The 57671-nt window shown below is 29.4% G+C and carries 69 protein-coding genes and 1 other RNA gene (1 of these 70 running past the window's edge); 7 read left to right on the top strand and 63 right to left on the bottom strand.

All coding sequences use genetic code 11. The features are described 5' to 3' along the window. Positions 1–69: 69 nt before the first annotated feature. From H8S10_RS04535 to H8S10_RS04600, 14 genes are all read right to left on the bottom strand, one after another. On the bottom strand, positions 70–573 hold the full coding sequence (locus H8S10_RS04535; protein ID WP_186838051.1) for a hypothetical protein: 504 nt from the start codon (positions 571–573) through the stop codon (positions 70–72). A 93-nt stretch (positions 574–666) separates the two neighbouring features. Continuing rightward, complete coding sequence (locus H8S10_RS04540) at positions 667–867, bottom strand: hypothetical protein (protein ID WP_186838052.1); 201 nt, start codon at positions 865–867, stop codon at positions 667–669. Positions 868–886: 19 nt separating this feature from the next. After that, positions 887–1180 (bottom strand): hypothetical protein, encoded by a 294-nt coding sequence (locus tag H8S10_RS04545; protein WP_186838053.1) that lies wholly within the window; start codon positions 1178–1180, stop codon positions 887–889. After that, the gene (locus H8S10_RS04550; RefSeq protein ID WP_186838054.1) at positions 1180–1365 is read right to left on the bottom strand and encodes a hypothetical protein; all 186 of its coding nucleotides are present in this window, start codon (positions 1363–1365) and stop codon (positions 1180–1182) included. Before H8S10_RS04550 ends, H8S10_RS04545 begins: the two co-directional genes overlap by 1 nt. A gap of 20 nt (positions 1366–1385) precedes the next feature. After that, on the bottom strand, positions 1386–2243 hold the full coding sequence (locus H8S10_RS04555; protein ID WP_186838055.1) for a hypothetical protein: 858 nt from the start codon (positions 2241–2243) through the stop codon (positions 1386–1388). Between the two features lie 17 nt (positions 2244–2260). Next, entirely contained in the window at positions 2261–2560 is a 300-nt protein-coding gene (locus H8S10_RS04560; RefSeq protein WP_186838056.1) for a hypothetical protein, read from the bottom strand. Further along, the gene (locus tag H8S10_RS04565; protein WP_186838057.1) at positions 2561–3484 is read right to left on the bottom strand and encodes a DUF1351 domain-containing protein; all 924 of its coding nucleotides are present in this window, start codon (positions 3482–3484) and stop codon (positions 2561–2563) included. Continuing rightward, positions 3484–4107 (bottom strand): ERF family protein, encoded by a 624-nt coding sequence (locus tag H8S10_RS04570; RefSeq protein ID WP_186838058.1) that lies wholly within the window; start codon positions 4105–4107, stop codon positions 3484–3486. Before H8S10_RS04570 ends, H8S10_RS04565 begins: the two co-directional genes overlap by 1 nt. A gap of 9 nt (positions 4108–4116) precedes the next feature. Then, complete coding sequence (locus H8S10_RS04575) at positions 4117–4350, bottom strand: hypothetical protein (RefSeq protein ID WP_186838059.1); 234 nt, start codon at positions 4348–4350, stop codon at positions 4117–4119. After that, on the bottom strand, positions 4334–4495 hold the full coding sequence (locus tag H8S10_RS04580; RefSeq protein WP_186838060.1) for a hypothetical protein: 162 nt from the start codon (positions 4493–4495) through the stop codon (positions 4334–4336). The genes H8S10_RS04575 and H8S10_RS04580 overlap by 17 nt, the downstream gene beginning before the upstream one ends. Positions 4496–4635: 140 nt before the next feature. Continuing rightward, entirely contained in the window at positions 4636–4773 is a 138-nt protein-coding gene (locus H8S10_RS04585; RefSeq protein WP_186838061.1) for a hypothetical protein, read from the bottom strand. Between the two features lie 15 nt (positions 4774–4788). Continuing rightward, positions 4789–5007: a Lar family restriction alleviation protein gene (locus H8S10_RS04590; protein WP_186838062.1), complete on the bottom strand. Its 219-nt coding sequence runs from the start codon at positions 5005–5007 to the stop codon at positions 4789–4791. Positions 5008–5046: 39 nt separating this feature from the next. After that, positions 5047–5151 carry a TFIIB-type zinc ribbon-containing protein gene (locus H8S10_RS04595; protein ID WP_186838063.1) on the bottom strand — a complete coding sequence of 35 codons (105 nt, stop codon included), beginning with the start codon at positions 5149–5151 and terminating at the stop codon, positions 5047–5049. Between the two features lie 34 nt (positions 5152–5185). After that, on the bottom strand, positions 5186–5341 hold the full coding sequence (locus H8S10_RS04600; RefSeq protein WP_186838064.1) for a hypothetical protein: 156 nt from the start codon (positions 5339–5341) through the stop codon (positions 5186–5188). A gap of 82 nt (positions 5342–5423) precedes the next feature. Between H8S10_RS04600 and H8S10_RS04605 the strand changes: the two genes are divergently transcribed. Continuing rightward, on the top strand, positions 5424–5654 hold the full coding sequence (locus H8S10_RS04605) for a hypothetical protein (RefSeq protein WP_186838065.1): 231 nt from the start codon (positions 5424–5426) through the stop codon (positions 5652–5654). On the opposite strand, the gene H8S10_RS04610 is transcribed toward H8S10_RS04605, so the two are convergent. The 6 genes from H8S10_RS04610 to H8S10_RS04635 are packed head-to-tail and all read right to left on the bottom strand — an operon-like array spanning position 5635 to position 7743. Beyond that, positions 5635–5910, bottom strand: a complete 276-nt coding sequence (locus H8S10_RS04610) for a hypothetical protein (protein ID WP_186838066.1) — start codon at positions 5908–5910, stop codon at positions 5635–5637. The genes H8S10_RS04605 and H8S10_RS04610 overlap by 20 nt on opposite strands. 16 nt (positions 5911–5926) lie before the next feature. Beyond that, the gene (locus H8S10_RS04615; RefSeq protein WP_186838067.1) at positions 5927–6121 is read right to left on the bottom strand and encodes a helix-turn-helix domain-containing protein; all 195 of its coding nucleotides are present in this window, start codon (positions 6119–6121) and stop codon (positions 5927–5929) included. Between the two features lie 3 nt (positions 6122–6124). Next, complete coding sequence (locus H8S10_RS04620) at positions 6125–6391, bottom strand: hypothetical protein (RefSeq protein ID WP_186838068.1); 267 nt, start codon at positions 6389–6391, stop codon at positions 6125–6127. A gap of 13 nt (positions 6392–6404) precedes the next feature. Further along, positions 6405–7271, bottom strand: a complete 867-nt coding sequence (locus H8S10_RS04625; protein WP_186838069.1) for an ORF6N domain-containing protein — start codon at positions 7269–7271, stop codon at positions 6405–6407. Between the two features lie 15 nt (positions 7272–7286). Next, the gene (locus tag H8S10_RS04630; protein ID WP_186838125.1) at positions 7287–7511 is read right to left on the bottom strand and encodes a helix-turn-helix domain-containing protein; all 225 of its coding nucleotides are present in this window, start codon (positions 7509–7511) and stop codon (positions 7287–7289) included. 1 nt (position 7512) lies between these two features. After that, positions 7513–7743 (bottom strand): helix-turn-helix transcriptional regulator, encoded by a 231-nt coding sequence (locus tag H8S10_RS04635; protein WP_207731839.1) that lies wholly within the window; start codon positions 7741–7743, stop codon positions 7513–7515. A 225-nt stretch (positions 7744–7968) separates the two neighbouring features. On the opposite strand from H8S10_RS04635, the gene H8S10_RS04640 reads away from it, so the two are divergent. From H8S10_RS04640 to H8S10_RS04650, 3 genes are read left to right on the top strand one after another with little or no spacing between them, the layout of a single operon-like run. After that, entirely contained in the window at positions 7969–8391 is a 423-nt protein-coding gene (locus H8S10_RS04640; protein WP_186838070.1) for a helix-turn-helix domain-containing protein, read from the top strand. Positions 8392–8402: 11 nt separating this feature from the next. Then, entirely contained in the window at positions 8403–8849 is a 447-nt protein-coding gene (locus tag H8S10_RS04645; RefSeq protein WP_186838071.1) for an ImmA/IrrE family metallo-endopeptidase, read from the top strand. A gap of 39 nt (positions 8850–8888) precedes the next feature. Further along, entirely contained in the window at positions 8889–10040 is a 1152-nt protein-coding gene (locus H8S10_RS04650; RefSeq protein ID WP_186838072.1) for a tyrosine-type recombinase/integrase, read from the top strand. A gap of 55 nt (positions 10041–10095) precedes the next feature. Here the strand turns inward: H8S10_RS04650 and rnpB are convergent. The 7 genes from rnpB to H8S10_RS04685 all read right to left on the bottom strand — a co-directional run bounded on the left by rnpB (position 10096) and on the right by H8S10_RS04685 (position 16659). Beyond that, positions 10096–10461, bottom strand: an RNA gene (gene rnpB / locus H8S10_RS04655) — RNase P RNA component class A. Positions 10462–10507: 46 nt separating this feature from the next. Further along, positions 10508–10732 (bottom strand): hypothetical protein, encoded by a 225-nt coding sequence (locus H8S10_RS04660; RefSeq protein ID WP_186838126.1) that lies wholly within the window; start codon positions 10730–10732, stop codon positions 10508–10510. Between the two features lie 92 nt (positions 10733–10824). Beyond that, a complete protein-coding gene (locus H8S10_RS04665) occupies positions 10825–11610 on the bottom strand; it encodes a Nif3-like dinuclear metal center hexameric protein (protein WP_186838073.1) in 786 nt (261 codons plus the stop codon). An 8-nt stretch (positions 11611–11618) separates the two neighbouring features. Further along, entirely contained in the window at positions 11619–12311 is a 693-nt protein-coding gene (locus tag H8S10_RS04670; protein ID WP_186838074.1) for a class I SAM-dependent methyltransferase, read from the bottom strand. A 184-nt stretch (positions 12312–12495) separates the two neighbouring features. Further along, positions 12496–13602, bottom strand: coding sequence for an RNA polymerase sigma factor RpoD (gene rpoD, locus H8S10_RS04675; RefSeq protein ID WP_186838075.1), 1107 nt, complete (start codon positions 13600–13602; stop codon positions 12496–12498). Between the two features lie 30 nt (positions 13603–13632). After that, positions 13633–15414, bottom strand: coding sequence for a DNA primase (dnaG, locus tag H8S10_RS04680; protein ID WP_186838076.1), 1782 nt, complete (start codon positions 15412–15414; stop codon positions 13633–13635). A 216-nt stretch (positions 15415–15630) separates the two neighbouring features. Next, the gene (locus H8S10_RS04685; protein ID WP_186838077.1) at positions 15631–16659 is read right to left on the bottom strand and encodes a deoxyguanosinetriphosphate triphosphohydrolase; all 1029 of its coding nucleotides are present in this window, start codon (positions 16657–16659) and stop codon (positions 15631–15633) included. A gap of 158 nt (positions 16660–16817) precedes the next feature. On the opposite strand from H8S10_RS04685, the gene H8S10_RS04690 reads away from it, so the two are divergent. Continuing rightward, entirely contained in the window at positions 16818–17882 is a 1065-nt protein-coding gene (locus H8S10_RS04690) for a CotS family spore coat protein (protein WP_186838078.1), read from the top strand. Positions 17883–17919: 37 nt separating this feature from the next. Here the strand turns inward: H8S10_RS04690 and ppdK are convergent, their stop codons facing one another. From ppdK to hemW, 24 genes are all read right to left on the bottom strand, one after another. Continuing rightward, entirely contained in the window at positions 17920–20550 is a 2631-nt protein-coding gene (gene ppdK, locus H8S10_RS04695; protein ID WP_186838079.1) for a pyruvate, phosphate dikinase, read from the bottom strand. Positions 20551–20690: 140 nt separating this feature from the next. Then, the gene (locus H8S10_RS04700) at positions 20691–21329 is read right to left on the bottom strand and encodes a helix-turn-helix transcriptional regulator (protein ID WP_055267452.1); all 639 of its coding nucleotides are present in this window, start codon (positions 21327–21329) and stop codon (positions 20691–20693) included. 180 nt (positions 21330–21509) lie between these two features. Continuing rightward, positions 21510–22142: a DUF4342 domain-containing protein gene (locus H8S10_RS04705; protein WP_055267450.1), complete on the bottom strand. Its 633-nt coding sequence runs from the start codon at positions 22140–22142 to the stop codon at positions 21510–21512. An 8-nt stretch (positions 22143–22150) separates the two neighbouring features. Next, positions 22151–22900, bottom strand: a complete 750-nt coding sequence (gene recO / locus H8S10_RS04710) for a DNA repair protein RecO (protein WP_186838080.1) — start codon at positions 22898–22900, stop codon at positions 22151–22153. Positions 22901–22906: 6 nt separating this feature from the next. Then, positions 22907–23797 (bottom strand): GTPase Era, encoded by an 891-nt coding sequence (era, locus tag H8S10_RS04715; RefSeq protein ID WP_055267446.1) that lies wholly within the window; start codon positions 23795–23797, stop codon positions 22907–22909. A gap of 10 nt (positions 23798–23807) precedes the next feature. Next, positions 23808–24209 carry a cytidine deaminase gene (locus tag H8S10_RS04720; RefSeq protein WP_055267444.1) on the bottom strand — a complete coding sequence of 134 codons (402 nt, stop codon included), beginning with the start codon at positions 24207–24209 and terminating at the stop codon, positions 23808–23810. 143 nt (positions 24210–24352) lie between these two features. Continuing rightward, positions 24353–25054 (bottom strand): diacylglycerol kinase, encoded by a 702-nt coding sequence (locus H8S10_RS04725; protein WP_055267442.1) that lies wholly within the window; start codon positions 25052–25054, stop codon positions 24353–24355. A gap of 17 nt (positions 25055–25071) precedes the next feature. After that, positions 25072–25572: an rRNA maturation RNase YbeY gene (ybeY, locus tag H8S10_RS04730; RefSeq protein WP_186838081.1), complete on the bottom strand. Its 501-nt coding sequence runs from the start codon at positions 25570–25572 to the stop codon at positions 25072–25074. Between the two features lie 68 nt (positions 25573–25640). After that, complete coding sequence (locus H8S10_RS04735; RefSeq protein ID WP_186838082.1) at positions 25641–27710, bottom strand: HDIG domain-containing metalloprotein; 2070 nt, start codon at positions 27708–27710, stop codon at positions 25641–25643. Positions 27711–27737: 27 nt separating this feature from the next. After that, on the bottom strand, positions 27738–28877 hold the full coding sequence (yqfD, locus tag H8S10_RS04740) for a sporulation protein YqfD (protein WP_186838083.1): 1140 nt from the start codon (positions 28875–28877) through the stop codon (positions 27738–27740). A gap of 5 nt (positions 28878–28882) precedes the next feature. Beyond that, positions 28883–29161 (bottom strand): sporulation protein YqfC, encoded by a 279-nt coding sequence (gene yqfC, locus H8S10_RS04745; RefSeq protein ID WP_055267434.1) that lies wholly within the window; start codon positions 29159–29161, stop codon positions 28883–28885. Between the two features lie 503 nt (positions 29162–29664). Continuing rightward, positions 29665–29841: a 30S ribosomal protein S21 gene (rpsU, locus tag H8S10_RS04750; protein WP_055267432.1), complete on the bottom strand. Its 177-nt coding sequence runs from the start codon at positions 29839–29841 to the stop codon at positions 29665–29667. Positions 29842–29955: 114 nt separating this feature from the next. Continuing rightward, positions 29956–30300 carry a histidine triad nucleotide-binding protein gene (locus H8S10_RS04755; RefSeq protein WP_186838084.1) on the bottom strand — a complete coding sequence of 115 codons (345 nt, stop codon included), beginning with the start codon at positions 30298–30300 and terminating at the stop codon, positions 29956–29958. 166 nt (positions 30301–30466) lie between these two features. Beyond that, positions 30467–31771, bottom strand: coding sequence for a tRNA (N(6)-L-threonylcarbamoyladenosine(37)-C(2))-methylthiotransferase MtaB (mtaB, locus tag H8S10_RS04760; protein WP_186838085.1), 1305 nt, complete (start codon positions 31769–31771; stop codon positions 30467–30469). Continuing rightward, entirely contained in the window at positions 31771–32535 is a 765-nt protein-coding gene (locus H8S10_RS04765; RefSeq protein WP_186838086.1) for an RsmE family RNA methyltransferase, read from the bottom strand. The genes mtaB and H8S10_RS04765 overlap by 1 nt, the downstream gene beginning before the upstream one ends. An 18-nt stretch (positions 32536–32553) precedes the next feature. After that, on the bottom strand, positions 32554–33495 hold the full coding sequence (prmA, locus tag H8S10_RS04770; RefSeq protein ID WP_055267425.1) for a 50S ribosomal protein L11 methyltransferase: 942 nt from the start codon (positions 33493–33495) through the stop codon (positions 32554–32556). A gap of 134 nt (positions 33496–33629) precedes the next feature. Next, a complete protein-coding gene (locus H8S10_RS04775) occupies positions 33630–34823 on the bottom strand; it encodes an O-antigen ligase family protein (RefSeq protein ID WP_055267423.1) in 1194 nt (397 codons plus the stop codon). Between the two features lie 220 nt (positions 34824–35043). Then, the gene (gene trmB, locus H8S10_RS04780; protein ID WP_055267421.1) at positions 35044–35700 is read right to left on the bottom strand and encodes a tRNA (guanosine(46)-N7)-methyltransferase TrmB; all 657 of its coding nucleotides are present in this window, start codon (positions 35698–35700) and stop codon (positions 35044–35046) included. 135 nt (positions 35701–35835) lie between these two features. Beyond that, positions 35836–37386 (bottom strand): nitrite/sulfite reductase, encoded by a 1551-nt coding sequence (locus H8S10_RS04785; protein ID WP_186838087.1) that lies wholly within the window; start codon positions 37384–37386, stop codon positions 35836–35838. Between the two features lie 196 nt (positions 37387–37582). Next, the gene (gene dnaJ / locus H8S10_RS04790; protein WP_186838088.1) at positions 37583–38713 is read right to left on the bottom strand and encodes a molecular chaperone DnaJ; all 1131 of its coding nucleotides are present in this window, start codon (positions 38711–38713) and stop codon (positions 37583–37585) included. 207 nt (positions 38714–38920) lie between these two features. Further along, positions 38921–40774: a molecular chaperone DnaK gene (gene dnaK, locus H8S10_RS04795; protein WP_186838089.1), complete on the bottom strand. Its 1854-nt coding sequence runs from the start codon at positions 40772–40774 to the stop codon at positions 38921–38923. A 62-nt stretch (positions 40775–40836) separates the two neighbouring features. Next, positions 40837–41430, bottom strand: a complete 594-nt coding sequence (gene grpE / locus H8S10_RS04800) for a nucleotide exchange factor GrpE (RefSeq protein WP_055267413.1) — start codon at positions 41428–41430, stop codon at positions 40837–40839. Between the two features lie 19 nt (positions 41431–41449). Then, on the bottom strand, positions 41450–42481 hold the full coding sequence (gene hrcA, locus H8S10_RS04805) for a heat-inducible transcriptional repressor HrcA (RefSeq protein WP_186838090.1): 1032 nt from the start codon (positions 42479–42481) through the stop codon (positions 41450–41452). Between the two features lie 187 nt (positions 42482–42668). Beyond that, the gene (hemW, locus tag H8S10_RS04810; RefSeq protein ID WP_055267409.1) at positions 42669–43799 is read right to left on the bottom strand and encodes a radical SAM family heme chaperone HemW; all 1131 of its coding nucleotides are present in this window, start codon (positions 43797–43799) and stop codon (positions 42669–42671) included. Between the two features lie 108 nt (positions 43800–43907). On the opposite strand from hemW, the gene H8S10_RS04815 reads away from it, so the two are divergent. Continuing rightward, the gene (locus tag H8S10_RS04815) at positions 43908–44819 is read left to right on the top strand and encodes a patatin-like phospholipase family protein (protein WP_186838091.1); all 912 of its coding nucleotides are present in this window, start codon (positions 43908–43910) and stop codon (positions 44817–44819) included. Between the two features lie 41 nt (positions 44820–44860). On the opposite strand, the gene lepA is transcribed toward H8S10_RS04815, so the two are convergent. The 5 genes from lepA to gpr all read right to left on the bottom strand — a co-directional run bounded on the left by lepA (position 44861) and on the right by gpr (position 50794). Beyond that, a complete protein-coding gene (lepA, locus tag H8S10_RS04820; RefSeq protein ID WP_055267405.1) occupies positions 44861–46666 on the bottom strand; it encodes a translation elongation factor 4 in 1806 nt (601 codons plus the stop codon). Positions 46667–46809: 143 nt separating this feature from the next. Then, entirely contained in the window at positions 46810–47244 is a 435-nt protein-coding gene (locus tag H8S10_RS04825; RefSeq protein ID WP_055267403.1) for a hypothetical protein, read from the bottom strand. Between the two features lie 68 nt (positions 47245–47312). Next, positions 47313–48434: a stage II sporulation protein P gene (locus H8S10_RS04830; protein WP_186838092.1), complete on the bottom strand. Its 1122-nt coding sequence runs from the start codon at positions 48432–48434 to the stop codon at positions 47313–47315. Positions 48435–48647: 213 nt separating this feature from the next. After that, on the bottom strand, positions 48648–49616 hold the full coding sequence (spoIIP, locus tag H8S10_RS04835) for a stage II sporulation protein P (protein ID WP_186838093.1): 969 nt from the start codon (positions 49614–49616) through the stop codon (positions 48648–48650). 203 nt (positions 49617–49819) lie between these two features. Further along, positions 49820–50794, bottom strand: a complete 975-nt coding sequence (gene gpr / locus H8S10_RS04840) for a GPR endopeptidase (protein ID WP_055267397.1) — start codon at positions 50792–50794, stop codon at positions 49820–49822. Between the two features lie 175 nt (positions 50795–50969). On the opposite strand from gpr, the gene rpsT reads away from it, so the two are divergent. Then, the gene (rpsT, locus tag H8S10_RS04845) at positions 50970–51233 is read left to right on the top strand and encodes a 30S ribosomal protein S20 (RefSeq protein WP_032117965.1); all 264 of its coding nucleotides are present in this window, start codon (positions 50970–50972) and stop codon (positions 51231–51233) included. A gap of 31 nt (positions 51234–51264) precedes the next feature. On the opposite strand, the gene holA is transcribed toward rpsT, so the two are convergent. The 7 genes from holA to H8S10_RS04880 all read right to left on the bottom strand — a co-directional run. Beyond that, complete coding sequence (holA, locus tag H8S10_RS04850; RefSeq protein ID WP_055267395.1) at positions 51265–52296, bottom strand: DNA polymerase III subunit delta; 1032 nt, start codon at positions 52294–52296, stop codon at positions 51265–51267. Positions 52297–52315: 19 nt separating this feature from the next. Next, positions 52316–54010 carry a ComEC/Rec2 family competence protein gene (locus H8S10_RS04855; RefSeq protein WP_186838094.1) on the bottom strand — a complete coding sequence of 565 codons (1695 nt, stop codon included), beginning with the start codon at positions 54008–54010 and terminating at the stop codon, positions 52316–52318. A 90-nt stretch (positions 54011–54100) separates the two neighbouring features. Beyond that, positions 54101–54421, bottom strand: coding sequence for a hypothetical protein (locus H8S10_RS04860; RefSeq protein ID WP_055267391.1), 321 nt, complete (start codon positions 54419–54421; stop codon positions 54101–54103). 30 nt (positions 54422–54451) lie between these two features. Continuing rightward, positions 54452–54844, bottom strand: a complete 393-nt coding sequence (locus H8S10_RS04865; protein WP_055267389.1) for a YbaN family protein — start codon at positions 54842–54844, stop codon at positions 54452–54454. Between the two features lie 13 nt (positions 54845–54857). Then, the gene (locus H8S10_RS04870; RefSeq protein ID WP_055267387.1) at positions 54858–55157 is read right to left on the bottom strand and encodes a nitrous oxide-stimulated promoter family protein; all 300 of its coding nucleotides are present in this window, start codon (positions 55155–55157) and stop codon (positions 54858–54860) included. A gap of 94 nt (positions 55158–55251) precedes the next feature. Beyond that, entirely contained in the window at positions 55252–56922 is a 1671-nt protein-coding gene (gene cydC, locus H8S10_RS04875; RefSeq protein WP_055267385.1) for a thiol reductant ABC exporter subunit CydC, read from the bottom strand. 1 nt (position 56923) lies between these two features. Beyond that, on the bottom strand, positions 56924–57671 hold the end of the coding sequence (locus H8S10_RS04880) for an ABC transporter ATP-binding protein/permease (protein WP_186838095.1). 1052 nt of this gene lie beyond the right edge of the window; the window shows 748 of its 1800 coding nt (coding positions 1053–1800); its start codon lies beyond the right edge, outside the window; it ends in the stop codon at positions 56924–56926.

Raw genomic sequence — 57671 nt, forward strand, 5'->3', positions numbered from 1 at the left:
TCAAACTTCAATTTTCCCTCATAAACACTTCCAACTTCTAAAACAGTCATTCCTAAATCATCAATACATCTAACTTTCATTTATCCCATTCTCCTTTAAATAAATATCGTGATAAGTTACCGCAACTGCATAAGCTTGCCATATATCTTTTTTAAATCCATAAAACCAGCCTGGCTCTTTCTTAGTACCTTTTCCCTTATTAGGTGTGTTAGGTGCAAATCTATCTATTAATGCTTGTACTATATTGCTATCCTTTGCTTTCATAGAGTTACATAGATTCATCTTTTCATCTTTTCTATAGATAAACTTTGGTTCAATACCTAAATTTTCTTCGCAACATTGAGCAAATTTTCCTATCCAAACACAAGTTTCAAACACTTCTGCTCCAACCGGCATTCCATAAGATGCAACCATTTCTATAGCTACATCTTCAATTTCTAAACCTTTTATAACTTCTTTTATCATTTCTATTATGTTTTCATTTTTTTCTTTTCCTTTGTTTATAACTACTAAATCATCGTAAGTTAATACATATCCACTTTCTATATTCCCTGGATCTATTGCTAATATCATTACATCACCTCTATTGAAATTGATTTTCTTATGAGAACAGAAGCATATAACCTTATCGTAATTAACTCTTATTCTCTATGTTTGAATTACGAATTATTCAGTTATCCCTAAAATACCTTTAATATCTTTCTCATACTTCTTTACAATTTCAATTCTCTTTTCTGTATATCCTAGTTGCTTATCTGTTAATTCTTCATTATATCTATATTCTTCGATAAGGCATTCCACATTATCTACTAAAAAACTTACTGCCATAGCATAATCCAATACCTTTTTTAAATCTTCTTTATTCATATTTATATCCTCCATTTACTTAAAAATCTTTGCTATTATTAAATTCATACTTTGCCTTAGAAAGTGTTACTCTTACATCTGTATGTAACTCATATAAAAATTTACATCTTTCCTCTAACCATTTCTTTAATGCTTCCTTTTCTCCACGTTTCAATTCTGATGTGATTTCAAGCTTTATAAAGCACCATCTATCATAGACAAGTAAACTATCCTTCATTAGTTTAAAAGCTTGTACAATGTCATTCTCGGCTAAATTTTGATATCTATTGACGATATCCATATAAATTTCCGTATCCTCTTTGTATCTATCCATTACTTACAACTCCTACAACCTCTCTTTTTACTGTGATTAGCTCTCTTCATAGTTTTAATTGCACTTTCAAATCTTAAAGATGTTGCTTCTCTTGCTCCCGCTTCTCTTCGCTCTTGCCTTCTCTTAATATCCCTATAGGTTTGCTCTGCTCTTTCCCTATTACTCATTTCTTCCCAAGGTTTCATAGTCTCCCCTCCGACCTTTATCATATTGCTCCCTGTGCTTTAAGTATCTCTGTTTCAATATCATCATGATTTTGGCTGCTTCCTACATTGTTATTAAATCTCTTACTGTTATTGCTTGTATAATTCCCACTAGGTACTTTTTTCTCAATGACATTATCTTTATAATTACCTTCTAATACCTTAAGAAAGTTGTTAGGCTTTATTAACCAATCAAACGTTATAGTCCAACCTTTTCTATTCTGTCCCCTAAGAAATGATGAATTACTTATATTTTCTATAGCTGATATAATTGCATCTGTTCCATATTCCTTAATTCTTGCTTGTAACATTGTGTATCTCTTAGTACCCGAATTAATAAATTTAATATTCTGTAAGCCTAATTCATTCCATTTATCTATTATTGGTTGTAGTTCACTACTACAAGTATTATTTATAATACTATTATCTATACTATCCTTACCTAACCTAACCTTACCTAACCTAACCTGGGTTTCCATTTGGTCGACACTTGGTATACCGTTTGGTATACCAACATCATTTAAACTATAAGCGTTATTATCTTTTAGTATTAATTGGTCCTTTTCCTCTTTATAAACTGTTTCTTTATATCTATCAGTTCTTATATAATTGTGTATTCTCCAATGCTTTATAACACATACACCACTCTCGAATGGTATTACAAATCTTTTAGCAAATAATAACTTTATATCATCATCGCTACACCCTATCATTCTTTGTATCTTTTTAGGGTTATTTATAAATCCATCATCATCTGCTCTCATACTTAAATGGAAGTATAATGATTGAGTGCTTAATGGCATATCTAAAAAAGCATCACTATCAATTATTGTTTTGGAAAACATTCTTCTTTCTGCCATAAAACTCCCCTTACTCTCTAAAATGGAACATATTGCTCTTTACTTCTCATATATTCCATACGTTCCTCATAATCTTCTATCTTTTCCTGTAGGTTGTTTATTTTCTCTTGAAGCTTGTACACTTCATCTTCCCAGTCTGATGTTGTTTTTTCTCCTAACTCATAAAGTATTTGTTCCGCTATATTTTGAGCCTGTTCTTTAGAGTAATAGACTTCAGAACATATTGTTCCTATATCAAGCGTTATCTTTATAGCTCCACCAGTTCTATCAACTGTAACTCCGTAATCATCATTAGAAAAATCAATACTACTTTGCATTTAAACCCACCCTTCTTCCAATTTTTCATACTCAAACCCATTGGACTTTAAGAAATTTGCTAACAATCTCATATGATCCAAATCATGAGTTATCTTTAATGTATAAAAACATTTTTTTACTTCCTTAACTTCTTCTATTTTTTCTATGGTTGGGTTCTCCTTTTTAACTTTCTCTTTAACCGATACCCCCTCATTTTTAATCGATTCTATTCTTTCTCTTTCCGCTTTTTCTAATGCCTTTCTTTCTGCTACCTCAATTAGCTCTCTATCATTATTTATAGCTTGTATAACGTTATTTAAAGACATTCCATTTTTATACTTAGTTATATATAATTCACTCTCTAAAACAGTTTCTTGACCGTTATTGGCTGCTTGTAACGTAGTTTCTATTATTAGTAAATCGTTCTTAACTCTCTCTTCCTCGGCAACTTGTAAAGTTTTTAAGTTTTTAGCTTTTTCATTTATATCTTCTCTTATGCTTTTTAGTGATGAATTAAGGGTGAATTTAATATCTGATACATTTAATTTAGCTGCATACTGTTCATTTAATCCAACTTCATTTACAGCAATGGCAATAGTATCTAAAATATATTTAATCTTTTCCTCTCTTCTCTTTTCATCATATATAGCTATTCCCTCTAAAATTGGCGCTTCCGTTTCTTTGACTAAAGCTATTAACTCTTTACACTTATTCTCAAATTCTGATATCGGTGCAGTCATTTCTTTTTTAACTAACTTCCTATACGTATCTATATCATTTCTTATCTTTGCTAAATCCTTTTGGGTTGCTTTACAATCTTTTAACCCTTCTTCTGTTACAACAATCCCCTTATACTTATCCATAGTGTCAATCAAAGACATCTTTACTTCTTCAAAGTTTGCATCAATAACTGGTAAAACCTTATTAACTTGTAAATTTTTCATTATAATATCGCTCCTAATTCGTTATTTTTCTTATTTTCTCTTTCAATCAATTTTTCTTTTTTATCATTAAGCATCTTTAAACATTCTCCAAATGCTTCTTCCGTAATATCCTCTACCCTGTTAAATCCAACTACAGCTAAGAATTTTTTAACTTCAGTATTGGTTTCATCTATGAGTTTATTAATTACAACTCTCTTCGCTGAACCAATCTTTCTCTTTCTCATTTCTTCTGCCGGATCTACTCCGTTATTAACTGTATCTGCTTCTGATATTTCAAACGCCATTATATATAAATATCTTCTTGCGAATGTTTGAGCTCCTCCAATATTTTGTATAATAGAACAGCCTTTTAAAGTTGGTATATCAACCGGAGTACTAAAAACAATTGTTTCTTCAGTGTTATCAACATTTACTATAGTTAATGTTGCAATCTCATTATTGAATGCAAATATTGGACATAACCCATTTTTTTCAGCTATTTCGTTTGCTGCTGGTAAAAAATCTCCTAATTCGTAATAGGTATAATTGCTATAGGTGTTTTTTCCTGTTTGCTTTAACTTCTTTCCTTGAAGTTCAACTCTACATCTCTGAAGCTTTTTAAATATATTTATCTTATCTTCCATATAATTACCCTACTTTCTTATTTCTATATTTTCTGTTATACTGTCATTGAATTGTTTCGAATTGCTATTCTCTGACTTATGAGCGCCAACTCTATCAGATAATAGCTTTTCTTTTTTTAACTCTTCATTCAATATCTCTGCAAATGATCGTGTATCTCCTTGCTTTCTTCTCTCCTGTACTTTTCTTGTAATTGATTTTGACTTTTCTCTATTCAAGTCATTAATTTCAGCAATTATTCCCACTGCAATTCTTCTCCTTCCATCTGTTGTATATCTCCCTCTGTCTTATTACTATTTCCTTATCTCTTTTCTGACTTAACATAATGGTTACTATGTCATTTAAACCAAACTTAGTTACCGCTTCTTCTAATTTAATTTGAACACTCAATTTTAATCCCTCCAAAACATCTTTTTATGTTCTTTTAGTCCTTCCCAAGTAGGTTTCTCTCCAATTTCTCTCGAGAACTCTACATAATCCTTTAATACTTGTACACTCATACTAATTGCTCCTTTTTTTTGAATTGCGAACTACTTGTTTAAATAATCTTTAACCAGTTGCCATATACCAAATTGAACAGTAATGGTATCATCAACTTTTCTAATTCTTAGTGTTAACAGTATTATAATTAAACAAATAACTGTAATAATTTTAATTGTTTTACTCATATATTAACCCTTCATTTAGATTCTACTTTTTTTTAACTCTTTAATATAATCAACTTCTTTGTTCCACATAGGTATAATATACTCTCCACACATGAAACCTTCATCATAGCAATCACCAAGTTCTGTATGGGACTTTATCTTACATTTAGTACACTCAACCCATTCAGTATCGTATGTGGTTTTCAACTCCATGCTACCATTACAGAAAGGACAATCTTTTATCATCTTCCACATACAACTCCTTCACAATATAATCAAAGTCTTATATTTGAATTAAAAATAATGTCCACATTTTTGACAAACATTTTCTTTATTCCAACTATCATAACTAGTATGTGTACTACCACACTTTGGACACTTATCTCCACCATATCCCATTTTAAAATCTCCTTTCCTTCATAATATAATCAAATTACTCACACTGCTTTAACTCTTCTCTTAAAAACTTCGCATGATCCTCATATATTTTCCTTAAACACTCCGGTGTATCTTCTGAAAATATAAATCCCTCTAACTGTTTAATTCTTTCTTCTAGCTGCTGCTTTCTTGTCTTAACTATATCTATCATTTACTAATGCTCCTTTATCGATTCTCTATTTTGATACCTCGTCCAACATATGGTAAAATTTTGTTGAAAGGGGGTGGAAGTTATGGCTTTAAATTTTAACTCTACATTTGGTAATAAAGAAATTTCTGCTAACTGTCCTTTATGCAAAAAGCTTATTAAAATTAGACTTAATCAAGTAGGAACTACAATACATTGTCCTTTTTGCAGGAAGAGTATTGATTTAAAAGCAGGAAACAACTTTGATTCCAATAAAAGGTCCATAGATAAATCTTTAAGGGATTTAGATAAAACTCTTAAAAATTTTGGTAAGTAGTAGTTATACATTCTTGATTTAACAATTTATTTAGTTTGGATATAGTCGCTACTATTTCTTTCGTGAAATCTTCATCTAAATTAACATAAATTGTTGACTGCTCTTGAACTGGTACTTCTTGAGCAGTTCTTTCTAATTCCCTAATTGCATATTCTAATGCTCTAACATCTTTCTCCCATTCTTCTCCCGATTCTCTCATACTTTCACAGTGTGCTTTTAAACTTTCTAATTGTTCGATAACTTCTTTATTAGTCATATTAAATTACCTCCTACTAACATCCACATTGCTTATCAGCCCATTCCTGTAACTTATCTTTATTTATGTAATGCTTAGAACCTATTTTGAAAGAAGGGAATCCTTTTGTATTACATAATTTATATATTTCGTTTCTACCAACACCTAAAAGTTTTTTAGCTTGCATTGGAGTTAATAATATTTTACTTTCTATCGATTGTTTATCTGACATTTTTTATTCCTCCACTTTCTCAATAATCTCTACATTATTGAAATACCAATTCAAACAATATCTTTTTAATTCTTCACGCTCTATAAGTATAGGCATATCTTCTTCATCTATCTGTGTTATAAATTTCTTCTCTTCCCCACTACCTGAATATACATCTATCCAAAAGTATCTTTCGTCCTTCTCAAAACTTAAATCTCCAATTTCAACTACTAATATTGATGATGTATCTATTTTTACTTCTGTATCTGTTGTTTTAATCATTTTTGACATATTAAATTACCTCCTATGCTACTCCATACTTAATGGCCATCTTTGAAATTATGCTTATATAACCATTTAATAACTTCTTATCTTCGCCTATAATATCTAATACGTTAACCTTATTAATCTTAGATTTGCTTACACCTTCTAAAGCCATATTCTTTTGTTTATTCTTTAATCTACGGTTTATATCTACTCCAATAGTTTCATTAAGCAGCTTGTACGATTCTTCTCTAATTGGTTTTATATGTTCAAATCCACCAAGCTTGTAAGCTATTTTATTGATTATATTGGCTGTTTCTTTTCTCCAACCATTGGTATCTAATGTAACTACATCTCTAATACCTTGTATTTCTTCTTTAGTTTCTTCTATTTCTGCCTTTAACCTCTTTTGCTCTAATTCATTATTAGCTAGTGCTTGGAACATCTTATTGAACATTTGAAGTTCCTGACTTAATTCTGATGTGTTTAATGCCTGTCCTCTCATATTGAAATATCCATCAACTAATTTTTCGTATTGCTCCCAAGCAAAATCATCTTCTAAAATCTTAAGAAGTTTTGAGTATCCTCTTTCTGATAAAAGATAGATGTTATTTGCATTTCCGTACTGTGCATTTGTGAATCCCATTTCTAAAACAAGTCCTTTTGAAAGACCTGTTTTTAAATCGATAATATCAACATCATCTTTAAATCTCTTTCTATTATTATTTATAAGCTCATTTACCTTTTTAACTTCTCTTCCATGAATGTTAGCAATCTCCTTAACTAACATTGCTTTCTTACCTTCTCCAAATCCACCTTCTATATCGTGAAATTTCATTCCCTCAATATTTACTAATCCATTAACTTTTACATTTGGTTTTCTTGAACCATGTTTTAAATTTTCCATTTTCTTTTCCTCTCCTTAATTTTTATTCTGTAAAGTTTCTAAAGGTACTACATTATCTAAGTTACTAAAATCATTACCGCTAGCACTTGATATAAACCTATCAAGCTCTGCATTAGTAATTTTCATACTACCTAGTCTTAATGCTTCTATATGCCCTTTTTTTATCAATTCATATACATAATTAACATTTACTTTTAATCTTTCAGCTACATCTTTAACAGTTAATAAATAAAGCTCCAAGTTAACCCCTCCTTGTATTTCCGTCATTTTTAAATAAATTCATATCTATCTTTAGTTCTTTTGATAAAGATATTAATATTTCAACACTTGGGATATATCTCCCACCTTCTATATCAGCTATATAGCTTCTCGAAATACTTACTTTTTGAGATAAATCCTGTTGAGTTAAGCCATTTTCTTTCCTAGCCTTCTTAACTTCCTTACCTATCTCTTTTGCAATTGACTCTGTCATTCAATCACCTCCTTACAAATATTATTGTATTGTATATCCGTCATTTGTACAAGCTCTATATTCGTGTATTTCCGACTATTTTAGACAATATTAAAGTATTAGCCGCATATTTCTCGCCTACGCTAATGCATACTTGTATTTCCGTCATTTTACGTATTGCATTTCCGACTTTTTAGTTTTATAATTAATTTCAAGGTCGGTAATTCCGACTTGTAGGAGGTTGTTATGAGTATAGGTGGAAAAATTAAAGATTTGCGTAAGGAAAGAAAACTTACACAAGTAGAATTAGCTAAAAAATCAAACATTTCTCGGTCTTATTTAACTGATATAGAAAACGATAGATATAACCCAAGCATTGAAACTTTAAAAGCAATTGCAAACAGTTTAGAAGTTACATTAAGCGATATTTTATCTGATAAAGTTGCAGAAGATAATTCACTTAATTATAGAGATAAGAAATCTATAACTAAAGATTTAAAGAAATTAATGGATGACTTTAGAGCTGGGACAGATGGAACTGCATATTATAATGGTCAAGAATTAGATAATGATGATTTAGACTTAATAGAGTCTGCTATGAAAATTGCCTTAGAACAAATAAAAATTAAGAATAAGGAAAAATATACACCAAAGAAATATAAAAAGTAGGTGACTTTTGAATGAATGATTATGTTAAAAGGGTAGTAATGAATTTAAAAAGAATTTACAAAACTAATTCGCCTTATGAATTAGCTGAATATTTAGGAATAGTATTAGTAATTGAACCACTAGGAAAACCACTAGGAATGTACAATTATGTAAATAAAAATAAAGTTATATGGATAAATTCCTCAATGAATGAAGAAGAAAGAAGATATGTATTAGCACATGAAATTGGTCACGCTGTACTTCATCCAAAATCTTCTTGCTTCTTCTCCTGTATAAAAAATATAAATAAATCAAAAAAAGAGTATGAGGCTAATTTGTTTGCAGCTGAATTACTTTTAGATATGAACGAAAATGAACAATCATATATTAATGGCTACTCCATTAATCAACTTGCTTCTTGTTACAAAGTCCCTACTGAACTTGTAGAATTAAAATTTAAAGTAAAAAGTTTTTTATAGCTTTGCTAATTATACAATATTTTTAAAAGAGGTGATTCTATGAATGGAAGCGTGAGAAAGAAAGGTAATAGTTGGTATTATAGATACTATGACTACGAAAATGGAGTTAAGAAACAAATTGAAAGAGTTGGCGGAAAAACAAAATCCGAAGCATTAAAGAAATTAAATCAAGAACTTAATAGAATTTATAATGGTTTATCAAAGCCAGAAGAAATGCTCCTATGCGATTATCTACATGAGTGGTTAGAGGATTATATAAAAGATGAAAAAGCAGCTAACACTTATTCAAAATATAAGTGTGCTGTAGAAACTAAAATTAACAAATCTATTGGCAATATAAAGTTGTGTGATTTAAAACCAATCCATATTGAAAAATATATTAAGTTTTTAAAAGAATTAAACTTAAATAAAACTTCCATACAATTTAATTATGGTGTTTTGAATACTGCCCTTAATAAGGCGCTAAAATTACAAATGATAATAAATAATCCTTGTAATTACGTAGATACTCCTAAAAGAGAAAAATACAAAGCTAATATTTTAACTGTCGATGAATTTAAATTAATTTACAATTCACTTGATGAAAATATTTATGAAGATTATATAATGAGGTTAGCTTTAGATACTGCTCTAGAGCTTGGAATTAGACGTGGTGAAATGTGTGGTATATGCAGTGATGCAATAGATTTTGTTGATAATAAAATAAAAATAGATAAAGCTTTTATAAGAATTGAAAATACGTATGTAATATCAGGTCTTAAAACAGAAGGTTCTTATAGATATTTACCAATAAGTAATACATTAGCTGAAAAATATAGAGCCCATATTAAATTGCAACAAAAAAACAAGCTTAAATATGGATTATTTTACGAAAAAAATATTTTTAACAATAAAGAATATAATTTAATTTTCACATGGGAAAATGGTAAAGCAATTACTCCAAGTAACTTCTTGCAACGATTAAAAAGATTATGTAAAAAACATGGTATAAATAAAAATATCCGTTGGCATGATTTAAGACATACTAATGCAACATTACTTTTAGAGGGTGGTGTTGATATGAAAACCTTACAAGAAAGGTTAGGTCATTCACTTATGCAAACTACTTCTGACACATATAGCCATGTTACAGAAAAAATGAATAAACATGCAACTGATGTAATTTCTAATATTATGAAAAATATCTTATAAGGGAATTCTAAGGGAAGTTACTAAAGCTAATCCCCTAAATCCCTTATAAATACTTAGTGCGAGATAGTCCGTAAGCGGAGTTCTGTATTAAGCAATCATCTATCTAGGCTTACTGTTACCAGTAAGCTCAAGCGACACACCACGTAGCGGGACGGGCCACCCATATGCTACATCTCGGTCTTGCTCCAGGTGGGGTTTACATAGCCATGATGTCACCACCATGCTGGTGAGCTCTTACCTCGCCTTTCCATCCTTACCAGTCACCTAAGTGAACTCAGACTAAAAGTCTTCTGGCGGTATATCTCTGTTGCACTATCCTTCAAGTCACCTTGACTGGCCGTTAACCAGCACCATCGCCCTATGGAGCTCCGACTTTCCTCTCCTAGCTTCTAGAGCTAGCAGCGATTGCATGTACCACTCGCAAGAAATATAATATCACACATATTCAATTATGACAAATAGTTTTTTTAAACAAAATATAAAATTATGAACAACATGATTAGAATTATCCAACTATAGATACCTATTCCTGAAAATAATAGTGTTATTCCAATAAGCACAAATATACATATCCTTGCCGCTGGATTCGGACATTTAGGCTGCTTTGGCTTAGCTGATGGTGTCTTAATAGCACATATTATATCATTAACAGTTTCCCTTAATACTTTTCCCCAATCAGTTTTCTTAGACATAATACCAACCTTACTAATTACTATAGTTTATAATATGTCCTTACCTATTTGCCTTATTACTATAATTTTAAATTTTACGTAATTAATATAATTTATAAAAATGTATACGGATCTTCTTCAACTTTTGATAAAATAAATTCTATGTCAGTAAATTTATCAATAATGTTTTTCATCACATTAAAGAATACAATTTGTTCTGAAGCAAAATGCCCAGCATCAATTATATTTATCCCCATTTCTTTATAGTCTGAAGCAAAGTGATATGTTGTATCTCCTGTTATAATACAATCTGCTCCTTTGCTAACAGCTTTACCTATAAAATCTTGCCCACTTCCGTTTATAATAGCAATCTTATTTACTTCTTCTTTACCTTTAACCACTCTTAGATTATTAATATTTAGTGCTTTTTTAACATTATCTACAATTTCATCTAATGTAGTAGGCTTATCTAAAGTTACTATTCTTCCAAGACCTGCTTTCTCATCTCTTTTATTAACCTCTAAAATCTCTGATGAGTCATAGCCTAATAATTTGGGTATACTATCATTTAAACCACTTTTAGCTGAATCTAAATTAGTATGACTTGAATATAAACTAATATCATTTTTTATAAGCTCTATTATCTTTCTACCTTGAATGGTATCAGTTGTTATATTATTTGGACGTCTAAATATAAGTGGATGATGAGTTATAATTAAATCTACATTATTTTCTTTAGCTTCCTCTACTACTTTTAATGTACAATCTAAAGCTAATAAAACCTTTTTAACTTCTTTCTCTCTATCCCCTACCATAAGACCTACATTATCAAAATCTTCTTTTAAAAAAGTAGGAGCTAAAGTTTCCATAACCTCTATAATTTCTTTCACCTTTTTCATATTATCACCTATAAATAATTTTTCATTCTATTTAGTATCTCTATTTTTTCACTAACTTCTGATTTTCTCTTTAGTGCTGATTCGCTATCATCTTTTATAAAGCCTAAAATCTTATTGTATTCTTCTATTTTATAATCAATATAATCTTTCATTAATGGATGTTTCTGTCTTAATAAAATTGGACTTATTTCATAGTATATGCTATCTAATTCTGTTGCATGACCTTCAGCTTTTTTTACCATAAATAGTTCATAGTAAATACCTTCATCAAAGCATAAATCCTCTTTAATTATTTCAAAATCATTTTTATAAAGATATTCTCTTAAAACTTCTGGATTTTGCGCTGGAATAAGTACTAAGTAATTACATGAAGCTGCTTTATTTAAATCTTTCTCTATTATATCTCTTATAAGATTACCGCCCATACCAGCAATTACAACTTCTTCTACTTCATTAACTTCTAATGGTTCAAAACCATTTCCTAATCTAAAATCTATTTTATCGTCTATTCCTTCTAAAATTGCATTTAGTTTTCCTTTAGCTAATGGATCTTTATTTATATCACAAGCTATAGCTTTCTCACATATCCCATTTCTTAAAGCAAGTAATGGTACATATCCATGGTCTGTTCCTATATCTGCTAATGTCGTTACCTTTTCTAGATTTGATACTATAAATTCTATTCTTTTGCTCTTATCCATTATTATTACCTCTGCGCTCTATTTTTTGTAAATATTAGCTTTTAAGCCTTAACTTAGTAAGAAGTTAAAACATTAGTGACTATCTAATATTTTAACTTCTTTAAATATAAATTATGTTATTTTTTAATTTTTATTTCTTATAAATTTAACCAATAAAATAGCACCGACTTTAGGTGCTATTTTACTAGTCTAAATAATCCTTAAGCTTTTTGCTTCTTGAAGGATGTCTAAGTTTTCTTAAAGCTTTAGCTTCAATTTGTCTTATTCTTTCTCTAGTAACATTGAACTCTTTACCAACTTCTTCAAGAGTTCTTGCTCTACCATCATCTAATCCAAATCTAAGTCTTAATACCTTTTCTTCTCTTGGTGTTAATGTATCTAGAACATTTATTAATTGTTCTTTTAACATTGTAAATGCTGCAGCTTCTGCCGGTGCTGGAGCATCATCATCTGGTATAAAGTCACCTAAATGTGAATCTTCTTCTTCACCTATTGGAGTTTCTAATGAAACAGGCTCTTGAGCTATCTTTTGTATTTCTCTTACCTTATCTACTGGTAAATCCATAACCTTTGATATTTCTTCTGGGTAAGGATCTCTTCCAAGCTCTTGAAGTAATTGTCTTTGTACTCTTATAAGCTTATTTATTGTTTCAACCATATGAACAGGAATTCTTATTGTTCTAGCTTGGTCTGCTATAGCTCTTGTAATTGCTTGCCTAATCCACCAAGTAGCATATGTTGAAAACTTAAAGCCTTTACGGAAATCAAATTTTTCTACTGCCTTAATAAGTCCAAGGTTTCCTTCTTGAATTAAATCTAAGAAAAGCATACCTCTTCCTACATATCTTTTAGCAATACTTACAACTAGTCTAAGGTTTGCCTCTGCTAATTTCTTTTTAGCATATTGGTCACCTTCTTCTATTCTTTTTGCTAGCTCCATTTCTTCTTCTGATGAAAGAAGTGGAACCTTACCAATCTCCTTTAAGTACATTCTTACAGGGTCATCAATAGCAATACCTTCAGGTATAGTAAGATCTAAATCTTCTTCTACTACTTCTACCTCTGCTGCTTGACCCTGAACTTCTATTCCCATAGATTCAAGAACCTCATAAATTTTTTCAATTTGTTCAGGTTCTAAATCAATATGGTCTATTTCATCCAAAATCTCTTTATATGTTAATACTCCTGCTTTTTTTCCTTTATCAAGTAGATTCTTTACTATAGACATCCTTCCATTTCTATCTTGGATATCTTTCTTCTTATTTGAAGCTGCTTTAGTCTTCTCTTCCACTACTTAATTACCTCCTTCCAGTACATTAGCCTAATTCAATTTTCCTCTTTTAAGTGTTTTACTAATTTTAGCCAACTCTATAGCTAAAGATATAGATTCTTCAATCTTTCCTTGATTTTCAAGGATTTTTTGTTGTTTCTTCAACTCTTCTATCCTTTGTTTCAATTTATAATTAGTAATTTCATTGATATAATCTTCTATTAATCTTTTTGTATCTTCCACATAAAACAGATTAATATCTTTAATTTTAATAAACTCTTTTATACTTTCAGCATTATTAAGTTGAGATTCAACAAAAGATATAACATTATCTTTATTTTCCCCTTTTGCTCTTTTAATAATAGTGAAAATTAATTTATGTTCTGGCAATACTAGGTCATTTTCATCTAATTTTTCTTCTATAAAGTCTAAATAATCATTATTTTCTAGAATAAGTTTTAATAAGGCTCTTTCAGCCTTTAAAAATGCAGGCTCTATATATAATTTTGTTCCATTTTCTCCCTTATTATTCACATTATTTCCATCATTATTGTCATTAATCCTTTTACTTAACATATCATATAAAATTTGCTCTTTAATTCCTGTATTTTCTGAAGCTTTCTTTATATAAACATCTTTTTCTAAAGGATCTAAGTCTGATAAAATATTCATAACTTTTTTAGCATATAGAATACTCGATTGACTATTTTTAAAATCTATTCCTTCTTCAGCCTTTTTTAGTCTATAGTCTATTAACGGTTCTGCAGAATTTATTAGTTTTAAAAATGCCTCTTTACCATTACTTCTCACAAATTCATCAGGATCTTTTCCTTGAGGTATTGATAATACTCTCACATCAAATCCAGCTGTTCTTAAAATTTCAAGCCCACGCATTGTTGCCATTTGACCTGCCATATCTGCGTCATAAGATATAACTACCTTATCAGCATATCTCTTGAGAAGCCTTGCCTGATTAATAGTAAGCGCCGTACCTAAAGATGCTACCACATTAGTTATACCATATTGGTGTAAAGTAATTAAATCCATATACCCTTCAACAATGATAAAATATCTCTCTTTCATATTATGCTTTAAAGCAAAGTTTAAGCCATATAAATTAGTCCCTTTTTGAAAAACCAATGTTTCAGGTGAATTTAAATACTTAGGCTTTGAATCATCTAATACTCTTCCACCAAATCCTATAACTTTTCCTCTATAATCAAACACTGGGAACATAACTCTATTTCTGAATCTATCATACTTTCTATTTTTTTCAGGATTTACAGAAAGCAACCCAGCTTCAATCATTAATTGTTCAGATATGTTTTTTCGTTTTAAATGATTCATAAGACTATTCCAGCTATTGTTTGCATATCCCAATCCAAAACTTCTAATAGTCTCTAATTTTATGCCCCTATTTAAGAAATATTCCTTTGCAGTATCATTACTCATCAAATTTGAAAAAAAGAATTTTCCCGCTTCTAAATTTACCCTATACAATAACTCTTTTTTTTGTAAGCTTTTATCTTTCTTTTCATTTTGAAGTTCTAATGTTATATTTGCTCTACTAGCTAAATATTTAACTGCATCTAAGAATGACATATTTCTATTTTTCATAACAAAACTTATCACATTCCCAGCTTCTCCACATCCAAAGCATTTATATATCTGCTTATCTTGAGAGACAGAAAATGAAGGTGACTTTTCATTATGAAATGGACATAGTCCCATAAAGTTTCTTCCAGACCTTTTAAGTCTTACAGTTTCCGAAATCACCTCTACAATATCATTCTCATTTTTAATTCTTTCTAGAATCTCTTCTGAAATCTGCAAGGAGACTCCCTCCTTACTTAATAAATTTTATTAATTACTTTGTATAAAATTCGACATTTTAAATCAAAATCCTTCTTTTCAATTTAAAAATTTAATATTAAATATATATTATTAATATTTTGTCGTCATTTTTATTATAATTCTATTTAAATTTTAAAAATCCTTTTTATTTTACAAATTTTATTCTGCCCAAAAATCATAAATTATACAACATTTTTAAAAGATAACAAACTTTGGTACAAATAATTCATTGAAAATACCTATACAGTAATCATCACTCATTCCTGCAATATAATCTGCTACTGCTCTTTTTAAGCCCTCTTCACTAGCAATTTTTCTATATAACTCCGGTAACTTTTCCTCATGCTTACAATAATATTCTAACAATTGATGCAAAATAAATTTTGCTTTATCTCTTTCTCCTTTAAGAACATCTCCTAAATATATATTAGCAAACATAAACCTTCTAAGTTCTACCATAGCTTCCTTAACTTCATTACTTTGGCCTACTTCATAAATATTATTTTCTAAATTTTTTATAGTTTCTTTTATCATATCCGATACTAAAACTTCTATTCTCTCAGAATGTGTTTTTCCTAAAACTTTTATTACATCTTTAGGCAAGTCCCCTTCATTTAATAGTTTTGCTCTTATCGAGTCATCTATATCATGGTTTAAATAAGCAATCTTATCACTATATTGAACGATTCTTCCTTCTAAAGTTTTAGCTTTATTTACACCCTCACTTAAACCACTATGATTTAATATTCCATCTATAACCTCATGTGTTAAATTAAGTCCACGTCCATCTCTCTCTAACTTTTTTACTACTCTTACGCTTTGCTCGTTATGTCTAAATCCACCTTCTAAAAATTCATCTAAAACTTCCTCTCCATTATGTGCGAAGGCAACATGCCCTAAATCATGCCCTAATGCTATAGCCTCGATTAAATTTTCATTAAGTCCTATACCAACACCAATAGTTCTTCCAATTTGAGCTACTTCAAGAGTATGAGTTAATCTTGTTCTATAATGATCACCAAATGTTTTAATATAAACCTGTGTTTTATGTTTTAATCTTCTAAATGATTTTGAATGTATAATTCTATCTCTATCTACCATAAAACAAGTTCTTATAGGATCTTTTTCTTCAAAAACTTCTCTTCCCAAACTTTCCGTGCTCAATATCGCTTGTTTAGCCAATGTCAAGTTTTCAAACTTTTCTATTTTCTCTCTTATATTCATTTAACTCACCTCAAGTATATTTATTCTATATTTTTCTCAAAAATCCTTTGTTTACTCTCTACATTTAAATAATATATGAAATCTACTATCACCTTATGTATATTTGCTAAATAAAACTAATATTATATATTAGTAAACAAAGATAAGGAGATATTTATATGGCTTCTGAGAAACTTTTATTTAATAATGATGGCTTGTCTTTAACTAATATAAAAAAATATATATTACCTCTTTTCTCATTAGAAAATGCTACTGTATCTATGATAAAGTTTAAAGATACTGATAAACAAAGAGCAGTTTTTAAGGTAGAAACCCAAAGTAATTCCTATTGTTTAAAAAAAGTGTATTATAACGAAGAAAATTTACTTTTTGTTTATTCTGCCATGGAGTGGTTATATAGAAATAATTTAAACGTCCCTAGGTTAATTCCTTCAAAAAATAATTCTAGGTTTGTACTCTTTAACAGCATGATTTTTATATTAACACCTTGGATTGACGGTGATAAATGTGACTTTGATAATCCTACTCACATAAATCTTTCTTGTCAGACACTTGGTAAAATACATAAAGTCTCAAAGAACTTTTTTCCTATAGAAGGGAGTACAGAAAGAAAAGGGCTTGAAGATTTCCACTTATCTACAAGCAAACACTTTAATCAACTTTTAGAGAATGCTAATTATGCAAGTACTATAAAGGATAGATTCTCTAATATTTATTTAGATAATCTTGATTATAACCTAGATTTAGCCAAACTGTCTTTGGAAATTTCATCCACAATAGACTCTTCAGAATTATCTACATCACTATGCCACGGTGACTATGTAAATAAAAATATAATTATAGATAATCAAAATAAGGTTTTTATCATAGATTTTGATAAGTGCAAATACGACTATAGTGCCTATGATTTATCTTATTTTTTAAGACGACTGCTAAAAAGACCTACAACTAATTGGGAAACAAAGATAACTATTGACGTTTTAGATAGTTATCTAAAAGAAAATTATCTTACACCTTCAGATTTTAAATATATATTAGCGTATTTAGCATTCCCTCAAAAATACTGGAAGATATCAAGAGACTATTATAAGAATATAAAGAAATGTAATAAAAAATCATTTGTTACACTTTTAGAGAAAGGCCTTGACAGAACTTCAAATCAACTAGAATATGTGAAAAATATGATTGTAGTTCTAGAAAAATATTATAACGTTAAATTTTAAAAAGGAAGTGTTTCCACTTCCTTTTTTTGTATTTTAACTATCTTGGATTTTTAACTTGAGCTTGTGCTGCAGCAAGTCTAGCAACTGGCACTCTGAATGGTGAACAAGATACGTAGTTTAATCCTACATTGTGGCAGAATTCTATTGAAGATGGATCTCCACCGTGTTCTCCACAAATACCAAGTTTAATATTTGGTCTTGTTGATTTTCCTTTTTCTACTGCTATTTTAACTAATTGTCCAACACCATTTTGGTCTAATTTAGCAAATGGATCTTGCTCATATACTTTTCTTTCATAATAGTCATTTAAGAACTTAGCAGCATCATCTCTTGAGAATCCAAATGTCATTTGAGTTAAGTCATTTGTACCAAATGAGAAGAATTCTGCTTCTTTAGCAATTTCATCTGCTGTTACAGCTGCTCTTGGGATTTCTATCATAGTACCTACTAGGTATTCAAGCTTAACTCCCTTTTCTTCCATAACAGTTTCAGCTGTTCTAACAACTATATCCTTAACGAATTTTAATTCCTTAACATCTCCAACAAGTGGGATCATTATTTCTGGAACAATATTATATCCTTTATTATTCTTAACTTCAATAGCAGCCTCTATTACAGCTCTAGTTTGCATTTCAGCTATTTCAGGATAAGATACAGCTAATCTACAACCTCTATGCCCCATCATTGGGTTAAACTCATGTAAGCTTTCAACTGTAGCTTTTAAATCTTCAAAAGTTAATCCCATAGTCTTAGAAAGTTCTGCGATTTCCTCATCTGTATGAGGTAAGAATTCATGTAGTGGTGGATCTAAGAATCTAATTGTTGCTGGCATTCCTTCTAATGCTTCATAGATTCCTATAAAGTCTTCTCTTTGCATTGGAAGTAATTTTTCAAGAGCAACTCTTCTTTCTTCTTCATTCTTAGCTACTATCATTTCTCTCATAGCCATTATTCTATCTTCAGCAAAGAACATATGCTCTGTTCTACAAAGACCTATACCTTCAGCTCCAAACTCAACTGCTTGCTTAGTATCTCTTGGAGTATCAGCATTAGTTCTTACTTTTAATGTTCTTATTTCATCTGCCCATCCCATGAATGTAGCAAAGTGTCCAGAAATTTCAGGAGTAACTGTATCAATAGCTTCTCCGTAAACATTTCCTGTTGAACCATCTATTGAAATGTAATCTTCAGCAGTATAAACTTTTCCGTTTACTTCTAAAGTTCTTGCTTCTTCATTAACCTTTAAAGCTCCACAACCAGCTACACAGCAAGTTCCCATACCTCTAGCAACAACTGCTGCATGAGAAGTCATTCCTCCTCTTACTGTTAAGATACCTTCAGCTGCTATCATACCTTCAATATCTTCTGGAGAAGTTTCAAGTCTTACTAAAACTACTTTTTCTCCTGCTGCAGCTCTTTCTTTAGCTTCTTCAGCAGTAAATGATATCTTACCACAAGCAGCTCCTGGAGATGCTGGAAGTCCTTTAGCTATAGGTGTAGATTTCTTTATTTCAGTAGTATCAAATGTTGGATGTAATAAAGAGTCTAATTGCTTAGGTTCTACCTTTAATATAGCTTGTTCCTTAGTTAACATACCTTCTTCAACTAAATCAACAGCTATCTTTAATGCAGCTTGAGCAGTTCTCTTACCATTTCTAGTTTGAAGGAAGTATAATTTACCTTCTTCTATAGTGAACTCCATATCTTGCATATCTCTGTAGTGGTTTTCTAATGTATGAACTATATCCATAAATTGTTTGTATATAGCTGGGTTTTGTTCTTCTAATTTAGCTATTGGAAGTGGTGTTCTTATCCCTGCAACAACATCTTCACCTTGTGCATTCATTAAGTATTCACCATATATTTCTTTTTCACCAGTAGCAGCATTTCTTGAGAATGCAACTCCTGTTCCTGAAGTTTCTCCCTTATTACCAAATACCATTTGTTGAACGTTTACCGCAGTTCCCCATTCTCCTGGAATGTCATTTAATCTTCTATAAACTATAGCTCTTGGGTTATCCCATGATCTAAACACTGCAGTAACAGCTTCTATTAATTGTTTTTTAGGATCTTGGATGAACTCTTCACCTTTTTCCTTTTTGTATAATTCTTTATATTTAACAACTAATTCTTTTAAATCATCTGCTGTTAAGTCAGTGTCAAAATGAACCCCTCTATCTTCTTTCATTTCATCAATAAGATTTTCAAATAATCTCTTTTCAACTCCCATAACAACATCTGAGAACATTTGAATAAATCTTCTATATGAATCATATGCAAATCTTGGATTATTAGTAAGTTTTGCCATAACTTCAACTGAAGTATCATTTAATCCAAGGTTTAATATTGTATCCATCATACCTGGCATAGAAACTCTAGCCCCTGATCTTACTGAAACTAACAATGGATTTTCTAAGCTACCAAACTCTTTCCCAGTAGTTTCTTCAAGCTTTTTAATATTTTCTTGTATTTCTTCTATTATTGCATCTGATATTTTCTTACCATCTTCATAATACTTGTTACAAGCTTCTGTTGTTACTATAAATCCTTGTGGCACTGGGATCCCTAGTTTGGTCATTTCTGCTAAATTTGCTCCTTTACCTCCAAGAAGGTTCTTCATTGTTTCATCGCCTTCACTGAAAAGGTAAACATACTTCTTTTTATCCATCTCAATACTCCTCCGTTCAATACAATTATAAATATATATACTATCGAAGCTCGGCTCCGTAGCTAACCCATTTTATAAATTTTATTGTTCTATACCATTTTTTATACCCGTTAATTTTTTATACCCGTTTTTTTATTACCCTAATTATTTTCTCCAAGTTTTACAAATAACTTTGTAATATTAGTCTTTGATATTTTACCCACAATTTTGTACTCGTCTTTTTCTTTTGAACTATCTTCAATTTTTTCTACTATTGGTATACTATCAATTTCATGTTCTATTATTTTCTTTGCTAATGAATATGCACTATCTTCTTGAAAACCATATATTATATTTGGCATTCTAGTCATAATAACTCCTACTGGAACCTTATGTATATCTGTTCCACCTATTGCAATTTTTAAGAAATCTTTTCTTGAAACAGCGCCTACTAAAACATCATTGTTTTCAACGAAAATTGTACCTATATCATTTAAAAATAAAAACACAATTGCATCATATACCGTTGTTGCTTCATTTACCGTAGCTGGTTTAGACATTATAGTTTCAGCTTTAATATTTGATAAATTATCTAATATATCACTATTTAACTTACGTCCTACATATACGTAACCAACCTTAGGTCTAGCATCTAATATCCCAATCATAGTTAAGATGGCTAAATCTGCCCTTAATGCTGCTCTAGTTACACCTAATTTACTTGCTAAAGCTTCACTTGTGACAGGCTGTCCTTCTTTAACTAATCTAATTATCTCTTCTTGTCTTGATGTTAATTTCACTTTACCCCTCTTTTCGACTTTTTAGGGAATATTCAGACAATTTAGATTTATTTGATATTTACAGTATAATTATAACATTTTATCAAATTTTGACTATACTTAATTTTCTGAAAAATCAGTCAAATTAGCTGATTATCCCCTATTTCTTCTATTTACTGGAACTATACCCCTGTTTATCTATTAATTGCTTCCTTTTTCTTCCTCTTCAAAATTTACAGTATACACAAATGTGTTATTATCGTTCTCTTTAGAAACTATATTCTTATCATATTTTTTTAATGCATCAATGTTAACTTCTGATACTTTTTCTTTAACTACATCCGCAATATCTGAAGCCTTATCTTTTGCATCATTAACTGCCTTAGATATATACTTATTCACCACTTCTACAGTTCCATCTGCTTTAGTTATTTCTATCGTTACTTTTGTTACTACAGCTGCAACAACTACAAAAGCCAAAATTGGTGGAATTATAACTGCAATAACAGCAGCTGCTATACCAGCATTAACAGGGACATCTACAATTGTATCTCCATCTTTTGATACTTTTATTCTTGATATATTCCCCTTATTTATTAAATCTTTAAGCCAAGCTTTAAGTTCAGCTATTGTTTCTGTATTGTTATTAACAGTACCACCAGTACTATTTTCAGCTCCAATACCATTTTCATATTTTTCTTTAGCCTTTTCTTCTAAAAGAATTATAGCATCTAAAACATCACCATTTGTAAGTTCTAAAGCGCTCTTAGCCTCTGCATAAGATACTCCAGTTCTTTCTTTAACTTTATCAACTTGTTCTAATGTTATTTCCATATTTCTCACTACTCCTTAATATAATTTAACATCTCTAAACTCTTAGGACGTTTTGAATAATTTGAATAAATTATATACGTTATAACTTTCTCAATCTGTTTTTTAACTTCATCCGTTAGATTTAATCTATAAACCTTATCCATTGGTGTATTGTTTAAAAATCTCAAAGCACTATATGCAGCTCTAGATATATAAATTCCACCTACTTTATTACATTCATCACATACTCCCCCAAAATTATTTAATGAGATATACGTAGATGAATTTATAGGTTTTTTACATATGCTACAGTTATCAAATACCAATCCATATCCTGTTGCTTTTAAAACTCTTAATTCAAAAGATCTTATTAAAAGTTCATAATCTAAAGCATCAGTATTTAATAAATATAGACATGTTATAAAATCTTTAAAAAGATTAAAATTTTGTTCTCCATCTTCTACACAAATGTCTATAAGCTCACATACGTAAGAAGAATATGTAAGCTTATCTAAATTATCTAATAATCCTTGAAAAGAATTTATAATTTTACCTTCTTGAAGATTATAGAGGTTTTTTCCCTGAAAAAGTGAATAATCAGCAAAGCAAAGAGGCAAAGTCATAGATAAGAATTTGCTTTTACTTTTCTTTGACCCTCTTGCTATAGCTGTAACTTTTCCGGCAGCCTCTGTATATATCCAAATAAGCTTATCATTTTCTCTATAATCCTGTGATTTCAAAACAACACCTTTAGTATTTAAAAGTGCCAATAAATCCACCCCTAATTATTTCATTTTCTTATATCCTAATTCCTTAAGTAAAAGATTATTATCTCTCCATTCTTTTCTTACTTTAACCCATATTTTTAAGTTAACTTTAGCACGTAAGAATCTCTCTATCTCATATCTTGAAGTTTCCCCAATTTTCTTTAAGCTAGTTCCGTTTTTTCCTATAATTATTCCTTTATGAGAATCTTTTTCACATATAAGATCTACTTCTATATGATATGTTCCATTTTCTTTTTGTTTCATCTGAATAACATCAACAGCTATTCCATGAGGCACTTCATCTCTAAGATTTCTTAAAGCCTTCTCTCTTACTATTTCAGATACTATAAATCTTTCTTGAACATCTGTTATCATGTCCTCTGGATAGTATTGAGGTCCTTCAGGCATATAATCTTTCATTAAGTTAACTAAAGTATCTACATTTTTACCCTTTAATGCTGAAATCGGAATTATTTCTTTAAAGTTATACTCTGCTGAATACATTTGTAGAGTCTTAGCCACCTTTTCATGACTATTTTCATCAACCTTATTAACAACTAAAAATACTGGTGCCTTTTGTTCTTTTAAAGCTTCTAAAATGAACTTATCTCCTCTTCCGATCTCTTCATCTGGATTTATTAAAAATAATACTAAATCTACTTCTTTAATAGATTCCTTTGCTGAATTAACCATAAATTCACCAAGCTTATGCTTTGGCTTATGTATTCCTGGTGTATCAACGAAAACTATTTGATAGTCCTCACCTGTTAATATAGTTTGAATATTATTTCTTGTAGTTTGGGGTTTATTTGATACTATTGATAATTTTTCCCCCATTATTTGATTTAGTAGTGTTGATTTCCCTACGTTTGGTCTACCAACTATTGTTACGAATCCTGATTTATACATTAATTTCCTCCTAACCATTTAAATCTTTCTTTGAAAAGATTCCTGGTAATATTTCATCAAATGTTTTTACTAAATAATCATTTTCATTTTTTATTATTATAACAGGTATAGATGTATCTACTACAAACTCAGCAATTACCTGTCTACATATACCACATGGATATGTATAAGCGTTTGTATCTCCAACTACAGCTATAGCCTTTATTTCTCTATTTCCTTCATACACACCTTTAAAAATTGCAGTTCTTTCTGCGCAATTAGTTCCACCAAAAGATGCATTCTCTATATTACATCCTGTATATATATTTCCATCTTCAAATAAAACTGCTGCTCCAACTTTAAAATTTGAATATGGGCAATATGCTTTTTCTCTTGCTTCTAATGCTTTTTTAACTATTTCTTTGTAATCCATATTTTCAGCCTCCATTCTTAAATAGTATATCACATTTAAATTTATTGTCTTCAAATATCATAAATTTTTTTAAATATTTTTTATTTCCATAACTGAATTAATGAACAAACTATTATGTCTAAATCAAAAATTTAGAGACTCACTTATAGTTTAAATATAGTGAATATAAAAAGCGTTAATAAAACACCCAAAAGTGCTCCTACAATAACCTCAAAAACTGTATGCACTTCTGAGTCAACTCTACTTTGAGCTGTTATAAAAGCCATTAAGTAAGCTAATATTATACATATTGGTTCTTCTGTAATTAATGAAATAGCAGTTGATAAAGAAAATGCTAAAGCACTATGCCCACTTGGCATTCCTCCCTTTAAAGGAGTTCCTTCTCCATATATAGCTTTTATTATAACAGTTGCTAAACTAACTATTACAAGAGCAATAAATATCATATATGGTTCTGAATTTTTCATTTTATGAATAACTCCATAAGATATTTCTTCGAATTTATCCCAAAATATAATATATCCAACTAAGACTGCATTTATAGCAGTTATCAACACTGCCCCTGCTGCAGTGTTTTTCGCAACTTTTGCTAATGGATGATAATAATTAGTATTTAAATCTATAGCTGCTTCAATAGCTGTATTTATCATCTCAGCCACAAATACACTTGTTATAGTTAAAGCTAAAATTAAAAATTCCACTTTTGATAAATCAACAAAAAAACATGCTAATAAAACTATAACCGCTCCAATAGTGTGTATCTTCATATTTCTTTGAGTTCTTATAGCATAAATTATACCATTTATAGCATGATTAAAACTCTCCAACAACTTTCTCACTCCCATAATTCTCACCCTTTTAATTATCTCTTTATATCTAACCCATTTAATATTTCCTCTTCTCTAGTTCTCATTATCTTCTTTTCATCTTCTTCCATATGATCATAACCAAGTAGATGTAATATAGAGTGTACAACTAAATAGCATACTTCTCTTTTAAATGAGTGATTATATTCTATACTTTGTTCCATAGCTCTCTCTAACGACAATACCATATCACCTAAAACTAACTCATCTCCATCCATATACATAACATCAAACTTCTTATCTTTATATACGTCCTTAAAAAATTTGCCTTTTGGATAATCTAGCATAGGAAAAGATAATACATCTGTAGCTTTATCTATATTTCTAGTTTCTTTGTTAATTTCTCTAATCTTTTCGTTGTTCACAAATAATAATGAGATTTGACACTTTTGTTTTACCTCCTCTTTTTCTAAAGCATAAATACAAACCTCTTCTAGTTCCCTTATAAATTCTTCTGTAACCTCTATTTGATTTTGTCTATTATCTGTATATAACATATTTTTCTCCTTTAATTCAAAATTTATTTTAATAAAATGGGAAGGTAAAAACCTCCCCGAATATATTGTTATTTTTCTTTTGGATATTCTACCCTTTGATGATAAACACCAATTAAAACTTTCAAGAAACATTTCTTTATATTTTCTATATCTCTTAAAGTTAAATCAGAATCTATTAATTGATCTGATTGTAATTTATCTTTAAAGATATTATTGACCATTTCCTCAATTTTCTCTTTAGTAGGCATAGGAATCGATCTAACAGCAGCCTCAACACTATCAGCTAACATTATTATTGCTGCTTCTTTAGTTGATGGAATTGGTCCACTATATCTAAAGTCTTCTTCTTTTATTTCATCAGGATTATCAGAGGAATTCTTTAAAGTATAATAAAAATACTTAACTAGTGTTGTACCATGATGCTGTATAATTATATCTTGAATAACTTCTGGTAATTTATACTCTTTTGCTAATTCCAATCCGTCTTTAGCATGAGAAATGATAATTTGAGTACTCAAAGTTGGCTTTATTCTATTATGCGGATTTTCTCTTCCCATAAGATTTTCTCCAAAGAATATAGGCCTCTTAAGCTTACCAATATCATGATAATACGATCCAATTCTCGCTAAGATAGGATTTGCATCAACAGCCTCTGCTGCTACTTCAGCTAAATTTGCAACCATTAAGCTATGATTATAAGTCCCTGGAGCTTCCATTAACAACCTTTTTAATAATGGACTATTTGGATTTGATAACTCAAGCAATTTCATATTAGTGACTATCTTAAAAGCACTCTCTAGAAAAGGTGTAAAGCCTATGGCAAATATACCCGATAATAATGCACCTAAAATAGAAAAAGTAACTTCAGACACAATCATCTTAAAATTATTTGATACTAATAACCCTGTAGCTAATGTAACTATTGCAGAAGCTATAACCATATATAAAGTCGCTTGCAAAACTTCATTTCTACCATTTACCTTTTTTATCGATGTGCAAGCAACTATTATATTAACTATCCCTAAAATAATCACTTGTGGATTAAAACCTGTAATAATTGCTATGAAAACTAAGTTCAATGTATTTAATACAACTGATAGCTTATAATCTAATAATAAAGTCATAATTAAAGCAGTACATCCTATTGGAATTACAAAAGGTGAAACAAAATTTAATGACCTCGCCATAATTATAGATACTATATTTAAAATAACAATCATAAATACTACTTTAGTATTTAATAAAAGGCTTAATCTTTCCTTCTTCATATATAGATATTGAAGTTCTAATGTTAATAATACGAGTACAGCTAAAACTATATAAATGAATAAGTATCCTTTATCTACTCCATCGCCTAAAATACCAAGCTCTGTTAATATTTCAATTTGAGATTGAGTTATTGGCTCTCCCTCTTTTACAACTATTTGATTTTTTTTGATATACTCTTTTGGTGCTAATTTTAGAGCTTCAGTAATTTTTTCATCAGTTTTATCTTTATCGAATACCCAGTTAGGTTTTATTTGAGAATACGCCATGTCTTTTAATATATTCTTCAAGTTTTCATCTAACTCAGATACATCTATTATATCATTAGCAATATTTTTAGCATCATCAATAGTTTTTGCCTCTATATCTTCATCATTTTCATCTTTAATATTATTTTCATAAACCTTTTCTAAAGCACTCAATAATATCCATTGCATCTCTGTAGCTTTTTCATTAGTTATCGATAATAATGTCTTATAATTATTATCAGTTAACGTAAAACTATCTAATTTTTTCAAAGTTTCTATCTTTTCTTTTTCAGATGCTTCACTACTTTTTAAATTTATTAATTTAGTAAAAAATGTTGTTACATTTTTACTCGCTTCAATTTTTACTTCACCTTTTAATGAATATACCTTCTCAACACCTTCTATTATCTCATTTTCTTTAGCTTTAGTCGCCTCTTGATTAATTATGTCTCTCGGTGCTTTTATATCTACTTCCGCTATATCTCCAGCCTTCAAATCATATTTATTTGGAGCAACAGCTGTAAGCATTATAAAATAAGTTATTATAAAAACCATAGTAAACAAAAAACTTCTACACCATTTTTCCTTAGAATCTCCAAAACCTTTTTCATCCAACTTTTTCATGTGCTCACCTTCTCATCCCATTATATGTTAATATTGTACAGGAATATCGTTCACTATATTTTTTTCTACTACAAAAACTACTTTTATAGTTAAATTCCCATCACTATCTAGTTGCTTCTTTACAATCTTATCTACTACTTTAGAATCTCTAGTAAGGTCTTTTTTCAATGATTCTTCTAAACTTTCTATAGCTATTTTTTCGGCTTCTTCTTCAGTAATATCTACTTCTTTTTCTATTCTCTCATAATATACCACTTCATTAAATATTTTTCCACTCTTTTCTATTCTATCATACTCTTTAAAGTCTTTTATAGCCTTCTTTAAATATATTTTTTTTCCAAATATACTAATGTAATATTCTGTTTCTCTTTCTCCACTTCTTTCAAGCTTTGTGCCAGTTAATTTTAACTGCATTGTTTTTTCATAAAAAGTATTAGCTATAACAATCCCCCTAGGTGCAATAATATATTCTTGCCCTTCTTTACCATCTATGCCTTCTATTAATACATCTCCCTTTTTAACCATTTGTTCCTGTTTAACTGCTGATCTTCCAGCATAGGTATATACCTTAACTACTTCTCCATCCTCGGTAGCAACTAGATTTCCATATTGCCCATTCCATTCTGTAGGAGGATTTATTTTTTCTTCTATGGTTACATTCAAAGTAGATCCCTCTACTCTTACTCTAAGCCAAAGTATCTCACTATTGGCATTTTCCAACTTCTTTTCTATATCTTCAACAACTATATCACTTTTGGCCATTCCTGGCTTTATCCCTATTTCTTTTAGTTGCTGTCTTATTTCAAATGGTGATATGTTTTCTTGTACATTTATATCTATTGCCCAAACATAATTAGATAATAAAAATATTACCACTAAAAATAACATCAACCCAACCACTAAAGAAATTTTACCTCTCATATTTCTAAACCAAAATATGAATCCCCTTCTTTTTACTATACTAATTTTGCCACCAAGAGTTTGTATAACTTCACAAACTTCTTCATAATTAATATAATCTATATCTAATCTTATAGTAGAAATATTTTTCTTATTTATTTTATATATGTTTATATTTCTATTCCAAAATATGTTCAAAATCCTATCCGGATTTAGAAGTTTTATCTCTACCGTTATTCTCCCTGCTCTAATATTATTCATCCCCATACTAATCACTCCTCATAAGATATTGAAGCAAACTTTCCACTAATAGTTATTGTTGATGTTGCTATATATAATATTTCAAAACCTTCTCCTTTTATAGATATTGGCCCTAACTTACTATTTACCCTTATCTCATCTTCATTAAAAGTTAATATGCCTTTATGATTTTCTATAGTAACTTCTTCTTTACCTATAACTATTATCTTGGGTACATCTAATACAACATCTTTTGGAAGATCTAACTTTTCAATTAGTATAGTTCTTTTTTTATTTAACTTTTCCCCCATTTTATTTCCTCCTAATTAAAGTCTCTCAATGTACTTTATGATAAAGTAAGGAATAAAATCACAAAATAATAAAAAAAGAACTCAATTTACATTGAGTTCTTTTTCATTATCTTAATAGTTATAATTTCTAACTTATAAGTCTTCAAATCTACTTTGCATTAAAATAATTGGCATAACTGATAAAATAAGTTAACCTATATTTTTAATGTGATTATCCCTTTATCTGTAGCTGTGTTTATACAATTTATAAATTCTATTTATTTAATTGCTGAGGAAGGTAACTTATAAAGATTTAAATATTATAAATCTTTTATAATTCAGTTATCAAATTAAATTCAATAAATACCTTTTATTTTTGCTAAAACCTAGAAATCTATAAAAAACAACCTGGTATTACTATTTTCATTTCATTAATAACATAGCAGATTTTTCACAACTATATTCTTGATATAGTTATTTAATTCATATAGTTATTATCTAATTAATAACATTACAAATGAATACTACTTAAACTTTCTCTTTCTTGCAGCTTCAGATTTTTTCTTTCTCTTTACGCTTGGTTTTTCGTAGTGTTCTCTCTTTCTTACTTCTGAAAGAACTCCAGCTCTAGCGCACTTTCTCTTAAATCTTTTTAAAGCACTTTCTAGTGTTTCATTTTCTCCAACTTTAATTTCTGACATCTATTATCCCTCCCTCCGCTAGCTCAAATTAATTTTTAACTCAGCTACGGGCTTAATAACACACGCTATATTATATAATATTTAGACTTAAACTGTCAATAATAAATAACTTTTCTAGCCTGGTGGCCATTGCAATCCTCTTCCAGCAAGAATATGGAAATGCATATGTCCTACTGTTTGACCTCCATCTTCACCACAGTTATTTACTATTCTATAGCCACTCTTATCAATTCCAAGCTCTCTTGTTATTTTATTAATTACAAGGAAAATATGTGCAACAATTTCACAATTTTTTTCATTTATTTCATTTGCACTTACTATATGCTCCTTCGGAATTACTAAAAAATGAACTGGTGCTTCTGGACTTATATCATAAAAAGCTAAAACCTTATCATCTTCATATATTTTCTTAGATGGAATTTCACCTTTTATTATTTTACAAAAAATACAATCCTCCATAAATTCACCTCCTTTTATTAGTTATAAATAACAAATGATAAGTTATACATAAAAAATATGAAATTTATTAAAATCTATTAAAGAAATCTTCTAAATAATAATTAACGTATTTTTATTTTAACCTAACTTTGTAAGCTTTCTTGTAAACCTATCACTTGTCACTATCTTAAACCATTTCTGCTATTGCATAATCTTTTTCTGCTTTTTCTAGCTTAACATCTACTATTCTACCAGTAATATTAGCTGCCATGCAATGAACTTCAACTTTTATATAATTTCTTGTATACCCTTCGTATACATCTTCTTTTCCTTTTACTTGCTGTTCAAATAAAACATCCATTTCTCTATCTATAAACTTCTCAGTAAAAGCTTTTTCATTTATGTCATTTAACTCTATAAGTTTTTTGCTTCTCTCATCTTTAACTTTCCCATCAATTTGGTTTGGCATATCAGCAGCCTTAGTTCCTTTTCTTGGGCTATACTTAAAGATATGAGTTTTTGTAAGCTTTATTCTCTTTAAGAATTCGTAAGTTTCATTGAACTCTTCTTCTGTCTCTCCTGGAAAACCAACTATTACATCTGTTGATATTGACACATCTGGAAGTGTTTCTCTTAAAAGATTTACTGAATCCTCATATTCTTTTGCAGTATATCTTCTATTCATTCTTTTTAATGTAGCATCACAACCACTTTGAAGAGAAAGATGGAAGTGAGGACAAAGCTTCTTAAAGCTTTTTATTTTTTCTATAACTTCTGGAGTGAAGAATGCAGGTTCTATAGATCCTATTCTAATTCTTTCTATCCCATCAATTTTTTCAATTTCTTCAATTATTGAAATTAAATTTACATTACCTTCTAAATCTAATCCGTAAGATGCTGTATGTATTCCAGAAAGTATAACTTCTTTGAATCCATTTTTAGCAAGCTCCCTTACTTCAGAAAGTACCTTGTTTGGATCTTTTGAACATACTGAACCTCTTGCATATGGAATAGTGCAATATGTACAAAATCTATTACATCCATCTTGTATCTTTAAAAATGCTCTAGTTTTATCTTGATAATCTTCTATTTTTAAATCTTCAAAAACTTTGTTTTGAAGGACCCCTTGCACGTGTACCTGAGATTTTCCTTCATCTTTAGCTTTGTTTACATAGTAAACTACATCACCTTTATTTCTAGTTCCTAAAACTACATCCACTCCTGGGATTTCAGAAACTTCTTTTGGTGACATTTGTGAATAACATCCAACTGCTGCTATTATTGCTTCTGGATTAGTTCTTCTTGCTCTACTTATTATCTGTCTTGATTTTTTATCTCCCATGTTGGTTACAGTACAAGTATTTATTACATAAACATCAGAAAACTGATCAAAGTCTACCACTTCATAACCTTCTCTTATAAACTTTTCTGCCATTGCTTCTGATTCATATTGATTAACTCTGCAACCTAATGTAGCAAACGCAACTTTCATTAAATTACTCCTCCTAAATCACTAAGCTCATATTGAATTAAAGATGCTGCTACAAATCCAGCTGTCTCTGTTCTTAAAATTCTCTTGCCTAAAGTTATTATATGAGCACCTTTATCTTTTAGTCTAACAATTTCTTCCTCTTCAAATCCGCCTTCAGGACCAACTAATATTCCTACAGTTTTTATATCTCTTAAATTTATATTATCTTTTCTTAAATTGTTTATTAGAGTCTTTATACCAAACCCTTCTGCATTTTCATAAGGTACTAACATTAAATCTAATGTATCTATCTCTTCTAAAACATCATTAAAATCCATTGGTTCTAAAACCTTAGGAACAATACTTCTTTTGCTTTGCTTTGCTGCTTCAAGAGATATTCTATTTAATCTATCTAACTTCTTAAATTCACCTTTTAGTTTTACATCAACTCTTGAAGTTATTACTGGCTTAAACTCGTAAACTCCAAGTTCAGTACCCTTTTGAACTATAAGATCCATCTTTTGACTTTTAGGAAGTCCTTGATAAAGAGTTATCTTTATATCACTTTCATTACTTCCTTCTATAGTTTTAATTATATTTAATGTTACTTCTTGCTTATTAACACTATTTATTGTAGCTAAATATTCTGTGCCTTCACAATTATTTAAAACTACTTCCTCACCTGATGTTAATCTTAACACCTTCATTATATGCTTAACATCATCACCTATTATTTTTCCTACATTTTCATTTATTAATTCTTTTGCCGTAAAAAATTTATGCATACTTTTCACCTTTAAAGACTATTTTAATTTTGCAACTATACAGTTCCATTCTCCATCTCTATTTTTCTCTATTACTTCAAAACCTGAAGCTTCTAGCTTATCAACTACCATATCTACTCTATCATGAATAATTCCAGACGTTATAAAATATCCATTTTGCTTTAACACTCTCTTAACATCATCTGTAAGAATACAAATTATTTCAGCTAATATATTAGCAACTACTACATCGGCTTTTCCTTCTATAACTTCAACTAAGTTTCCGTGTAATATTTCTATATTATCTAAGTTATTATATTGAACATTTTCCAAAGAAGATTCTACAGCAACAGGATCTAAATCAACCCCTACAGCTTTTTTAGCTCCTAACTTAGCCGCTGCTATAGCAAGTATTCCTGATCCACACCCTACATCAAAAACAACACTTTCTTCTTTAACATACTTTTCTAATGATTGTATGCACATTCTAGTAGTTTCATGAGTTCCTGTTCCAAAAGCCATTCCTGGGTCTAAATTGACAACTAACTCACCATCTTTTTCTTCGTATTCTTCCCATATTGGCTTAACAACTATTTTCTCACCAACTTTAGAAGGCTTATAATATTTCTTCCAATTATTTGCCCAATCTTCTTCATGAACCTTTTCTGATTCTAACTTTCCTTCTCCAAGGTTTATTCCCATTTCTTTTAATTCTGAAAGTCTTTCATCTATGTATTTAAGAACTTCTTCTATATTATCTTCTTCTGAAAAATACGCTTTAACAACAGCAGCATTTCCTTTATGTTCTAAAATATTTATATCAGCAAAATCCCAAGTTAATGGTCCTTGCTCTCTTCCTAATATATCGTTTGGATCCTCTATTGCAACACCTTTGCAGTCTAAGCTATAAAAAATACCTGATACTGGCTCTAAAGCCTCACTTGTAGTTATAACTCTTACTTCAATCCATGTTCCTTCCATGTATATCATCCTCTCTTATTTTTTCCTATGACTAATTCTATATTCTACACTTATGTAAAGATAAAGTCTATATCTAATTTCTATTAAAAGCCATATTAAAAAGAGCCGTATAAACAGCCCTTTTTACATTTTAATTAAATTACAATTGTTTTGGCTTCCAGCTTAATAACATTTCCTTTATATTTTCTCTTTCTTTTATTTTCTACTTTTAATTTTCCATGTGATAAATTGAATACAATCGCACATGTGGACATAAATAATATTCCTAACTGCGGTGCATATAACGAACAATCAACTAACCCTTGAACTATCACAATCACATTTAGCGCCACTAATAATGGTACTAATGGTTCTTTTGTTTTATAAAGCTTAAATAAATCTTTAAACATCTTTAGCTTTATATATAAATACATACATAATCCAATTAATCCCGTAGATACCCAAAATGTTAAGTAAATATTATGTGAGTGTATACTATTTCCATTGTTATAGAAAAATTCTTTCCCATGTTCTAATGTAGCTAACGTCCCCCATCCCATTAAGGGCTTTTGAGCTATCATCTTTAAAGATCCAGTCCATATATCATATCTCGAAGAAAAAGAAATTCTAAGCTCATTAAAAACAGCTTTACTATCACCTTTACTTTCTAATATTAAAAACATTGATATAATAGTAAAAATGCTTAATCCTAAAATTATCATCTTTCTCTTATCTTTTAAACTCTTTAAAACATAGTAACAAATAAACGCCGCTACAAAAGCTACAAGAGCACCTGATGATTCTGTCAGTAAAAGTGCTATCAATATTATAGCAATGCATAGAGTATAAATATTTTTTTGTTTTTTTCCACTTGTTATTGCTCTTAAATATAAAGCTATAAATATAGCACTTGCAAACCAAGCCCCAGCCATATTAGGATTACCATAAGCACTAATAACCCTATCATTGAATGGATTTGAAAACTCTCCAGTTTTTCTAAAAATATAAAAATATACTCCCTTTTCTATTATTCCATTAATTGCCGTTAAAGCAGTTAGATAGATAGAATATTTAAAAGTCTTATGAATTCTTCTTATACTTATAAAATATCTCTGTCCCAAAAATCCTATAGCAAAGTACATAAGCAACATACTTGATCCTAAAAATGATAATACACTTTCATTTATAATCGCCACTATAAGAGACCAAATAAACAGCACTAATAGACCTATATTTAAATAGTTTTTTTCTATTTTACCTTTATTCTTAAACATTAAATACGTTGCATAGATTCCTGGAATAATAGAAGTAATAGGAGAAAATACAATCATCGTTACAAAAAATATCATAATCTTATCACCATTATTCCTTATTTCTTTTCAAAGCACTCGTACAAGTATACAGTTATTATAATTTAAATTCAATGAAATTTTCTTTAAAATTTCATTACATTATTGTCACTTTTATCTAGTAAACATATACATTGGATACCTACCATAATTGTTTGTTAAAAAAAATATAAAGTAAAAAGACTGTATTATCCAGTCTTTTTATTTTTAGAAATTTAGCCTATTTATATTCTGCAATTAAAAATTTTGTTTTTATACCTTGTTTCGTGAACATTTCTTCATGTTCTGTAACAACATTTCCCTCAAATCCACTATTGTGTAGATCATATGTTATATATTTTATATCTAAATTACACTCTTTAAAGTACTCTAATGATTCTTCAAATAACTCATCGTCATCTGTTTTAAACCATATTTCACCTTCTTTTTTTAAGAAAGTCTTATACTTGTTTAACTGTCTAGTGTGAGTTAATCTTCTCTTCTTGTGCCTATCTTTTGGCCAAGGATTACAGAAGTTTATATATATTCTATCTACTGTATCATCTTCACTTAGCATATCATCAATAAGAGCTATCTCCTGAGACATTAAGGCAACATTGTTTAATTTATGGTTCTTTTCTTCATATGCCTTTTCTATGTTTCTTTTAGCTAATACTAATACCTCATCCTTTATATCTACGGCAATATAGTTTATATCTGGATTTTCAGATCCATGGACAGCCATAAACGTTCCTTTTCCACAACCTAATTCTAAATAAATAGGATTATTATTCTTAAAGAATTCTTTCCATTTTCCTTTATACTCACTAGGTTTCTGTATAAAGAAGTGACAAGCTTCTAACTCTGGTCTAGCCCATGGTTTTCTTCTCATTCTCATATAACTTCACTCCAAATCTTTTGTTTAAATCATAGATTAATTATACATCTATTTATATTTATTTCAATATTAAAAGGCTGCTATAATTCAAAGCAACCTTTTAATTTTAATTTTATATAATCTTTAGTTATTATTTTAACACTTAAATTCTTCAAATATTTTTTTGAAGCTTTCTTCATTTTTTTCTAAATAAGTTGAAAAATTCATATTTTTATCTTCTAATTCCAGTGAAAGTTTATATATAAATTCTGGGATATCTTTCTTTAAAATATCTCCATAAATTTTTCCTAATCTACATTCTTTAGCTAAGAAGCTTCCATTAACATGTAATTCATAAGCTTCTTGAACTACATCATTTACTCTCTTCTTCTTTCCTGTTAGTCCTATTTCAGCAATTTCATGGACACCACAAGAATTTCCACATCCAGATATATAAACTCTTGGTAGTAAATCTAATCTATTTACTTTTTCTTTTATATAATCTAACATTTCATTTAAAGTTTCTTGGCTATTTCCTATTCCTAATTGGCAAGTCGGAACCCCTATACAAGAAACACTATATTCAAATGAAGTTTTTCCACCAATAGATTTAGTAACATCTAAAAGTCTCTTTACTTCATTTCCGTTAAGATTTCTAACATATACTCCTTCTGTCATTGATAATCTTAACTCTGCTGCATCAAACTCTGAAATTATATCCTTTATAGCCTTTAACTCATCAATCTTTATTTGGCCACCAAATGGATGAATATATAAGCTATATAATCCTTCTTGCTTTTGAGGATATATTCTTTCATCTTCTATATCTATAGCTATTCCCTCTTTATTGCATACTACAGGCGTAACATCTATATCTAATTCTCCTCTTTCTTTAGCTTCTTCTACATATCTTCTATATTCATTAATGAAGTTTTCTTCGCCTAACTTCTCTACCATATATCTTACACGAGCTTTTGCTTTATTTTCATAGTTTCCTTCTGCCTTAAATAAATTAACCATACCTTCTACATAGTATAAAACTTCATCTGGATTTATTAACTCTGGATATATTAAAGCTAATCTCGGATTTCTTCCAAGTCCACCACCTAAATATACCCTAAATTGATTTTTGCCATTTTCATTAACAGCTAAGAACCCAAGATCTTGAATTGTACAGTGTGCAGTATCTCTCTCGCTATTTGAAAATGATACCTTAAGCTTTCTTGGTAATTTATATGTTGTTATTCTTTCCATAAAATAATTTCCTACAGCTAATGCATATGGTGTAGGATCAAAAGCTTCTTCTTTATCTACTCCTGATAACGGTGATAAAGCAACATTTCTTGGGAAGTTACCACCTGCTCCACGAGTATATATATCTTCCTTTAATGCATCTTCCATTAAATCACATACTGAATCTATAGATATTCCATGATATTGTATTGCTTGACGAGTAGTAAAATGTAATTTATCTAATCCATACTTTACTGCCCAGTCATATATTAAATTTAATTGCGGTACAGTAATTATTCCTGATGGAATTCTTAACCTAATCATAAATTCCTTTCCACCTTTATGAGCATAAACTCCCATTCCACCTGAAGCATGCTTAAAATCCATCATAGAGACTTCCCCATCATAAAACTTATGACCTAACTCTCTAAAGTCCTCTATTTCAGATAATAACTTTTCTTTTAATTCTTTCATTGTACACCTCACATCTTTTAATCATATGTTTTAATATACTATTAAAATTATATAAGATTTAATATTATGTTTTATATTTTCAACACTAGTTTAAAATATATTAACTTTTAATACTTTATTAGTATATACCTTTTTGTCACAATAAATTTACCCAAAATTTAATCCAATTAAAAAAGCTGCAAATTCGCAGCTTTTTTTATCTAAATAAATCTTTAAAACCTTTTTTGTGCTTTACTTCACCATCTATACTTTCACCACAAACTTCCATAAATGCTTTTAAAGCATCCTTTTGCTTTTCGTTTAAGTTCTTAGGAATATCAACTATTACTCTTACGTACTGATCTCCTCTACCTGATGAATTAACTCTCGGAACACCTTTACCCTTTAATCTAAATAAAGTTCCTGATTGTGTTCCTTCAGGAATTGTATATTTTACATCTCCATCTACTGTTGGTACAATTATTTCAACACCTAATGCTGCTTTACTCATAGAGATATGAGTATCTATATATATGTCATTTCCTCTTCTTTCAAACTGCTTTGATGCTGATACATTTATTCTTACATATAAATCACCTGCAGGACCACCATTGTTACCATGTTCACCTTGTCCTCTTAATGGAATTATATTTCCTGTATCAACCCCAGCTGGAACTTTAACCTTTATAACTCTTCTCTTTCTTACTTTACCTTTTCCTGAACATGTTGGACATGGATTATCAACTATTGTTCCTTTTCCACCACATCTATCACAAGTTGAAGTACTTACGAAGTTACCAAGCGGTGTTTGTCTTTGAACTCTTACTTGACCACTTCCTCCACATTGATCACAAGTTTTTGGTGTACTTCCAGCCTTAGCACCTGTTCCATGACACTCTTCACAATTTTCATTTTTAGTAATTGTAATCTCTTTTTCAGTTCCAAATATAGCTTCTTCAAAAGTTAAATTTAAAGTATATTCTATATCTGCACCCTTAGTTGGTCCATTTCTTCTTCTTGATGAACCACCACCGCCTCCGAAAAAGCTTTCAAATATATCTCCAAAGCCTCCCATATCTGAGAAGTCAAAGCCACCAAATCCACCTGATCCAAATCCACTTCCATCAAAGTCAGCAGTTCCAAATTGATCATATCTAGCCTTTTTCTCTGGATCAGAAAGTACTTGATATGCTTCATTTATTTCTTTAAACTTTTCTTCTGCTTCCTTATTTCCTTGATTCTTATCAGGATGGTATTTAATAGCTAGCTTTCTAAAGGCTCTTTTTATTTCATCATCACTTGCTCCCTTTTCAAGTCCAAGAGAAGCATAGTAGTCTTTACTTGCCATCTATCATGCCACCACCTATTTTTTTCATTATATTACTTAAGCAATATTAACATTTATAAACAAAATAGTAAACTACTTTATTTAATTAAGGATTAAGAGTTAAAAGTTTATAAAAAAAATTCTAACTAAAGTTTTCTCATTAACTCTTAACTTATCAATCTTAACTTTAAAGAAGGGAAGACGGCTTTGTCTTCCCTCTATAATTTATTATTTATCGTCTTTAACTTCGAAGTCTGCATCTACTACATTGTCATCATGATGAGCTGAACCTTGGTTTGCTCCACCCATATTGTTTGGATCAAATCCTTCTGCTCCACCTTGAGCTCCTGCAGCTTGGTACATCTTTGAAGATATAGCGTAGAATTCTTGAGTTAATTCTTCTGTAGCTTTCTTGATAGCTTCTAAATCTTCTCCATCTTTAACAGCTTTTAATGCATCTAACTTAGCAATTATCTTAGCTTTATCATCAGCAGCAATCTTATCTCCTAATTCTTCTAATTGTTTTTCTGTTTGATAAGCTAATTGGTCAGCATTATTCTTAACTTCTATAGATTCTTTTCTCTTCTTATCTTCTTCAGCAAATTTTTCAGCTTCTTTTACTGCTCTTTCTACTTCTTCATCAGAAAGGTTAGTTGAAGCAGTGATTGTGATGTTAGCTTCTTTTCCAGTTCCTTTATCCATAGCTGAAACCTTAACTATACCGTTAGCATCTATATCAAATGTAACTTCGATTTGTGGAATTCCTCTTGGAGCTGGAGCTATTCCTGATAGAGTAAATCTACCTAAAGTCTTGTTATCAGCAGCCATTTGTCTTTCACCTTGAACTACATGAATTTCAACTGATGTTTGACCATCTGCAGCTGTTGAGAATACTTGACTCTTCTTAGTTGGAATAGTTGTATTTCTTTCTATTAATGCTGTTGCAACTCCACCTAATGTTTCAATTCCAAGTGTTAATGGTGTAACGTCTAATAATAATACGTCTTTAACTTCTCCTGTTAATACACCTGCTTGGATAGCTGCACCTACAGCAACGCATTCATCTGGGTTAACTCCCTTTGAAGGTTCTTTTCCAGTGAAGTTTTTAACTGCTTCTTGAACAGCTGGTATTCTTGTTGATCCACCAACTAATATTACTTTATCTATTTGGCTCATTGAAAGTCCTGCATCAGCTAAAGCTTTCTTCATTGGCTCAATAGATCTTTGAACTAAGTCATGAGTTAATTCATTGAATTTTGCTCTAGTTAAGTTTAAATCTATGTGCTTTGGACCAGTTGCATCAGCAGTGATGAATGGTAAGTTGATGTTTGTTTGCATTGAAGATGATAATTCAATCTTAGCTTTTTCTGCAGCTTCTTTTAATCTTTGAAGTGCCATCTTATCATTTCTTAAATCTATACCATTTTCAGCTTTGAAAGTTTCTGCGATGTAGTTCATTATCTTTTCATCGAAGTCATCTCCACCAAGCTTAGTATCACCATTTGTTGCTAATACTTCGAATACTCCATCACCTAATTCAAGGATAGATACGTCGAATGTACCTCCACCAAGGTCATATACAAATATTTTTTCGCTGTGGTCAGTCTTATCTAGACCATAAGCTAATGAAGCAGCTGTTGGTTCGTTTATTATTCTTAAAACTTCTAATCCTGCTATTCTACCAGCATCTTTAGTTGCTTGTCTTTGAGCATCATTAAAGTATGCAGGAACAGTTATAACTGCTTGAGTTACTTTTTCACCTAAATAAGCTTCAGCATCTGCTTTGATTTTTTGAAGAATCATTGCTGATATTTCTTGTGGTGAATAAGTTTTGTCATCAATCTTAGTTTTGTGGTCAGTTCCCATTTCTCTCTTTATAGAGATTATTGTATGATCAGGATTTGTAATCGCTTGTCTTTTAGCAACTTGCCCTACTAATCTTTCTCCGTTTGCTTGGAAAGATACTACTGATGGAGTAGTTCTTGCACCTTCAGAGTTAGCAATAACTACTGGTTCTCCACCTTCCATAACGGCTACACATGAATTTGTTGTACCTAAATCAATACCTATAATTTTTCCCATAATAATTTCCTCCTCGAAATCTATCTATAATTTAGAATCTTATTTACTTTTATAAAATTAAATTAGTTTGCTACTTTTACCATAGTATATCTAATTATCTTGTCATTTCTTTTATATCCTTTTAAGAATACTTCTGCTACTGAATTCTTTTCAAAATTTTCATCTTGAACATGCATTACTGCTTGATGAAAGTTTGGATCAAATCCTGAAGTAGTATCTATTTCTTCAACACCTAATTTTTCTAAAGATGATTGGAATCCTTTTATAGTCATTTCTATACCTTTTTTAAGGTCTTCAACGCTACCATCTACAGCAATAGCTCTTTCAAGATTATCTAAAACAGGTACTAATTCCTTTAATACATCAACACAAGCATCTGTATAAATACCTTCTTTTTCTTTACTTGTTCTTTTTCTAAAGTTATCATACTCAGCCGATAGTCTCATTAATCTATCTTTTAATGTATTAAGTTCATTATCAAGTTTCTTTTTTTCATCTTTTAACTTTCTTACCATAGATAGTGTATCCTCTTCATTATTTTCTTCCACTACTTCTTCTGTAGTGTCTTCTACTTCTTCAACTATCTCTTCATTAGTTTCTTTTTCTTTAACCTCTTCAAGAACTTCATCTTGTTCTAATTCTCTTTTCTCTTCCATTACTACACCTCAACAATCATTAATCAAGACTTTGATTTTTAAGACTTTTATTTAATTCCTTCATCACTTGAGCCATTATAGAAAGCACCTTAGAATAATTAATTCTTCTAGGACCTATCAGTCCTATACTTCCTATTGCCCTACCTCCTAATGTATACTCTGCTGTTATTACAGAACATTCTTTAGCTTCAGGAATATAGTTTTCATCACCAATTCTTACAGTTATATCACCATCTGGCTCTAACAACTCTATTACACAATCCTTGTTACTTATAAGTTGAATCATCTCTTTAGCTTTTTCAATATCATTATATTCAGGGTAATTAAATAAATTTGTAGTTCCTTCTACCACTAATTCTTCTTTATCGCTGCTATTTAAACTTTCATATAAAGCTGGAAGTATAGCATTAAATAAATCATCAAATCCTGCTAGTTCTTTTTTAACTTCATTTATAACTTCTAAATTAATTGCTTCAATCGTCAAATTCTTCAATTTACTATTTAAAACATCATTAATTCTAGCTAATTTATCACTAGGTGGCATATTACTAATTTTAATTCTATGATTTTTAATTACTCCACTATCTGTAACAATAACTGAAATTAAATTTGATTCATCTATTTTTATAAGCTGAATAGATTTAATATAGCTTCTCTTCATTGAAGGTGTTTGCACTATACATGTTAAATTTGTAAGTTCAGAAAGTAATACACAGGCTTCTTTTAATATTTTATCTACTTCGTACATAGCAGAATTAATTATATATTCTTTAATCTTTAATTCTTCCTCTTTACTTAACTGAGCCTTCTCCATTAACCTATCTACATATAGTCTGTATCCCTTACTTGAAGGTATTCTCCCTGAAGATGTATAGGGTTGCTCTAAGTAACCCATTTCTTCTAGATCCGCCATCTCATTTCTAATAGTTGCAGATCCTACTCCTAAGTTATATTTCTTAGCTATCGTTCTTGATCCAACAGGTTCACCTGTCATAATATAGTCATTAATGATGGCTTGTAATATTTTTATTTTTCTTTCATCAATAGCCATAACACCACTCCTATTGTTAGCACTCATTAAGTTCGAGTGCTAATGACTACATTAACAATATATTATTCTTTAGCTTTTTTGTCAATTTCATATTACGTTAAATTTTCAGAATATTTTTTATAACTTTTTATTTTTTCAAGTTTATCTCTTATTTCCTTTATTTTTCTTTCATTTACTACCATTTCATTTATTTGTCTAATATAAATTCTGCCATTACATTATTAGAAAAGTCCATCCCTATTGATGTTAGGTATATTCTACCGTTTTCTTTCTTTAAGAAACCATTCTTTATATTTTTCTCTAAGACTTTTTCATATATACTCTCTACTGACATATTAAATCTTTCCTCGAATTCCTTAATACTTATTCCTTTATTCATTCTTAATCCCATAAATATAAATTCTTCTATTTCATCTTCTTCAGAATTAATATACTTCTCTTCATATACTTCTATGCCAGAGTTAATTTTACTTATATATTCTTCAATATTATCAATATTTTTAATTCTTGTACCATCTATATAAGAACTTGCTGCAGTACCTAAACCTATATAGTCTTTTAACTGCCAGTATACCTTATTATGCTCACACTCTTTTCCATCTAAACTATAATTGGATATTTCATATTGGTGATACCCATGATCTTTTAATACACCTTTTGTTAATTTATCCATTTCTCTTTCCATTTCTTCAGTAGGAAGCTTCAACAATCCTTTTTCATATAAATTATAGAAAACAGTTCCCTCTTCAATTATTAAACTATATGCAGATATGTGCTCTGGCTTTATACTGCATATAGTTTCTAATGTATCTTTCCAATCTTCAACTGTTTGATTAGGCAGTCCATACATTATATCTACATTAATATTTTTAAATCCTAACTCTCTTGCTAATTTAAAATTATCTAAAAACTCCTCATAGCTATGAATACGACCAACTTCCTTCAATAACGAATCTTTTGTAGATTGTAATCCAAAACTAATCCTATTAACTCCACCATTTTTCATAGCTATCAATTTTTCTTTAAATAAAACTCCTGGATTACATTCCATACTAAATTCGATATCTTTATGAAGATTAAGCTTATTTATTGCTAATAATAGCTTTTCTATTTGATTTACTTCTAAATATGATGGTGTTCCGCCTCCAATAAAAATAGTTTTAATTATATAACCTCTAGCTCTTTTTTCTATTTCCTCAATAAGTGCATCCACATAATCTTCCTTAAATCTTTCTTTTCCTGAATATGATGGAAAATCACAATAAAAACATTTCTGCTTACAAAATGGAATATGTATATATAAACTAATCTCTTTCATCTATCTCAACTCTTTCATCTTTTCTATTTATCTTTTTATATGATAAATTATCATATAAAACATTTTTGAATAAAATAATATATATTAATCTTAAGGAGTAAATTTCCATTGAAGAATTTTAAAGTTCTATCTTTTGACGGTGGTGGTATAAAAGGTGCTCTTTCAACTAGAATAATTCTTAGATTAACTCAAAAATATCCTACTTTATTAGAAGATATAGATTTATTTGCTGGCACCTCAACCGGTTCAATAATTGCACTATATTTAGCATATTCAAAAAATTCTTATGCAATTGATAATCTTTACAATGAAGAAAATATAAAAAAAATATTTTCAAAAAAAAGACCGAATTTTTTTATACCCAAATTTAGCAGTAAAAATTTATTAAAAGAACTGAAAGCTAACTTTCCAGAAGACTTAAAATTAAAAGATTTACATCCTTATGTTTTTATTCCTACCTTTAGCACTAACGGCTTCACATCAAACTCTTGGGAACCAGTTTTTTTAAATAATTTAACTGATAATACTACTGCTGAATTCTCTGTTATTGATGCTGCACTTGCTAGTTCTGCTGCTCCTACATATTTCCCATCTCATAAAGGCTTTATAGATGGGGGAGTTGTTGTAAATAATCCTACTCCAATAGCTTCATTCTTTGCACTTAGTAAACTGGATTCTATAAGTAGTTCTAGTCAACTAAGAATACTTTCTATAGGTACTGGTAACTATCCAAATAAAATTGCCTCTAATACAGCTAAATGGGGTATGCTTCAATGGGCATTTGATCCATTTATAAGCATTAAATCTCCTATATTAACTATTCTTTTAGAAGGCTCTAGTCTAGTTGAAGATATTTATTGCAAAGAATTATTTATGCAAAATTATTTTAGATTAAATCCAATAATTCCTGATCATATTGAAATGGATGATTACAAAAAAGTTTCTCTCTTAAAAAATATTGCTGATTCTCTTGATTTAACAGAGCTTTATAATTATATAGATAATATTTTTTATAAATAAATAAGGAGCTGTTCACTTTGTCAACAGCTCCTTTATATATATTAGTCTACTTTTAATACAGCCATAAATGCTTCTTGTGGAACTTCAACAGAACCTACCTGTCTCATTCTCTTCTTACCTTCTTTTTGCTTTTCAAGAAGCTTCTTCTTTCTTGATATATCTCCACCATAACATTTAGCAAGTACGTCTTTTCTCATCGCTTTAACAGTTTCTCTTGCTATAACTTTAGAACCTACAGCAGCTTGAATTGGTACTTCAAACATTTGTCTTGGAATTATTTCCTTTAACTTTTCTGCTATACCTCTACCTTTATGATAAGCTCTTTCTTTTGGAACAATCATAGATAATGCATCTACTACATCTCCATTTAGTAATATATCAAGCTTAACAAGTTCAGTTCTTGCATAACCTTTTAATTCATAATCAAATGATGCATATCCTCTTGTTCTTGATTTTAATGTGTCAAAGAAATCATAAACTATTTCATTTAATGGAATATCATAAGCTATAGAAACTCTTGTTTCTTCTAGATATTGCATATCAATAAATGTTCCTCTTCTTTCTTGACATAAATCCATTATAGCTCCAACGTAATCAGTTGGTGATATTATGTTAGCCTTAACTACTGGCTCTTCCATAAAATCTATCTCTGTTGGTTCTGGTAAATTAGTTGGATTCGTAAGTTCTATCATCTCTCCATTAGTCTTTGTAACTTTATAAATAACTGATGGAGCAGTAGTAATAATATCTAAATTAAATTCTCTTTCAATTCTTTCTTGAATTATTTCCATATGAAGTAATCCTAAGAATCCGCATCTAAATCCAAATCCTAAAGCTATTGATGTTTCTGGTTCGAAATCTAAAGCAGCATCATTTATTTGTAGTTTTTCTAATGCTTCTTTTAATTCATCATATTTAGCACCATCTACTGGATATATACCTGAGTAAACCATTGGTACTGCTTTCTTATACCCTGGAAGTGCATGTTCAGTTGGTCTATCTGCTTCTGTTATAGTGTCACCAACTCTTGCATCTGCAACATTTTTAATTGAAGCTGTTATATAACCAACATCTCCAGCCATTAACTCACCTATTGGTAATAGTCTTGGAGTAAATACTCCCACTTCTGTTACATCATAAACCTTATTTGTGTTCATAAGCTTAATCTTTGTACCAGGCTTAACTTTACCATCAATTACTCTTACATAGCATACTACACCTTTGTAGCTATCATAGTATGAATCAAATATTAAGCATTTTAATGGTGCTTCTTCATCACCTGATGGCGCTGGAACTTTTTCTACTATCGTTTCTAAAACATCTTCTACATTTAAACCTGTTTTTGCAGATATCATAGGTGCATCATGAGCTTCTATTCCTATAACATCTTCAATTTCTTGCTTAACTTCATCAGGTCTTGCTGATGCTAAGTCAACTTTATTTATAACAGGAGCTATTTCAAGATCGTTATCTAATGCTAAATAACAGTTAGCTAAAGTTTGTGCTTGTATTCCTTGAGTTGCATCTACAACTAATACAGCTCCTTCACATGCAGCTAAGCTTCTTGAAACCTCATATGTAAAGTCTACGTGACCTGGAGTATCAATAAGGTTTAATATGTATTCTTCACCATTCGGACGTCTATAAACCAGTCTTGCTGCTTGAGATTTAATAGTTATTCCTCTTTCTTTTTCAATCTCCATATTATCAAGAACTTGTTCTTCCATTTCTCTTTGGGTAAGGGTTCCTGTTATCTCTAATAGTCTATCTGCTAATGTTGATTTACCATGATCTATATGAGCTACTATTGAGAAATTTCTTATCTTTGATTGTCTATTACTTTGCATATATCTTAACTACTTTAAACAATAAAGCAGCTTTTTCACCCCCATTTAATTAAATCAAGCTAAATTATAACATATATCACCGAGGAGGTGTCAAGAATATTGGGTTATAACTATAACTTATTACTGTGTAATTATTAAAAATATTATTCACCTTCTAAAGAATTAATAAAATCTTCAACTACGTTTTCCAATTCACCCTTATTTTCTATTTCCTTAACATTTTCTTTGCTCTCTGTTTTTTCATTAAACTTTTCTTCTATTTTCTTATAACTATTTTTAAAAAAATCTATAACAGGATTAAAAATTTTCAAAAACGGATTATTTTTGGTTAAATTAATTTCTTTTTTATTTATTTTTACTGTTGCAGAATTATCTCCCTCTTCTCCTAAATAAATTTTCATCGGCGATTTATCCATAATAAATTCTGAAAAATCCTCACCAAATTCTTCATTTATTTTATTAAAATTATCTTGGAAATTCCCCACAGGAGATAGAATTTCTGTATTTATTATATTTATTTTTATTACACTTACTATTATTAATATTGCAATTATACAAAATATAAAATACTTTTTCATAAAAAAAGCACCCCCTAACTTACTAGCTATAAGGATGCTCACTTTTTTATAATTTTATTCAATTATTTTTACTCTTTAAAGTACTCTGCTATTACTCTTGCCATATACTTAGCTGAAAGTTTTGCCTCAACTGATGTATTTACATTTGCTCCTACTTCCCAAACGACAATGTTATCACTCAAACTCATATTAAATCCATTTATACCTCCAATTTCATAATGGAATATGTCTTTATTTCTCATAAGTCCTGGAAATAAATTGTTTGTTATTCCTGCTAAACTACTAGCTAAAGCTGTATTAGCTTCCAATCTACTACTATTTACACTTGTTACAAACATTATTCTAGCTAAATCTTGTCCATTTATATTAGCTGTCACAAGATTCTTATCTTCCACAGAATCTCTGTGTAAATCTATTATCAAATCAAAATCTCCATATTCATTTAGATAATTTTGAAGGGTCTCCTGTGACCTATCATAACATACAGTATAATTATTATCATGAATAGTCTTATCATGTATTACTGTTATTCCATAGCCTTCTTCTAACTCTTTAGCTAAAACATCTCCGACACCCATTACATTAATATCTTCATTATCGGTATTCCATCTAGCATCTGATCCTATTTCTGCATAACCTTCATGGCTATGAGTATGATATATTAGAACTTTAATATTTAAAGGTTCTAATATGGCCTTTAAATTTGGATCAAAAGCCTCACTTACTGCATTTAATTGCGCTAAATCTTCCTCCGTAACCTTAGCTATACTATTTTCACTTACTTCATATCGTGATAAAAACGGTATACTTGATTTACTTGTTACTTCCGGATTTCCTATATTCTTAAATAAACTTATCTCATTTCCTATAATGCTAGAAGTACTTATTTTAGTTAATCCTAATGTTTCTGCAATAACCTTCTTTAATGTTAGTTTGCTTTCATAATGAACACTTTCATCATAAACTGTTGTCTCGACTACAGGCATAGAAAAATTTAATAATTGAACATATGGCAAAGCCCCTCTTTCACTATAGCTATTTATAACATTAAAAGCTCTAAAGGCTAAAAATATAACAATCAAAATCATAACTATATATCCAATACTAAATTTTGTTTTTCCTCTTGCCCTAAGATTATTTATAGGTCCTCCTCTGTTAAACTTAAAGTTATTTGAATAATATCTTTCCATGTAAATATCCCTCCATACTTTTAAGTAAAAATCTAAATCTTAAATTTAGTTATTTGAACTTACATATATAAACTCATGTGAGTAGCATGTTTCTTTTATTATGTATATGAGGGTTTTACATAATTATTAATACAAACCAAAAATATTTCATACATCAAATTCTTAACTTTAATTATAAAAAAATTAGTAAAAGCTTTTAAAAAGACATTTTGCTTATTTATCTTTTAAATACTCTGCTATAATTCTTGCTATATATTTAGTGCTTCTTTTTGCATCTTCTATACTATTTTCATTTGTTCCTAACTCTATAAGTATCATGTTATCACTTAACCCTAAATTATTTCCATATATCCCACTAGGTCTATCTAAAATTGGCATTCCACTCAATAGTGTAGGAAATACTCCTTCTGCTATACTTGTAAATTGTTGTGCTAATTCCATATTAGCTATATACCTTGGACTATTTTGTGCTGTTACAAACATAATTCTCGCTAAGTCTTCACCATTCAAATTAACAGTAGTCATACTTTCAGTAGCAGAGTTTCTATGAAGATCTATTATAAGATCAAAATCTCCATATTCCTGCAAATACATTTCAACTGTTTTATATGATTGCTCGTAACATTTAGTATAATCAATATCATGTATTGTCTTATCATTTATCACCGATATTCCATATCCCTCTTCAAGCTCTTTTGTTAAAACATCACCAACCCCCATTATATTTAAGCTATTATCAAAGGAATTCCAATTCCCTTTAGCCCCAATCTCTGAATATCCTTCTTGACTATGAGTGTAATGGAGCAAAATTTTCTTATTTAATCCTTCTAATTCTAATTCTAATTTTAATTTTGGATCATAAGCTGCACTAACCTTATTAAATACACCAAACTCTTCTTCATTAACCATCACCATGCTATTTTCACTCAATTCATAAGGTGAAAAAAAAGGTAAAATAGGTTTAGTTGCAGTTTCTGTTATATTAAAAGTACTATCTATCTTAATATTTTTAAAGAAACTTATTTCATTACTTATAATCCCATAGGTACTTATATTCTTTACTCCTAAAGTTTCTATAACTACCTCTTTCAAATCTAATTTATTTTCTATATATACACCTTCATCATAAGCCTGAACTTCTACTATTGGCATAGAAAAATTTAATAGTTGTACATACGGCAAACTTCCTCGTTCACTATTACTATTTATAACTAAAAAAAATCTAAAAGAAAAAAATAGAATCACTATAAGAAATATTATATATTTGACCCTAAAACCTTTTCTTTTTGCAATTTTATTTCTTATATCTATATACCCTTTCAAATAAAAATCCCCCCTTACACTTTATGTATATGGGAGGATTGACATAATCATTCACCACTAGACTAATTTAGAAATTTATTTATATCTTCTAATTCCATATCTGGTTGAATTGCTATGTTTATTCCATTTGCTACAACTTTAGCTAAATTTTCTACAACTAAATCTACATCTTTAGGTGTAACCATAAGTTCTCCAACAAAAGGAGTCAATACTTCTCTTATTAATGCATTCTTTTCTGCACGATCTACTGAATGTAGCATATTATAGAACTCCTTACCTGTTTCTGCTTTACTAATTAGTTCATCTAATAATAAATCCATAGTATCATTAACTATAGTAGCTGCATGGACAACTGTAGGAACTCCTACTGCTATTACTTTACATCCTAAACTTTCTTCATTTATTTGCATTCTATGATTTCCTACACCAGCTCCTGGAGAAATTCCTGTATCTCCAATTTGTATAGTTCTATTAACTCTTTCAAGCTTTCTAGCTCCTAATGCATCTACACAGATTACTAAACTTGGTTTTATCCTATCTACTAAAGATTTAACTATCTCCCCTGTTTCCACTCCTGTTATTCCTAAAACACCTGGAGCCAATGCACATACAGGTCTTACAGAATCATCTATAGCATCTGGCATTAATTCTTTAATATGTCTTGTTACCATTGTTTTTTCAACAACTTTTGGACCTAATGCGTCTGGTGTAACATTCCAATTTCCTAATCCAACTACTAATACTAACTTATCTTTATCTATATCTACTAATTTCTTCAAAGTTTTACCAAAAACTTTTGATACTTCATCCATGCTTTCACCGTCATATAGTGCAAAATCTGGAATATCAAGGGTTATATAGTGGCCTTTTGGCTTTCCAAGTTCACGTCCAGCCTCATCACTTTCTATAGTTACAGTGGTAATTTTAACCTCTCCTTCATATTCTTCGTCAACTTTCACGCCATCCAATTCTCTCTTATTTTCTTCTGTATATGCTTGCTTAGCCTCGATTGCGAGGTCTGTTCTTATATTAATCATATCTTTCCTCCTTAGCTTTTCTTATATCATCAAAATTATTTTCCCAAATAACTTTTAATTTCATACTTGAACTTACAAAGTTTCGGTGTTATAATAACTTATGTTAAAAATGAACTCGTACGCAGATTCCCCAAAAACTGCAGAGGCCCTATAAAATTTTAAGGGGGTGAATTGAATGGCAAACATAAAATCAGCAAAGAAAAGAATTAAAGTTACTGAAAAGAAGACTTTAGAAAACAGAATGGTTAAATCAGCTTTAAAAACTGCTATAAAGAAGTTTGAAGCTGCTGTAGCTGCTAACAACGCTGAAGAAGCTAAAGCTTTATTCGTTAAAGCTGCTAAGTCTTTAGACATGGCTGCTCAAAAAGGAACTGTTCACAAGAACATGGCTGCTAGAAAGAAATCAAGATTAGCTGCAAAATTAAACGCTATGGCGTAATAAATAAAAGCCGGTGAATAATCACCGGCTATTATTTTACCATAAATGTTTTAAAAAGCATAAGTTCCATTTCAGTTTGCTTATCTGATGCTGATGATTTTAATTTATTTTCTGTATCAACACATATCTTTATAAGCTCATTTAATTGTTTTAAATTAAATTTTTGACATTGATTCATTATTTTTTCACACACAAATTGTGGTAATCTGTATTTACTCATAAAAAAGTCTACTCTTTTACCCTTAGATAAATACACCTTAAATTCATACAATCTCTTAAAATGATTTTGTATAGATGTTATTATAAGCATGTGCTGATCTGCCTTAAATAATAATTCATCTAATAAATCTAACGCTTTTTCGACTTTTCTTTGTGATATGTATTCAACTAAATCAAATATATCATCTTCACTTTTAGAATTTAATAATTTATCTATATCTTCTTTTGTTATTTCTCTCCCCCATGCATATGCATCTAATTTTTCTATTTCTCTTTTAATAATGTCAAAATTATTAGCTACTTTATCTGCAAAATATTTAACTTGAATTTTACCAATAGCTCTTCCTTTATCTTTAAACATATCTTCAATTTTCTTATAATATTTGTCTTTTTTTAATTTATCACAATGAACTACCTTCATATATTTATCTAAACTTGATAACTTTTTATTTTTTTTAGGATTTTCTCTTTTATCATTAAATAAATAATACATTATAAGGATAGTATCTGGAGTCATATTTTTTACATAATTCGAAACTTCAGTATAAATTTTAGTACCTTCTTTATCTGTTTTTTCTCTTAAAAAATTGGCTCTATAAACAATAACAACCTTTTTATCTCCAAAAAAAGACATAGTCTCACAAGCATTTTCTATTTCCTGGCAAGTTGTTTGCAATCCATCAAGCTTTATTAAATTTAAGTCTAATGAATCCTTACTTATAGTTCTTTTTACTATCGAATCAATACTCTCCTTGATTAACTCTTCATCTAATCCACAAAATATATATGAGTTAGCTATTTTATTTTTTTTAATTTCATCTTCAAACTGTTCTAAATTTATCAAGATTATTTTTCTCTCCTTATCACCTTGAAATTACTTTATCATCAAATATAATTACTTCTTGCAAGTCACCTGTGCTGAAATCTATTATATCATATTCAGTATCTATTTTCTCTTTATTCACCACTAACATATATTCTTTTTTAACAGTTTCTAATTTATAATTTTTTCCTTCCTTTTTTATTATTATTTTATCTTTTATGTTTATCTCATTAAAATCTTTATAAATATTATCCGACATAGTTATTTTTTTAAGCTTTACTTTATCTACTAATGCTTTTGTCTGAATTAATATATTCTCACCTCTAAAGCTAACTAATAATGCTCCTTCTTTATAATATCTTATATTAGGAATAGGATTATAATTTAATATAAAAATATATATTAATGATATTATCGGTAGCAATATAAACTTTTTATAACCTTTCCTATAAAAATAATAAGAAATTATAAGAATAGAATAAAAAAATGCTATTGTAAAATTTAAATATAATATATCAATTTTATAATCCCAGAAAAAGTCCATTATATTATCTATAAATTTAATACACCAATAACATAGATATAATAAATAATTAAATACTGGAGTAATTTTATAAAATATCAATAGTAAATTTCCTATAAGCACTAAGATATTAATAATAGGTATTATGAAGATATTTCCTATCAAAAAATTTAGAGAAAATTCATTAAAACTATATATTAAAATAGGAAATGTCAATATTTGTGCTGATATAGATACCGATACTACTTCTCTAATCTTCTTAGGTAACTTATATAATTTTTTATTTAGTTTTTTATTAAATAATATTATTCCTAAAGTAGCTAAAAAGGATAAAACAAATCCTAAACTAAACAAATCGTATGGTCTTACTATTAATAAGATTATTCCAGCTAAAGATATCGCTGCTATTGGGTTATAATTTCTCTTAACTACTAAAGCAAAGTTCATTATCAGTATCATAATATAAGCTCTCACAGTAGACGGAGATGCCCCTGTAAATAATACATATGCTAAAGCTATAACTAAACTTAATTTACTACCAAATAGCTTCTTTAGTATTCCATATACAATAGCCATATGAAGCCCTGAGACGGCTATAGCATGTGAAATACCAAATACCTTCATATCATCTCTATCTTCATTGTCAAGGGCCTCAGAGTATCCAAAAGCTACTGATGTAATAAAGCCTGCTTTCCTTCTCCCTAACTTAGATTTTATTGCTTCATATAATCTTTCTCTTCTATAGTATAAATAACTTATAAAATCCTTTTTTAAAACATTATAATTTTCAACCTTGTACTCACCTATTATTCCTTTAGATAAATCTAGATTTTTATTAAATTTTCCTATTGCTAATATTTTATCTCCAACAACTAATTCATCACTTTCTATGTCTAAGTATACATTTCTCCCACCAATTTTACCTCTAACATAGTATGATTTTATAGTATCTATTCTTATCTCTTCAATATTATCTGGAATATAGTTGTAAAATTGATGATTATTAAATAATCCTACTGCAAAAAATAAAGAAATAATAGCAGTAATAAAAATACCTTTATAAAACAGTAACAACAAAAAAAAGCCACTGACAATCGCAATTGCCAGCAGCTTATCACTACTATATGTTTTATAGAAAAAAGATGATAGGATAAAAACTAAAAAAATGTAAGGTTGGGGATTATTTAAATCTATATCTATCTCTGATTTCATAATGGCAACACCTCATTTAATAAGTTTTGCCATATTAGCCTTATCTAAATCATTTTTAACCTATATCCCTATAAGTTAAATACATTATTTTTAAAGAAATTTTATGCTTACAAATAAATATACGAAAAATGATAGTGTAGCTATAATATGAAGCTTTCTATATAACTTAGGATTATTTTTAAAGAAATATCCTGTAAGTCCTATTAATATCATTATAATAGAAAAGCCTATATATTTTATGAAATCCGGTTGCCCAAATTTCTGGATTAACGCTATTATCATTGCTAATATTGATACGCTCCCTATAGCTATATGAGCTTTAATGTATTTATTCTTTCTAATTTTTAAAATCTTTGGTATATAATATAATATTAATGCCAGCATAAAAAATGATGACGATATTCTTTCCATAATACTTTCTCCTTTGTATAAATATATATCCTAATTAACTTTTTCCACTTGTGGTTTTATAGTCTTAATTCTAAACGTAAAGTAATAAAGTTTAAAAAGTATAAGACATACTAAAAATATTCTTAAATGTAGATTATCTATTAATATCATTGGGAAAGCTAGCATAAAATCAGCAAAAGCTAATAAGCACACTTTCTGTTTCAAAGTCATTGCTCTTTCGTTAACAAAACTTTCTAAATGCTTCTTATATACTTTTGTATTTGTAAACCATATATTAAATTTTTCAGATCCTCTAGCAAAACAGAATGATGCTAAAAGCAAAAATGGTGTTGTTGGCAATATCGGTAATGCTACCCCTATGGCCCCTAGTGCAAAAGCAATTAATCCTACAGTTATATAAATATACTTCTTTATCTTATTCATCTTAATATCCTCCCTACTTATTTAATGCATGTTTCATTAATTCTACTGGGTTATAAATTATAAGTCTCGGTCCTGAAAATTTCATAACTTTTTTGACTTTTTCCTTCATATCCTTTTTATAGCAATGTATAGGACATCTCGAACAAGTAGATTTATTTTCACCGAATTTGCAATAACTTAATCTTTTATGAGCATATTCTAATAGCTCCTGACACTCATCACACAGTTGCCCATCTTTCATTCCATGTTTTTTTCTGCAATATATATCTATCATTAATTTAATAGTTTTCTTTTCCCTATCAATTCTCCCCATTATTAATTTCTCCTATCACAAATATTATTGATAATCATTATCACCTAACAATTAAAATTAAAGAGGACTTTTAAATCCTCTTTATTTCATATAATTAATTCAACACAAGCTTGCTATTTTCTAGCTTATAAGTTTTATTACATACTGCTGTAGTTGATTTTCTATGAGATATAAGAACTATTGTTTTATCCTCACAGTTTTCTTTTATAGATTTTAAAATTTCACCTTCGTTTAAAGTATCTAAATTACTTGTAGGCTCATCTAATATTAATACGTCTCCATCGCTTAAGAACGCTCTTGCAAGACCTATTCTCTGCTTTTCTCCTGATGAAAGATTTCCTCCAAGCTCTCCAACTTTTGTATCATATCCCTTTGGCAGACTTTCAATAAATTCATGTATTGAAGCCATTTTAGCTGCCTTTACAACCTCTTCCTTTGATGCTTTGATATTTCCTATTTTAATATTATCTAAAATTGATTCATTAAATAGATATGTTTCCTGACTTACTAAAGTCTGGCTACTTCTTATAGAGTCTGTTGCAACCTCTTTAATATCCTTATTATCAAGCTTAATCTTACCTTCATTAACGTCCCAGAATCTCATCATAAGCTTAACAAATGTACTTTTTCCAATTCCACTCTCACCTATAAGTGCAATCTTATCACCTTTTTCAATATGAACAGATGTATTATCGAATATTTTTTCTTTTCTATTTGGATAAGAGAATGTTACATCTTCATAAGATATTGAATCACCATTTACTGCATGCCCTTCTAAAACTTCTTCTACATGAGGTTCTTCATCTATAAGATCAAATAATCTTTCTGCACATGCAAAAGTCTGAAGTAATGTATTAGATAAATTACTTAAAGCAACTACTGGTCCGAATGATGATGCTATTACTACTATTCCTACTAACATCCATGTAAATGAAAGTTTTCCTACTGAATATTGTTGGAATCCTACACCTACAAAAGTTAATATAGCAACCATTATAGTTAAATCAGTTATAGCTCTTATTATTCCTTCATGTTCTTTTATCTTATCAAGACTTTCGTTTATTCTATGAGATTTTGAATTAATCTCTTTTAATCTTTCTTCACCATTTCCAAATAATAAAACTTCCTTTAACCCTCTTAAAGAATCAAGTATATAGTTATTACATTCACCAAACATGTTTCTATAAGCTACTCCTGCTTCTTTTCCAAGACTTGATGAAGCATATGGTATAACGAATCCTACTATTAAGAAGAATACTACTGATAATAATCCAAACCATGGGTTTATCATATATAGAATTACTGCAATTATACTGTTTGTTATTACTGCAATTGATATTGGAGCTATAGTATGAGCATAGAATACTTCTAAAAGCTCTATATCCGATGTAATAAGTGATATAAGATTACCTTTTTCTTGACCTTCTAGTTTTGCAGGAGCAAGTTTTCTAAGCTTACCAAATATCTTATCTCTTAATATATATAGTATTTTAAATGCTATGTAGTGACCAGATAACTGTTCAGCATATCTTAAAAATCCTCTAAATACTGCACTTAAAACCATAACTACCATAGCACCTGTAAAGCTTATGAATGTTATATCTCCTATAAGTGTACCTATAGCTATTGCACCAAAGCTTGCTATTGCTATTGCTGCTAAAAATCCTATAACACCCATGCTTATAGTTATTAGCATAATTGGAGCTAACGGTTTTAATTCAACTATTAGCCTTTTCATTATCTGGAAGCCTGATCTTCTTTTCATATTAGCAAACCTCCCTTATCATTTCTAATTCATTTTGTTTATTAACCATATCATAATAATGTTTCTTATCATTCATTAACTCTTCATGAGTTCCATTTTCAACTAATATACCTTTATTCATAACATATATTTGTTTTGCATCTACAACATTAGCTAATCTATGAGATATTACTAAAATAGTTTTATCTTTAGAAAGTTCATAAATAGCTTCCCAAATACTTTCTTCACTTTCAACGTCTATATTAGATGTTGCTTCGTCAAATATTATCATATCTTTATTTGCAAGTATTACTCTAGCTAATGCTAATCTTTGTTTTTGACCACCTGATAAAGCACTACCTGCTTGTCCAACATCTGTTAATAAACCATCTTTTAAGCCAGCTACAAAATCAAATAATCTAGCTGTTTTTAATGCTTTATCAATTTCTTCTTGAGTTGCATCTTTCTTAGCCATTAAAAGGTTATCTAAAATAGTTCCATTAAATATATAACTATTAGTTGATACTAAAGCTATATTTTCATAAATATTATCTAATGATATATTTTCAATATTATTTTTGTTTAATAAAATTTCTCCACTTGTTACTTTGTAATTATTTAATATAAGTGATGCTATTGTACTCTTACCAGAACCACTTTCCCCTACTATAGCAACTAATCCACCTGGAGTAATCTCCATATTTATATTATTTAATACTTTTCTTTCACCATCATAGCTGAAATCAATGTTCTTTAATTCTACTGAAATT

The organism is Clostridium sp. NSJ-49, assembly GCF_014287725.1.
Taxonomy (GTDB): domain Bacteria; phylum Bacillota; class Clostridia; order Clostridiales; family Clostridiaceae; genus Clostridium; species Clostridium disporicum_B.

What these genes read in the sequence shown, in the direction of transcription:
- H8S10_RS04535 (WP_186838051.1), bottom strand. Translation starts at nt 573, where the DNA reads ATGATATTAGCAATAGATCCAGGGAATATAGAAAGTGGATATGTATTA.
- H8S10_RS04540 (WP_186838052.1), bottom strand. Translation starts at nt 867, where the DNA reads ATGAATAAAGAAGATTTAAAAAAGGTATTGGATTATGCTATGGCAGTA.
- H8S10_RS04545 (WP_186838053.1), bottom strand. Translation starts at nt 1,180, where the DNA reads ATGGATAGATACAAAGAGGATACGGAAATTTATATGGATATCGTCAAT.
- H8S10_RS04550 (WP_186838054.1), bottom strand. Translation starts at nt 1,365, where the DNA reads ATGAAACCTTGGGAAGAAATGAGTAATAGGGAAAGAGCAGAGCAAACC.
- H8S10_RS04555 (WP_186838055.1), bottom strand. Translation starts at nt 2,243, where the DNA reads ATGGCAGAAAGAAGAATGTTTTCCAAAACAATAATTGATAGTGATGCT.
- H8S10_RS04560 (WP_186838056.1), bottom strand. Translation starts at nt 2,560, where the DNA reads ATGCAAAGTAGTATTGATTTTTCTAATGATGATTACGGAGTTACAGTT.
- H8S10_RS04565 (WP_186838057.1), bottom strand. Translation starts at nt 3,484, where the DNA reads ATGAAAAATTTACAAGTTAATAAGGTTTTACCAGTTATTGATGCAAAC.
- H8S10_RS04570 (WP_186838058.1), bottom strand. Translation starts at nt 4,107, where the DNA reads ATGGAAGATAAGATAAATATATTTAAAAAGCTTCAGAGATGTAGAGTT.
- H8S10_RS04585 (WP_186838061.1), bottom strand. Translation starts at nt 4,773, where the DNA reads ATGAGTAAAACAATTAAAATTATTACAGTTATTTGTTTAATTATAATA.
- H8S10_RS04590 (WP_186838062.1), bottom strand. Translation starts at nt 5,007, where the DNA reads ATGTGGAAGATGATAAAAGATTGTCCTTTCTGTAATGGTAGCATGGAG.
- H8S10_RS04595 (WP_186838063.1), bottom strand. Translation starts at nt 5,151, where the DNA reads ATGGGATATGGTGGAGATAAGTGTCCAAAGTGTGGTAGTACACATACT.
- H8S10_RS04600 (WP_186838064.1), bottom strand. Translation starts at nt 5,341, where the DNA reads ATGATAGATATAGTTAAGACAAGAAAGCAGCAGCTAGAAGAAAGAATT.
- H8S10_RS04605 (WP_186838065.1), top strand. Translation starts at nt 5,424, where the DNA reads ATGGCTTTAAATTTTAACTCTACATTTGGTAATAAAGAAATTTCTGCT.
- H8S10_RS04610 (WP_186838066.1), bottom strand. Translation starts at nt 5,910, where the DNA reads ATGACTAATAAAGAAGTTATCGAACAATTAGAAAGTTTAAAAGCACAC.
- H8S10_RS04615 (WP_186838067.1), bottom strand. Translation starts at nt 6,121, where the DNA reads ATGTCAGATAAACAATCGATAGAAAGTAAAATATTATTAACTCCAATG.
- H8S10_RS04620 (WP_186838068.1), bottom strand. Translation starts at nt 6,391, where the DNA reads ATGTCAAAAATGATTAAAACAACAGATACAGAAGTAAAAATAGATACA.
- H8S10_RS04625 (WP_186838069.1), bottom strand. Translation starts at nt 7,271, where the DNA reads ATGGAAAATTTAAAACATGGTTCAAGAAAACCAAATGTAAAAGTTAAT.
- H8S10_RS04635 (WP_207731839.1), bottom strand. Translation starts at nt 7,743, where the DNA reads ATGACAGAGTCAATTGCAAAAGAGATAGGTAAGGAAGTTAAGAAGGCT.
- H8S10_RS04640 (WP_186838070.1), top strand. Translation starts at nt 7,969, where the DNA reads ATGAGTATAGGTGGAAAAATTAAAGATTTGCGTAAGGAAAGAAAACTT.
- H8S10_RS04645 (WP_186838071.1), top strand. Translation starts at nt 8,403, where the DNA reads ATGAATGATTATGTTAAAAGGGTAGTAATGAATTTAAAAAGAATTTAC.
- H8S10_RS04650 (WP_186838072.1), top strand. Translation starts at nt 8,889, where the DNA reads ATGAATGGAAGCGTGAGAAAGAAAGGTAATAGTTGGTATTATAGATAC.
- H8S10_RS04660 (WP_186838126.1), bottom strand. Translation starts at nt 10,732, where the DNA reads ATGTCTAAGAAAACTGATTGGGGAAAAGTATTAAGGGAAACTGTTAAT.
- H8S10_RS04665 (WP_186838073.1), bottom strand. Translation starts at nt 11,610, where the DNA reads ATGAAAAAGGTGAAAGAAATTATAGAGGTTATGGAAACTTTAGCTCCT.
- H8S10_RS04670 (WP_186838074.1), bottom strand. Translation starts at nt 12,311, where the DNA reads ATGGATAAGAGCAAAAGAATAGAATTTATAGTATCAAATCTAGAAAAG.
- H8S10_RS04685 (WP_186838077.1), bottom strand. Translation starts at nt 16,659, where the DNA reads ATGAATATAAGAGAGAAAATAGAAAAGTTTGAAAACTTGACATTGGCT.
- H8S10_RS04690 (WP_186838078.1), top strand. Translation starts at nt 16,818, where the DNA reads ATGGCTTCTGAGAAACTTTTATTTAATAATGATGGCTTGTCTTTAACT.
- ppdK (WP_186838079.1), bottom strand. Translation starts at nt 20,550, where the DNA reads ATGGATAAAAAGAAGTATGTTTACCTTTTCAGTGAAGGCGATGAAACA.
- H8S10_RS04705 (WP_055267450.1), bottom strand. Translation starts at nt 22,142, where the DNA reads ATGGAAATAACATTAGAACAAGTTGATAAAGTTAAAGAAAGAACTGGA.
- era (WP_055267446.1), bottom strand. Translation starts at nt 23,797, where the DNA reads ATGTATAAATCAGGATTCGTAACAATAGTTGGTAGACCAAACGTAGGG.
- H8S10_RS04720 (WP_055267444.1), bottom strand. Translation starts at nt 24,209, where the DNA reads ATGGATTACAAAGAAATAGTTAAAAAAGCATTAGAAGCAAGAGAAAAA.
- H8S10_RS04725 (WP_055267442.1), bottom strand. Translation starts at nt 25,054, where the DNA reads ATGGGAGTGAGAAAGTTGTTGGAGAGTTTTAATCATGCTATAAATGGT.
- ybeY (WP_186838081.1), bottom strand. Translation starts at nt 25,572, where the DNA reads ATGTTATATACAGATAATAGACAAAATCAAATAGAGGTTACAGAAGAA.
- H8S10_RS04735 (WP_186838082.1), bottom strand. Translation starts at nt 27,710, where the DNA reads ATGAAAAAGTTGGATGAAAAAGGTTTTGGAGATTCTAAGGAAAAATGG.
- yqfD (WP_186838083.1), bottom strand. Translation starts at nt 28,877, where the DNA reads ATGGGGATGAATAATATTAGAGCAGGGAGAATAACGGTAGAGATAAAA.
- yqfC (WP_055267434.1), bottom strand. Translation starts at nt 29,161, where the DNA reads ATGGGGGAAAAGTTAAATAAAAAAAGAACTATACTAATTGAAAAGTTA.
- rpsU (WP_055267432.1), bottom strand. Translation starts at nt 29,841, where the DNA reads ATGTCAGAAATTAAAGTTGGAGAAAATGAAACACTAGAAAGTGCTTTA.
- H8S10_RS04755 (WP_186838084.1), bottom strand. Translation starts at nt 30,300, where the DNA reads ATGGAGGATTGTATTTTTTGTAAAATAATAAAAGGTGAAATTCCATCT.
- mtaB (WP_186838085.1), bottom strand. Translation starts at nt 31,771, where the DNA reads ATGAAAGTTGCGTTTGCTACATTAGGTTGCAGAGTTAATCAATATGAA.
- H8S10_RS04765 (WP_186838086.1), bottom strand. Translation starts at nt 32,535, where the DNA reads ATGCATAAATTTTTTACGGCAAAAGAATTAATAAATGAAAATGTAGGA.
- prmA (WP_055267425.1), bottom strand. Translation starts at nt 33,495, where the DNA reads ATGGAAGGAACATGGATTGAAGTAAGAGTTATAACTACAAGTGAGGCT.
- H8S10_RS04775 (WP_055267423.1), bottom strand. Translation starts at nt 34,823, where the DNA reads ATGATATTTTTTGTAACGATGATTGTATTTTCTCCTATTACTTCTATT.
- trmB (WP_055267421.1), bottom strand. Translation starts at nt 35,700, where the DNA reads ATGAGAATGAGAAGAAAACCATGGGCTAGACCAGAGTTAGAAGCTTGT.
- H8S10_RS04785 (WP_186838087.1), bottom strand. Translation starts at nt 37,386, where the DNA reads ATGAAAGAATTAAAAGAAAAGTTATTATCTGAAATAGAGGACTTTAGA.
- dnaJ (WP_186838088.1), bottom strand. Translation starts at nt 38,713, where the DNA reads ATGGCAAGTAAAGACTACTATGCTTCTCTTGGACTTGAAAAGGGAGCA.
- dnaK (WP_186838089.1), bottom strand. Translation starts at nt 40,774, where the DNA reads ATGGGAAAAATTATAGGTATTGATTTAGGTACAACAAATTCATGTGTA.
- grpE (WP_055267413.1), bottom strand. Translation starts at nt 41,430, where the DNA reads ATGGAAGAGAAAAGAGAATTAGAACAAGATGAAGTTCTTGAAGAGGTT.
- hrcA (WP_186838090.1), bottom strand. Translation starts at nt 42,481, where the DNA reads ATGGCTATTGATGAAAGAAAAATAAAAATATTACAAGCCATCATTAAT.
- hemW (WP_055267409.1), bottom strand. Translation starts at nt 43,799, where the DNA reads ATGAAAGAGATTAGTTTATATATACATATTCCATTTTGTAAGCAGAAA.
- lepA (WP_055267405.1), bottom strand. Translation starts at nt 46,666, where the DNA reads ATGCAAAGTAATAGACAATCAAAGATAAGAAATTTCTCAATAGTAGCT.
- H8S10_RS04825 (WP_055267403.1), bottom strand. Translation starts at nt 47,244, where the DNA reads ATGAAAAAGTATTTTATATTTTGTATAATTGCAATATTAATAATAGTA.
- H8S10_RS04830 (WP_186838092.1), bottom strand. Translation starts at nt 48,434, where the DNA reads ATGGAAAGATATTATTCAAATAACTTTAAGTTTAACAGAGGAGGACCT.
- gpr (WP_055267397.1), bottom strand. Translation starts at nt 50,794, where the DNA reads ATGATTAATATAAGAACAGACCTCGCAATCGAGGCTAAGCAAGCATAT.
- rpsT (WP_032117965.1), top strand. Translation starts at nt 50,970, where the DNA reads ATGGCAAACATAAAATCAGCAAAGAAAAGAATTAAAGTTACTGAAAAG.
- H8S10_RS04855 (WP_186838094.1), bottom strand. Translation starts at nt 54,010, where the DNA reads ATGAAATCAGAGATAGATATAGATTTAAATAATCCCCAACCTTACATT.
- H8S10_RS04860 (WP_055267391.1), bottom strand. Translation starts at nt 54,421, where the DNA reads ATGGAAAGAATATCGTCATCATTTTTTATGCTGGCATTAATATTATAT.
- H8S10_RS04865 (WP_055267389.1), bottom strand. Translation starts at nt 54,844, where the DNA reads ATGAATAAGATAAAGAAGTATATTTATATAACTGTAGGATTAATTGCT.
- H8S10_RS04870 (WP_055267387.1), bottom strand. Translation starts at nt 55,157, where the DNA reads ATGGGGAGAATTGATAGGGAAAAGAAAACTATTAAATTAATGATAGAT.
- cydC (WP_055267385.1), bottom strand. Translation starts at nt 56,922, where the DNA reads ATGAAAAGAAGATCAGGCTTCCAGATAATGAAAAGGCTAATAGTTGAA.